We start from the raw sequence: 57,671 nt of genomic DNA on the forward strand, positions 1-57,671 counted from the left end.
GCGATTGATACGGCACGCGACATCGTGTTCGACAAGACACGGCCGAGCTGCTTCGCGGGCACGCGGCTCGCCGAGTGGTTGCGTGCGGCCGGTATCGGCGAGATCGTGATTGCGGGGATGAAGACGCAATACTGCGTCGATACGACGTGCCGTGCGGCCGGCGATCTCGGCTTTCGCGCGGTACTCGTTGCCGATGCGCATACCTGCATGGATACGCTCGCGCTGCCGGCCGAGCGGATCGTCGCGCATCATAATGCGACGCTTGGCGGGCCGTTTGCGGTGCTGACGACGACCGAGGCGTGCGTGTTCTGACGCACGGCGCGCCGATCGGACTGCGGTGTGCGAGTGCGCGCGTTGCAGTAGTGTCAGCAGAGGCCGGCCACGCGCATTGCTTCGATTCACGACGACGTGTCGCGGATCGAAACGACCTTCGTCACAAGCATCACTTCCGCCGACAGAAAATCGCTGAACTTGTCGAAGCGAAATGAAACCTTGATCAAGTCGGCGGTGTTCCGGAAGGTCTCGGCAGCTTGCCCCTCACTGTCGACCAAATGAAGCGCTTGATCAGGCTATCGGCTCAATCACGCATCCGAATGCTCGCGCATGAAGTGTTTCAGCACGGGCAAGAAGAAATCGTGCCCGCCGATCAGTGCGAATTCCGTTCCAAAAAGAGGAAACCACTGGAAGCTGAATTCAATGCGCTCGCCACCGGAATCTGGATCGCTCTCGAAATGCGTCCAATGCGCCTTCATTGCAATGGCGTCGCTCACCATGACGTGCACGACATGCCGGTGCTGAATCTCGCTTCTTCCGAATTTCTGCATCGAATAGAAGTAGTCGCCGAGAACGCGCATGACTTGAGCGTCGCCGATACCACTTTCCTCGCGAAGCTCGCGTAGCGCGGCGGCTATTGGCACTTCCCCGTGGTTCATCGTGCCGGCAACCACCTGCCTCCCGGCTTCCGGGAATTTCGGTTGCGTGAAAGTGAGCAATCGGTCTCGCCATGTAACATAGACCAATACCTTGTTCTTGATTTGCACGATAGTGTTTTCACCCAAAACCGCTTCAATCCTCTGGGACAGCGATGCCGTCGCAGAATTTTCAACTCGTAAACGTCAAAAAATGTGAATCCATCCAGCGCACGTTATCGGTAGCACGATGCATAACGCCAGCTATAAGACTCGCGACGAAAAGATGAACGAGCGATGCGCGGCAGCCATATAACGGCCTGCGGCTGGCCCGGCGCACCTCGATCTGCGCGCCAACGCTGATGTATGCACGTCACAATGATCCGGCAAAGCCGTAAACGCAACAACGCACGGGCCACCCTCACCCCACACCGACATCAACCCGCGGATCCTGTCCCGCGTCGGCGGCTGCCGTCCCGACTTTATCTCGACGCGCCGCCCCTCGAAGTTCACATTGCGAAACATATTCACGCCGAGATTGAAGAAACCACGGCTGATGCAAAAATTCATCAATATGGGTTACTGAATATCAATCGCTTATGGATAGCCGAGACCAGCAACACTTGGGGACGTTTTTTTAGCCTGCGCCCGACTTCCCGGCTCTACTCCGATCGACAGGCCCAGACGCGAGCGCTGACAGCCTTGCCAGCCGGCACGGCAATGGAGTCGGGTCGCTTCGTTCGTTGTCCCGCGGGGAGCCATCGTATGCGAACGCAAGCGGCCTTTCCTGCCGTCGTGCAGTTGCCGTAATTCCATCAGACTCATATTTTGGCATCGGACCATCGAGCTGCGGGAGCTCGAAGGACGGAGATTCGGCTACGATGACCGCTGGATAATACGACGCACGTCGTGAACTGCAGAGGCCTTACGACGGTGGATATGCACGACAAGCTGCGCGGCTACTATGAACAGGAACTGGCGAAGCTGGAAGATCAGTTCGCCACCTTCTCCAACGAGTATCCACGAATTGCCGCCCGCCTGAGCTTTACAGGCGGACAGACGGACGACCCACACGTCCAGCGGATGATGCAGGCGTTCGCGTTGATTGCAGCCGAAATCCGGGCCAACCTGGACGACGGCGCACCGAAATTCACCGAAGCGTTGCTTCATGTCTTGCACCCGCACTATCTGCGGCCGTTCCCTGCATGTTCGATCGCTCGCTTCGATCCGATCAAGGAATTACCGGACAAGCCGACCGTCTTGCCGCGTGGCATGGAACTCACGTCGCGCGGCGGAGAAGTTCGCTTTCGAACCGCTTATGACGTAACGCTTGCGCCGATCCACATCGCAAACGCTCGATTCTCGCGCAGCACCGTCGCACCGGCACAAGTCGCACTGCCGCCGAACACAACCAGCTTCATTTCCATCACGATCGAATCGACGGGCGCCACCGCGCCGCTCAGAGCGGTTTCGCCCGACGCGCTGCGCGTCCACTTCGCCGGAGAACGCCAGACAGTCGTCGCGCTGCTGGATACGGTCCTGCTACGAGTCCGGGCCGCATATGTCGAAGCGGACGACAGCGGACGGTGGATGCAAATTGCGGGGATACCGGTCACACCGGTCGGGTTCGGCCCAGACGATATGCTGCTGCCACCGTCGCAAAATTCGCCGCTGGTTCAACCGCTACTGGAATACGTCGGATTTCCGGACAAGTTCGACTTCGTCGACATTCAATTACGCCGATGTCTTGAACCCGTCCAAATGAATCGCGCGCGTCGCGTAACACTACATCTGGCGATTGGAGGCGTGCACGCCGATTCGCGCATCGCGCAAGCGCTCACCCTACTCTCGGCGAACAACATCGGACTGTCCTGTACGCCAATCGTGAACCTGTTCAAGCATATCGGCGTCAAGTCGTTACGTGGCGAAATTGTCGCGGATTATCCCGTCGTGCCGAAGCCGAGCCGACCAGACATAAGCGGCATCTATTCGGTTGATGCGGTTCGCGATCCGTCAGACGGGAGCGCTATTCCGCCGCTGAATGCGTGGGGAGTCGGGGCCGGCGAACGGTTCTGGATCACGCGTCACGATCCTTACGCGGCAATTCATCATCCCGGACGTGAAACGTCGCTCGTACTGCTACGCGCGGACGGGACAGCGGTGGCGAAAACGCCGCTGCAATTGAGTGCCGACCTCACCTGCACGAATCGCGACTGGCCTTCGCGGATGCGGATCGGCTCCCTCAAGGGCGATCTGAAAAACGAAAACGGTCGGGTTCCTTGCAGGATTACTTTGCTGAAACAGCCGACGCCGACCTATAGAGCGTCCCGTGAGTCGGAAGCGCAGTGGCGCGTGCTCGCGCTGACGACAGCCAATCTGATGCAGTTGACACGCGAGGGGTGGCCGGACTTCGTTAAATTTATGCGCCAACTTGCACCGAACGATCGACGCGCCGAACACGTCGGGGCGATTTCGTTCGTCAAGAGAAACGTCGTCGAGCGACTACTGGCGGTCAAGCCACATTCGGCCCTTGTGAGAGGCTTCGAAATTGTGATGGCGGCAGATGAGAGCGCGTTTATTGAAAACAGCATGGGCGCGTTGATCCTTCAGCTCGACCTATACCTGTCGAGGTATGCTCCCGCCAACAGCTTTACGCAGCTCGTCGTGCTGTCGAAGAACGACGGCTCCGTGATCGTTCGCTGCCCGATGCGGCCAGGCCTCGCGTCGCTGTTGTAGCGTTACACAAGACTCGAAATCAGGTGACAACCGCATGTAGCGCGATGGCCGTGTCGCGCTAGCGGAATGCCGTCGTCCTTCATCGATTCGTCGCCTTCCTCGATGATGTTCGGCGACACGTCGGGATGCTGTGGACACGACACCCGGTCGCCTTTGCGCGCGACGTAGCGGCCATCGAATTTCATGGTCGATGAGCCCGTTTCGACTTTGCCGCCGTGGTCCGTAGAATCACCGACTCGAACGAAATTAATGGACATATCTCACCTTACCCCGGACACCCGAGTTCGCAGCAACAGAAATTCCAACCAATTTTCATCATTTCACACATCTACCTAACGTTATTCGATCTCAACACCTTCCTAATTGACGCAGCATCTTTGAATGGATACGTAACCCTTGATCCATTCCTATCATAACCGTCCCACCCCGATGGAAAAAAACTCTCGATCGCACTATCCCTGACGATGGCCGCCCGCCCACTCAGTTGGTGACGTTCGTAAGAAAAAACCTCATAGAAATCACCAACGTGATCTGACGCACTCGAATTTGCCGTCCATTTCACAAGAACAATAATATACCGCCCACACCAAAATAATACAGTCACCACGCCCGGACTACTTCCATTGATCGTATATTTGTCAAAATCACTAACCTCCCCATCTCGACAAATCCACTTTACCGAGATATCAAACGGCGGCGCACTTAGCGGATCATTTGACAGAGGATGCGACTCTTTAGAAAAAATGACATTGCATCCATTTCGAATCTAGTCGGCAGGAATATCATCGTGCGAGCCTCCGGTTTCTGCAGCCAGGGTTGGCAAGCAAATCAGAAAAATTACAACTGTCGCCACACCAAGCATTTTTCCCACCATTCGCGCGCCCCTCAGTTAGCGAAGAATCCCATTCACGTCTGCACGGCTACCTTCCTGGATTAAGTTGTTCAAACGCTCGCTTAACAAGCGCCCTTCTCCGCTCCAATCAGATTAATCACTCACACCCTCTTTTATCACCATCTACATCACTCCATCCATTTGAGATTCCTGACCTACTTGCATACAGCCAAGTCTTCGCACTTGATCCATTTGAGGATAGCACCATGCCGCTTCGTAAAATATTTGACAAGATACCAAAGGCCGTTTTCACTATTAAAATCCGCCAGCTGAACCTTATCGCCTTTCAGCAAATACATTTTTGTCGAAAAAGAATCTGAATGATCATCATATAATCTTGCCTTATCCGCAACAACCATCGTAGTTACCGGCATGCGCTTTGCATAGTCCCGCTGATTGGTAACGATTATTTTTTCAGAAATTCTCCCATCTGCGTACATCGAACGGGAAACTTCATCGCATCCGACACACGCATCAGTTATTGCGATTTGATACCTTCCCTTTTTAAGCTTATAGATATCCTCATATTGCTTCGCGTCAAGCCGATACGAACTAATCAAGCTATCTCCCTCGATTCTAAAATTACATATATCTCGATCCGAAAATCTCAAAGCGAAAAATCTGTGTGAGGCACGGTCATATGAGAAAAATTTCGAACAACCACCGCTCCCACCACTCGTGGCAGCAATCTCCTGATTTCCATCCTTATAAATATCAACAACAGCTAAATTCTCGTAACCGTCATCAATAGCCTTTTTTAGATCGCCAGTCGGCTCAATGCTTTTGCACGTTGACAAACCACTACAATCACGAATTTCCCCCGTTTTATTTATTGAGAGTCCATTAGCAGTCTCAGCAGAAGCAGCTGATAATGCGATTGTTGCAATCGTAGAAATCAAGCCAAATTTGAGCAACACATCTCTTTTCAAAATTATCAAGTCAACCCCCACTCTTTCTTGATTCGATCAAAAAGCTCCTGCCGTTCAGGCAACCCATTATGCCCACCATTGACGGCCAGCGTAATCAATCTAACATTATTTTTCTCATGATCTACGATAATATTTATATCACCCTTGGCGTCATATTTTTCCGAAAGTGTTCCTTTGTGCCGCCAATACCAGCAAGATGCATCGATGGCGTTTTCCATATCGGTAGCAATAAGCTCAGGATTGGTTACAAAATCGACCCCTCTGTGAGCGGAGTATGCCGCATAGTTATTTTTCCACGTCAGCTGAATTATTCCCTTTCCCTTGTATTTCGGTCCATCTCCGAGAGCAGTATTCCCATTCTTAATAGCATCCGGATGCACCCCAGGATTATATCCCTCGCCGGAGGCGAACTCTATTGTTGTCTCGAATCTAGCCGATTCATGGAAGCATTGTGCGAGAAAGTGGGCTTTATGATAACACCCGACAATGCCATATTCCTTCAATTTAGCATTGAGCAGCGAGACGAATTTATATTTGTCGTATTTATATATATTCGGGTATTTTTCCGGAAACTCCTGCACAAAGGTCCTTGGTCCGCCTTTCCCCGTAAACCAGTCTCCCGATTTTTCATAAACCTTTTCCAATAGCTCGACCGTAATTGCGCAGCAGTCTGTGTCCGCAAAATTCCCGATCAACCCAATCGGATGGAGGTGCCAAGGCGAAAGGTCCGTGGGGAAGCCATCGACACCCTTGATTTGCTCCCACCATTGAAGCTTCGCGAGCCGGTCAAGTTCCGTCTTCCACATCTCGGTCTGCTTCTGCATAAGCGGGTTGAGCTCTTCCCACTTGCCCAGACCGCCGCCCCATTCGGTTTCATTGCGCACCACAAGATGCGAAACCGCTTCGGCCATCCAACGCGTTTCCAGTGCGTGCTTCAGTTCTTGCGCCGTTACCTTCCCGTCTTGGTTCGTGTCGATCGCCTTTTCAAGTTTCATGATGAGTTCACCAGCGTTGACCTTCGCTGCCGTCCCCATAAACTCGGTACCTTCCTCGTCCGCAAGATATTGTTCGGTCGTATGGATATGGCGTTTGAACATGTCGGCAGGGCTCACGCTGCCATTGTCTACCAATTCGAAACCCGGCCATTCCCAAGGGCTACGAAACTGCACGCCGTGGTGGCCGGTGTCGCACACCCATCCCTGTCGCGCCGAACCATCCTTCGAACCAATCGTAATGTTCCACCAATGATGCCCCTTGTCGTCGATCGCGACATTGTCCGCACCAAGTTTGTCGAGCTGCATACGGAGAAGCACGTCCCGGAAGTCCGCTCCTGGCCCGCTCGCCTTGGAAACGTCCAGCGGAAAGTTCTGCCATCCCGCAACATTCGCCGTGCTGATCGTGTTCGCAAGACTGCTTTCAACCCACATCGGTTTCCCAACGTCTGCGAAGTTTTGCTTGGCCTTCTGCTTGCCTTTCGCGGGCACGGTCGTCACGCTCTTCGGCTGTACCTTAATCCAGCGCGAACCCTTTGCATCGCCTATCGGCACGAGCTTCAACCCGGATTGGGTCAGCTTCTGATCCGGCGCGGGCACTTCGCTGACCAGCTTGGCCCCCGGCTCGATTTCCAGAAGCGGTTTGTTTTTATCGTTCAGTTCTTTCGCACGCGCACGGCTTTGATCGATGAAGTCCTTCAGGTCCGGCCCCGCGAACACTTCGAGATGCAACATCGGGTAGTTCGGCTTCGGCGGTATCGGGCTCGCCTTCCTGGGCCATTGATACTGGCCGACATGCGCGACGACTTCGCCCGCCTTGACGCGCTGCGGTTCCTTCAGAATCACGACCGTATCAAGCGGCTTCGGATCGACAACGGCGTCCAGTTCCCCTTTGAACACGTAGCTCCACTGTGCTTGGGGAGACACCGGCTTACCAACTTCGGCAGACAAAACCGTGCCCGATTTAATGGACTTGATCTTGATCCAGTCCGGGTGTGCAGGGTCACCTTCGCCCGCAATGATTTCGGTTCCTGTCGGCAACACGCCAATAATCTTGCTCTTTCCGTTCGGCAACTCTCGAATGTGCAAGCCTGTCTCCGGCGCCGGAGGAGTGGCATCTTGACCGCTATCTGCGGGCGGCGGTTCGTTCTGGTTCGTGTTGTTGATAGGCAGATTGTCGGCCCCATCGTTCCGTGTCGTGGGCGGCTGCGCAGGCGCTTTCGGCTTCGGAACGGCTTGCTTGTCCTTCGCCTGGTCGCCCACCCGATAGTACCGGTCGCCTTCCCAATATGACATTGGTGACGGAAGTGGCTGATCCGGATGCCGGTCCGTTTTCGCTTGCCCCATCCCCTTTTGATAGGTTTCCCAATCCATCGTGTGCATGTACAGACTGAAGAACACGAGGGATTTGTCTTTGCTGTTGGACGACGGATTGTCGGCTGGTGCAGGCGTCGGGGGCGCGGTGTTAGTCGATGCAGGCGCGGGAGCCGATGCGGGGGCCGATGCCGGAGCCGGTTTCGCGGGTTCTTTCGGGGCCGGTTTCGGCGGTAATTTCAGTTCATGGCGGACCAGTACAAAGCCGGTCGAGTAGTGCGCCAGACCAACGTTGTTCGGGTACGTCGTCTCCTCATATTTCGTGTTCAGCCGGTACGCCACGATTTTGCCGTCCGCAATCGCGCGCACGCCGCTGTCCTGCTTCAGCATTTCCGCGCTGCCGTCGGCGAAATGCACGCCACCGTGCCACATGCCGCTGACACCGAGTGGATAAAAGCCGTTTTCGCACTTGGCCAGCGCCGTGAAATAGGTCATCGGGTCGGCCGCGTCGTCCTTGCCTACCGGCGTGAAGGGGTAGGCCCAGTTCAGTGGTGTATCCGCCGGTTCGGCAGGTTTGGGGGCCGATTTTGGAGCGGCCGGCGGATGGTGCTTCTTTTTAGGCGTTGTCTTGCTCATGATTCCCGACTCGGATTCGGTTTCAGGATTTTTTTGTATTGGAACTATCCCGCCGCGCGGTTTAACCGGAGAACACTGTGAAACGACCGCCGTCGGCCGATACCGGCGACGAATGCAGCGGGTTTTTCAGCGTGCCGCTTGCCGCTCCCGCTTTCTCCCAATTCGCGCACTTTTCTACAATCTGCCCCGACGTCGCGTTCTCGATCATGTTCGCCGTCAGCTTGATATACGAGCCGTTCGCGCCGATCCAGATTTCATCGGCCGACAGATACATCTTCTTGCCCGCCGTAATCTTCACATCTTGCGAAGCGGCCAAACTCATCGAATCATTCTGCGCCTGAAGGTCTATCGGGCCGCTCGCCGCGTAGATCTTGACGCCTAGTTTTTCCGCAAACAGGCTGATTTGCTCCAACACACTGGCGAGCAACGCCCGACCGGCTGCGAGGTTGATGTCTTCCCCTGCAACCACGTTGGTTTGCTTGTTTGCCGCGATATGCGCCGACCCTTGCGTCGATGCAGCAATGCCTTCCGGACTCGACAGCAGCATGATCGGCTTCCCGAAGCCGTTCGCGTTGCCCGTGCCGCCGCCTGCCGTGCGGCCGCCTTTGGTCGTGCCAGCCACCGGGTGCTGCGTTGCGTCCGTGAAAGTTTTCAGTGCATCGTGGCCGTCTTGCTGACTCTGCGCCCGATTCGTCTGGCTCGCCTTCGACGTCGTCGCCAGCATTGCTTCGGCGCGGGTAAGCTGTTCGGACGCCGCCGTCACACTCAGCGGTTGGGTCGCGGCGGGTTGCGTCGAAACGTAGAGCCCTTGTTCGGCCCGCAACGCACCGTAGCCCAATGACTTGAGGTCGAAGCCTTGCCCGATGAACGCACCTCGCGTGTTGCCCGAATGCTGGATCAGGTAGCCCAGGTGCAAATGCGAGCTATAACTCGTCGAGTACAAGTGCACGCGGTTCTGCCCGCTGGCGTCGTCCATCATCAGTTGGTTGTAACCTTCGCCGCCGTATTCGCGCGACAGCAAACCCGAGGTCAGCCCGTGCGTGTGCCATTCGGGCATGCTTTCGCCGCCATGCATTCTCGACAGAATCACGGGGCGATCGCAATCACCGTTAATGAAGCCGATCAAGACTTCGTCGTTCTTGCGCAGCGGAAACATGCCGCCGCGCTTGTGGCCCGCATCGGGCATCGCCGCGCGTATCCACGCCGATACGTCCTGATCGCCGTCATTGAGTCGATCGGATGTCAGCCGAACCTTCGCCCGCAGCATCGCATCCGTATAGATTTCTTCGTTCTCCGGCCCGCCGACGATGCCGGTCTGAAGCTGCATGACGGGTTTCTTGTGTTCGAACGGACTGCGAAATGCGACCCGACGCCGTTGCGCTTCGATTTCGACGTGGAAAAATCCGACACCGCCGTCGTCGTGGCGCACGGACGAACCTGCACCGGTCGCACGCGCTTGCTCGACCTCTGTGCGCACGCTCTTGCGAAAACGCATCAGGTTTTCGAGACCCGGCACGTTATTCTGGATGAGCCAGTTCACGGAAAGAATCGCCATCTCGCGATCCTGTTCCGACTGCCCATCGTGCACGGGGTGCCCGGTCAGCACGCCATAACGACCAGGCCATGCGCAACGCAGTGCCCCCACCCCGTAGAAGCGCTGCGCGCGCGAGCGCCACTCTTCAGCAATAAAGTTCGCTTGAGTCTCGCCCATGTCGCGATCCGACCACGTATGCGACCCCGTGTATTCGTACTGCTCGCCCAAGCCCGGAACATCGTCAAGATCGAATGCGGGCATCGTGACGTGCTTGGAAAGGTCTGGACGTTTGTAGTCGAACGTGCCCGTGTCGAGTTCGGCGGACTGGATTTCCTGCGAATCGATCCATTCGCTCAGGCCGTCGAATTCCTCGTCCTGTACCGAGCGGCTAAACGAAATGGTCTTGTGCTTCAATTCGGGAACCGAGAAAAGATCGTCCATGATGACGACCTTGTGAGACTTGCCGTCCTGCGCAATATCGAAACGCGGAAAAAGACCGAGTTCTTCGAATGTCCGGTGCACGTAGTTCCAGTCAGATTCCCATTGCATCCGCTGAGAATACGAGCGCAACGATTGACGCAGTTGCCAAGTAAAGTTACCGGCCGCCTGCGGATACTTTCCCAGCACATCGGATATGGTTTGTTGCGCGGGCGTCTCGATCCAGTCGCGCCGGTCACTGCCGAGGCGCAGCAGCGCGAGGAATGAATTGAAGCGGAGCTGGTAGTAGGTGTTGGCTCCGTCCCCGCCCAAGCGACTGAACGCAGTCACATAGCCGTGAATCGGCATTTCACTACCGTCCGTTTGCCGAATCCACAGCGTCACGGATTGCCGGATCAGCGCCTTGGCCTGAATCGTTTCGAGTCGCGCTGACGTTGCGTCGATCGTGAATTCGAAGTCTCGCCCAAGGCATGCACGCCCCCGGACATAAAGCGGGACCAACCAGTCTTCGCCAAGCGGCGTATCGAGGCGGACAATGCGTCCGTGTTGCACGTATTGCGTGCGCAGTACCTTGTTCAGGAGATCGGAAACCATCAGGCTACCCCGTACCGTGTAGTAACAAAAACGGCCGCCGGGCAGCGCCGGGCGGCCGATTGGTATCTCATTGAAATAGGAAAAGGCCCGGAATTCCGACCGCTGCAGGGAGCCTTCGGACGCCGGCGCGTTCAAACCGCTGAATCGCGCCGAGCCGGAATTCATCATGTCAAATCGTGATGCATCCCGTCATACGCTGATGATGTTTCACATTCAGTATCGCGGCGCGCCGAACGACTCCCCCGCAGCTTACATCATGCTTTCGATCAACGATGTCGCGGGAAGCACGGGTTCGCGGCCCGTCGAATGGCTGCATTCGACAGCGCCAGCAAATCGTGATCGCCAGGATGAAGACGCGGCACTCCATCGTCACGGCGTGCCGCACGAGCGTCGGCTTCAGTTTTCGTGCGGTACTGGCCGCCGATGCGCAATCTGCATGGACACCCCATGCTGTCGGCCGAACGGATCGAATCGCAGCTCACATCAGTCAGAGCGCGACAAATCGCATAACCGTTGTTCGCCTCAAATTTCCAGCCCATAAACGTCAGAGAGTGTGAACACATCGAGCGCGTGCTACCGGCAACGCAATGCTCATGCAAGTCATGCGCCCCCCAGGCGAACCGATGGCCGAGCGACCTGCGGCCGCTATATAAAAACCGCCGCGTCTGGCGCGAGGCATTCGAATCCGCCCGCCGACACCAATATGCTCGCCGCGATGATCCTCGCCATCGCCGTAAACGCAAAAAGGCACGGACCCTCACCGCCCGTGCCTTTTTCACCTACACAAACCGCCTCACTCAGAACGTATGCATCATCCCCACATACGCACCTGTCTGCGACTCGCCCGTTATCGGACTCGTCCCCGACGTCGCATCCCGCGGCGTCGCAAGCAGCGAGAAGTTCGAATTCCCGCCGTTACGTACATACGCAACCGTCCCATACAGGAACGTGCGCTTCGACAGGTTGTACGTAGTGCCGAGCACGTACATCATCGCGTGCCCAGACGGATCGTGCGACGCATCGCCGCCACCATCACCCACCTTCACGTAATACCCGCCACCCGTCACGGCCCACTGCGGCGTCGCCGAGTAGGTCGCACCAAGCCAGTAATGATCCGCACGATCGGCAACACCAGCCGGACTATCCGGCGCCTGATAGTGCGTATACGCGCCCTGGATCTTGAACTTCGACACCTTCACGTTCGCGCCGACGAAATACTCGCGCGACGCGGTGAAGATATTGCTGAACTTGCCGTTGTTGTCGCGCAGCTCGTCATAGATGCCGCGCACGTCGAGCACCGGCGAGTGGTACGAGATCATGATCCCGTCCGAGCGGCCGAAATCGTCGGCCGCGCCGTAGTTGAAGCCGCGCGACTGGTTGCCGAACGCGTATTGCGCCTGCACGTCGAAGCCGCCGATCACCGGGCTGTGATATTCGATGTTGTTGCTGCTCTGCTGCCAGTTGCGGCCACGCACGAGCGACGCCGACGAAAACGCCTGCTGGACGAACGGATCGAATTCCCACACGCCGTCGCTGTCGATGAACAGGTTGCGGCCGGCCTGCAACTGGCCCCACGTGTTGCTCTTCAACCCGACGTACGCGCGCCGTGACCACATGCGCCCGCCGCCCGTCTGGCCGTTCATCACCTGGAACGCGGTTTCCAGGTTGAACACCGTCGACATCCCGCCGCCGAGATCCTCGACGCCCTTCAGCCCGAACATGCTGGTGCCCCAGTCGCCGCTTTCCGCGCTCCAGCGCGTCCCGCTGCCACCGTTCGGCTTCGCGATGTGGTTCAGGTATTCGATGCCGCCGTCGATCCGGCCGTACAGCGTGACGCTCGTCTGTGCAAACGCGGCCGCCGGCGTGGCGGCCGCAATCAGCCATGCGAAGTATTTGAGTCGCAAAATGATGCCCCCTCGAAGTCTCGACCGTCCGACGCGCGCCCCATGCACGCGCCTCGGGTCTGCTTATCCGCGATCGATCGAAAAACGTCCGGGGCCGGCCGCGCAGAGCGCAAGCAAGCCGCCCGAGATCGCGATGTTCTTGTAGAAATGAATCATGTTGTTGATCTGCTCGCCGCCCGTCATCGTCCAGTAGTGGTGGCCGATGATGCCGGTGCCGATCGTATACAGCGCAAGCAACAGCGCGAGCGGCCGCGTCTGGAAACCGACGAGGATCGCAATCCCGACGAACAGCTCCATCACGACGGAGATCGCCGCGGACACGATCGGCGCAGGCGCGCCTTCCGAACCCATGAACGCGATCGTACCGGAGAAGTCGACAATCTTCTTCCAGCCGAACATCACGAACAGGATTACAAGCAGGATTCGGGCAAGCAGCAGCAGCACATCGCGCTGGGACGCGAGAAACGGTTGATTCGGTGTCATGGTGTGATCAACGAAAACGATGCGCGCAACCGCACGCACCGGATTGCCTGTGAACCGGGGCGGACGGCCATTCGCGCCGCCCGCCCCGCTCTGCAACAACCGGCATCGGGGCCCGCCCGATGTGCTGTGCTCCTCCTCTTTTACGTTGTCGCCCTGCTTCGTCGCGTGCCGCGTCAGCGCAGCTTCGCGACGTCCTGCTCGGTCACCTTCGCGGCCGGATTGCCGAACTGCCCGGTCAGGTAGTTCGTCAGCGCGGCGATCTGCGCATCCGACAGCTCGTGACGGAACGCCGGCATCCCGACGTCCTCGCTGCCGGCCTTGCGCTGCACGCCGTTCAGGATCACCTGCACGAGGTTGGTCGGATTCGGTGCGCCGACCGTCGAGTTGTGGAACAGCGGCGGGTAGTAACCGTCCGGCGTGCCCTTGCCTTGCATCTGGTGGCAGGTCGCGCAGTTGCCGAGATACAGCCGTGCCGGATCGATGCCCGACGACGCGAGCGCGACGCCGCGCAGCTTCTGGCCATCCTCGGCCGGCTTGCCCCACGACGAGCGTGACTGCTTCGCGTCGCCATTGGCCACGGCCGGCACCGTACGGATGTACGTCGAGATCGCGCCGATGTCGGCTTCGGTCATCTTCGAGAAGCTGTGCTCGATCGCCTCGGCCATCGGGCCGGCCGCCTGCGCGAGGCCCGGCACGCTGCCGGTGCGCAGGTACTGGACGAGCTGCTGCTGCGTCCAGCCGCCGATCCCCGCGTTCGGGTCGGACGTGATGTTGTAGCCGTCCCAGCCCGCGAGCACCGAGCCCGACAGGAAGCTGCCGCCCGTTTCGTCGAGCGACTTCTCCTGCATCGCGATGCCGCGCGGCGTGTGGCAGGTGCTGCAGTGCGCGAGGCCCTGCACGAGATACGCGCCGCGGTTCCACTCGGCGCTCTGCGCCGGCTTCGGCTGGTATACGCCGTCCTTCAGGAACAGCCAGTTCCAGATCTTCAGCGGCCAGCGCATGCTCAGCAGCGCGGGGATCTCGTTCTTCGGCGGCGCCTGCTTGACCGGTTCGACGCCGTGCATGAAGTATGCGTACAGCGCCTGCACGTCGTCGTCGTTGATCTTCGCGTACGACACGTACGGCATCGCCGGGTACAGGTTGTCGCCATTCTTCGACACGCCGTGACGCACCGCCCGCTCGAAGTCGTCGAACGTCCAGTTGCCGATGCCCGTATCGGGATCGGGCGTGATGTTGCTCGTATAGATCTTGCCGAGCATCGGCACCGGCATGCCGAGGCCGCCCGCGAATGGCTTGCCGCCCTTCGCGGTGTGGCACGCCATGCAGTCGCCCGCGACCGCGAGGTATTCGCCGCGCTTGACCTGCGCCGGATCGGCCGAATCGGCCGCGCGTGCGAGGCCGGGCAGCGCGAGGCAGCCGGCGAGGAGGAAGGTGAGAGTAGATTTCCGCACGGTCAGACTTCCTTCTTCAGCGTGTCCGACATCCGCAGCGCGAGCGCCGCGATCGTCAGCGTCACGTTCACCGTACCGACGGTCGGCATCGTCGAGCTGCTCGAGATGAACAGGTTCGGATGGTCGAACGTGCGGCAGTCCTTGTCGACGACCGAGTCGCGCGCATCCGCGCCCATGATCGTCGCGCCCGTGATGTGGTTGTTCGGCGCGAACTCGTCGTTGAAGACGACGTCGGTGCCGCCGAGCACCTTCGCGGCCGTCGCGTAGACCTCGCGCGTGTGCACGGCGCCGCGCTTCACGTAATCGTCGATCGCATACGTGATCTCGGGGCGCGGGATGCCGATCGCGTCGGTGGCCGTCTTGCTCGGCACGATGCGGTTCCCGGGTTGCGGCAGGATTTCGTGGAAGCAGTCGAACTGCACGAAGCGCGCGGAACGGTCGCGGATCTGCGCGTCGAGCTCCTCGTGCTTCATCAGCTTGCCGGCCTTGAAGATCTTCTGCGTCTCCTGGTTGACGCGCGACATGTTCGACAGGTGGATCTTCTTCGCGGCTTCGGTCGCGCGGAACGGGCCGTCGCGGAAACCGATCAGCGACGTCATCTCCTGCGGACCGCGGCCCGGCCACAGCTTCTCGTTCGCGTAGAACGACACGCCGGTGCCCGGGTGGTCCATCAGGTTGCGGCCGACCATGTCGGAGCTGTTCGCGACACCGTTCGGGAAATCGCGGTTCGCGGACATCAGCAGGATCTTCGGCGTCTCGATGCCGTTCGCGGCGATCACGAAGTACTTGCCCTCGACGCGATGGTCGGCGCCCGTCTTGTCCTTGTAGATCGCGGCGACGATGCGCTTGTCCGGCCCGGTCTCGAGCTTGTAGACGACCGCGCTGTCGATCAGCTTCGCGCCGGCCTGCTCGGCCTTCTCGACGTGGACGATGCCGTTGTACATCGCACCGATCGGGCAGATCGGCATGCAATTGTTGTTGCCGCAACAGGTCGGCCGACCATCGTACGGGCGGCTGTTGCGCGCGACGGGCTCGGTCACCACGTGGAACTTCGGGTCATAGCCGTTGAGCGCGCTCTTGATGGTCTGCTCGTTGAACGACAACGGCAGCGGCGGCATCGGGTACGCCTGCTTGCGCGGCGAGTACAGGTCTTCCTCGGGGCCCGGGCCCCACACGCCGAGCTCTTCCTCGGCACGCTGATAGTAATGCTCGAGGTCGTCGTACTGGATCGGCCAGTCGCGGCCGACGCCGTACACGGTCTTCATCTTGAAGTCGTTCGGGATGAAGCGCCACGCCGACGCGGCCCAGTGCCACGTCGTGCCGCCCACCGCACGGATGTACTGCGAGTTGAACTTGTGCTCGCCCTTCAGGACCAGGTAGTCGTTCGGCGGGCCGTATTCCGGATGCGGGGCCCACGGGCTCGACGGGTACGGCGCCATGAAATCGGTCTTGTCGGCCTGGTTGCGAAAGCGCTCGACGATTTCCCAGCGCGGCATGCGCGGGCCGGCTTCCAGCAGGATCACGGACTTGCCCGCCATCGCGAGCTGGTGTGCAACGATCGCGCCGGCGACACCCGATCCGACGACGACGATGTCGGCTTTTTGCGTATCGGTATCGGCCATCAGGCTTGCCTCTCGGTCGGTTTTTCGGCCCAGAAGCCGGGTTTGTTGGGGCAATACGAAGGGATCACGAGCGTATCGGACACCACGCTGAACATTAATGCTTCTTCGTAGGTAATCACGACGTTGTCGACGATGCCGAGATACCACGCGCCGAGAATCGTCAGTGCGAGCGATTCCTGGTCGGGATTCAGCGAGCCGGATGCGAGCGCACCGGCGAGTTGCGGCAGGCTGTCGGCCGTCTTGAACGAGCCCTTCTGCAATGCCTGCAGATAGCGCTGGCCGGTAATGCGGCTCAGCCCTTTCTTGCCGGTCAATGCTTCGGAAAGCGTCATGAACGTATCGAGCGGCGCGGTGCCGGGATCGTCGGCCAGGGCCCGCAACGCCAGCGAGCCGGTGAGGCCCGCTACCGTCAGCGCCAGTGCGCCCTGCAGCCATTGACGCCGCGTGATGCCGGTTACGGCTGCGTCGTTGTCACGACGCGAGTGGGGGGTGTTGTCGTTATGCATGTTTCCTTCTCTCGAACACCGGATTCGGGAAAACCACGCTTGATATTTCTCAAACATTGGCGCGGACCTGCAATGTACGCGCACAAGCCGGATCAAACAATCTTTTTATAGTCCATTTAATGTTCCGCAATCCGTGACAATCGACATTTCGCTGCATTTTTGTGTCGTCGACGCGACAAATCTGCCGCACGCACCCCCGTGTCGCGTGCCGACCACACACTGCACCTGCACACCGTGCTGCGCGCGCACGACGGTCGGTTAGAATCCCGTGCAATCAAACAGAAAGCTTCCCTCCGAGGGCAATCGAGCGATGAAGCAGCGCGACAAGCACAACAAAGAAACGCATCAAACCAACCACACCACCCGGCTGCTCTGGCGCATCGGCGCCGTCGCGGCGCTCGGCGCCGCCGCGGCCCTGTCGCTGCATGCGGGCGCGGCGCGCACGGTGAGCGTGTCGCCGCAAGGCACCGTCACCGAAGTCCGGCAGAGCGTCGTCAAGTTCGACGAACCGATGGTCGCCTTCGGCTCGGCCTCCGCGCCGAATCCGGCGCGCGTGACCTGCAACGATTCGGCGGCCGCCCGCGGCCAGGGTCACTGGCTCGACGACAAGACCTGGGTTTACGATTTCGAAAGCGACCTGCCGCCCGGCGTCCGCTGCTCGGTCGCGCTCAACGACACGCTGCGTTCGGTCGCCGGCAATGCGGCCAGCGGCCCGCGTCGCTTCACGTTCCAGACGGGCGGCCCGTTCCCGGTGTCGGTGCGCCCCGGCTCCCGCGAGATCGAGGAGCGGCAGGTCTTCGTGATGAAGCTGAATGGTCCGGCCGAGCCGCGCTCGGCGCTCGCGAACATCTGGTGCGAAGCGGCCGGCATCGGCAACCGCATTCCCGTCACGGCGGCCGACGACGATACGCGCACTGCCCTGCTCGATCATTTCGGGTTGAAGAAAGAGGCGGCGCGCGTGCTGACGCTGTCGTGCTCGCAGGCGCTGCCGGCGAGCGCGAAGATGCAGCTCGTGTACGGCAAGGGCGTCGCGAGCCCGAGCGGCATCGCGAACGAAACCGAACGGCGCTTCGATTTCACCGTGCGCGCACCGTTCGCCGCGAGCTTCTCGTGCGAACGCGAGAATGCGAAGGCGCCCTGCACGCCGCTGCGCCCGCTCACGCTGTCGTTCAACGCACCGATCTCGCGCAAGCAGGCCGACGCGATCAAGCTGCGCGGCCCCGACGGTTCGCTGTCGCCCACCTTCGCCGCCGACGATCACAGCGAGGAAGTGACGACCGTCACGTTCAACCCGCCGCTGCCGGCGCAGGCCGGCCTGACCGTCGAGCTACCGTCGGGCCTGCACGACGTGACCGACCGGCCGCTGTCCAACGCCGACCTGTTCCCGCTCGCGACGCGCACCGCGCCGATGCCGCCGCTCGCGAAATTCTCGTCGGGCACCTTCGGGATCGTCGAGCGCTTCGCCGAACCCGGTACGCCCGCGCTGGTGCCCGTCACGCTGCGCAACGTCGAGGCCGACCTGCATATCGCCGGCCTCAATGCGGGCGGCGCGCAATTCGCGAACCTGAAGGTCGAGAACGACACTGCGATCCGCCAGTGGATGCGCACCGTCGATCGCTTCGACAACTGGTCGATGACGGCCGGCTCGATCGACAACCAGATCCCCGGCCTGCTGGAACGCAAGGGCCAACACCCCGTCTACGTGCCGCTCGAGGCCGGCGAAAAGCAGCCCGCGCCGAAGAACCGCCGCATCGACGTGCGCTCGCTGTCGCTGCTGACGGGCGAGCCCGGCGCGCAGGTGCTGACGCTGCCGAAGGCCGACCCGAAGACGCTGCGCCCGTTCGAAGTGGTCGGCGTGCCGATCGACAAGCCCGGCTTCTATGTGCTCGAACTCGCGTCGCCCGCGCTCGGCCGCTCGCTGCTCGCGAAGCCGTCGAGCATGTACGTGCGCACCACCGTGCTGGTCACGAACCTCGGCGTGCACCTGAAACAGGGCCGCGAGAACAACCTCGTGTGGGTCACGACGCTCGACAAGGGCAAGCCGGTGCCGAACGCGCAGATCCGCGTGTCGGACTGCAACGGCGACGAAATCGCGTCCGGCAAGACTGACGCGCAGGGCCTGCTGAAAATCGACGGGCCGTTCGAGCCGAAGCGCGCATGCAGCTCGTCGGAACAGCGCTTTAGCGACTACTTCGTGTCGGCCCGCGTCGACGATCCGAAGACGGGCCCCGACATGGCGTTCGTCAGCTCGGGCTGGAACCGCGGGATCGAATCGTGGCGCTTCAACGTGCCGACCGACACCGGCAGCGCGCCGACCGTGCGCGCGCATACGGTATTCGACCGCACGCTGCTGCGCGCCGGCGAAACCGTGTCGATGAAGCATTTCATCCGCACCGAGACGCTGCAGAGCCTCGCGTTCCCGTCGCAATACCCGACGCGCGTGACGATCCGCCATCTCGGCACGGGCCAGACCTACAAGCTGCCGCTCACGTGGGCGGCCGACCACAGCGCAGACTCGCAGTTCACGCTGCCGGCCGCGGCGAAGCTCGGCGAGTACAGCGTCGAGCTCGAAGGCGGCCCGGACGATGCGCCGACTGCTACTTACTATAGCGGCAGCTTCCGCGTCGAGGCGTTCCGCCTGCCGGTGCTGAAAGGCTCGATCGGCGCACGCGACGCGCAGAAGAGCCCGCTCGTCGCCGTGAAGGAAGCGCCGCTCGCGGTGCAGATCGACTACGTGTCGGGCGGCGGCGCATCGAACCTGCCCGTGCAGGTGTCGGCGCTGATGAAGTGGGCATCGCCGCCGTTCGCGGATCGTTTCGAGGATTTCAGCTTCACACCGTATCGTCCCGACACGAGCGACGGCAACGCCGACGACGATTCGCAGGACGGCGACAACGCGTCGTCGTCGGCATCGAGCAACGATCCCGACGCGACGAAGCTGATCGCCGACAAGCTGCCGCTGACGCTCGACCGCAACGGCGCGGGCTCGGTCACGCTCAAGGGCCTGCCGGACGTCGACGCACCGAAGCGCATCGCGCTGGAGGCGACGTTCGCGGACCCGAACGGCGAAGTGCAGACGATCCGCGGCGACACGATCCTGTGGCCGGCCGCGGTGGTGGCCGGCATCAAGGCCGGCCGCTGGGTGTCGGTCGGCCAGCGCGTGCCGGTGCAGGCGCTCGCGGTCGACCTGCAGGGCAAGCCGCGCGCGTCGGTGCCGATCGAGATCAAGGGCGTCGCGCGCATCACGACGTCGTCGCGCAAGCGGATGGTCGGCGGCTTCTATGCGTACGACAACAAGAGCGACACGCGCGACCTCGGCGTGCTGTGCTCGGGCAAGACCGACGACAAGGGCCGCATGGCCTGCGACGCGACGCTCGAGCAGGCCGGCAACGTGCAGCTGATCGCGGTCGCGAAGGACGGCGACGGCCGTACGTCGAATGCGTCGACGTCGGTATGGGTCACGCGCGAGGACGAACTCTGGTTCGGCGGCGACAACACCGACCGGATCGACGTGATCCCCGAGAAAACGTCGTACGAACCGGGCGAAACGGCCCGCTTCCAGGTGCGCATGCCGTTCCGCTACGCGACCGCGCTCGTCGCGGTCGAGCGCGGCGGCGTGATGGAAACGCATATCGTCGAGCTGAACGGCAAGAACCCGACCGTCGACCTGAAGGTCGGCGAATCGTGGGGGCCGAACGTCTACGTATCGGTGCTCGCACTGCGCGGCCGGATTCGCGAAGTGCCGTGGTACTCGTTCTTCACGTGGGGCTGGAAGGCGCCGGTCGAATGGGCGCGCGCGTTCTGGCGCGAAGGCCGCCACTATGAGGCGCCGACCGCGTTCGTCGATCTGTCGAAGCCCGCGTTCCGCTATGGCCTCGGCGAGATCAAGGTCGGCACGGGCGTGCATCGTCTCGGCGTGACCGTGACGACCGACGCGACCCGCTACACGGTACGCAGCAAGGCGCAGGCGCACGTGAAGGTCACGCTGCCGAACGGCCAGCCGGCACCGGCCGGCACGCAGATTGCGCTCGCGGCCGTCGACGAAGCGCTGCTCGAACTGATGCCGAACAACAGCTGGGACCTGCTCGACGCGATGCTGCGCCGCCGCGCGTACGGCGTCGAGACGGCCACCGCGCAGATGGAAATCATCGGCCGCCGCCACTTCGGCCGCAAGGCCGTGCCGGCCGGCGGCGGCGGCGGCAGCGCGCCGACCCGCGAGCTGTTCGACACCCTGCTGCTGTGGAACCCGCGCGTGACGCTCGACGCGAACGGCAGCGCAACCGTCGAGGTGCCGCTGAACGACGCGCTCACGCGCTTCCGGATCGTCGCGATCGCGGCGGTCGGCCCCGACCGTTTCGGCACGGGCAGCACGTCGATCCGCAGCACGCAGGATCTGCAACTGATCTCCGGCCTGCCGCCGCTCGTGCGCGAAGGCGACGCGTTCCGCGCGCAGGTCACGCTGCGCAACACGACCGACCGCGCGATGCAGGTCGTCGTGACGCCGCGCGTGACGGGCCTCGACGTCGCGCCGCAAACCGTGTCGCTGGCGGCGAATGCGGCGACCGAGGTCGCGTGGACGATCACCGTGCCCGAGCAGGCGCTCGATGCGGCCGGTGCGCTGAACTGGCGCATCGAGGCGGCCGAGCAAGGCGGCAAGCGCGCGTCCGACGCGCTGGCGGTCGCGCAGAAGGTCGTGCCCGCATTGCCGGTAACGGTGCAGCAGGCGACGCTCGCGCAGGTCGACGGCACGCTGACGGTGCCCGTGTCGGCCCCGGCCGGCGCGGCGAGCAACGCACAGGGCGCACCGCGCGGCGGCATCGCCGTGTCGCTGCAGTCGAAGCTCGCCGACGGCCTGCCCGGCGTGCGGCGCTGGTTCGAGCGCTATCCGTATCGCTGCCTCGAACAGCAGACCTCGCGTGCGATCGGGCTGCGCGACCCCGCGCAATGGCAGGCGCTGGTTGCGCGCATGCCCGTCTATCTCGACAGCGACGGCCTGGCGAGCTACTTCCCGCCGTCGTCCGACGATTCGCATCACGGCAGCCCGACGCTGTCGTCGTACCTGCTCGTGGTGTCCGACGAAGCCAGCCGACTCGACCCGCGCTTCGCGCTGCCGGAAGACCTGCGCACGCAGCTCGAAGCCGGGCTCGCGCGCTTCGTCGACGGCCGCCTCGAGCGCAACGCATGGGCGCCGCGCCAGGATCGCGATCTGCGCAAGCTCGCCGCGATCGAGGCGCTGTCGCGCTACGGCGCCGCGCAGGGCCGCATGCTCGGTTCGATCGAGATCGCGCCGAACCAGTGGCCGACGTCGGCGGTGATCGACTATCACGCGATCCTGACGCGCGTGAAGGACATCCCGCAACGCGACGAGAAACGCGCGCAGGTCGACCAGATCCTGCGGGCGCGCCTGACGTACCAGGGCACGCAGCTCGTGTTCTCGACCGCGCGCGACGACGACCTGTGGTGGCTGATGACCAGCAACGAGACCAACGCCGCGCGTCTCGCGCTGGAGTTCGCGGGCGACCCGGCGTGGAAGGACGAGATGCCGCGCGTGACGGCCGGCCTGCTCGCGCTGCAACGCCTGGGCGCATGGCAGACGACGACGTCGAACGCGCTCGGCCTGCTCGCGGTCGAGCGCTTCTCGCGAACCTACGAGAGCACGCCGGTCGCCGGCGCGACGAAGGTTGCGCTGGGCGGCGACGAGCGCTCGATCTCGTGGTCGCTGGCGGCGTCGGCCGCGCCTGCCGATACGCCTGCGTCGGCCACGCCCGCGACCCGCGCGGCCGCCGCGCGCAGCGTGCTGATGCCGTGGCCGCGTGCGTCGCAGGGGCCGGCCACGCTGTCGGTCACGCAGGACGGCACCGGCCGCCCGTGGGCGACGGTCGAGAGCCTCGCGGCCGTGCCGCTGCGCGCGCCGTTCGCGGCCGGCTACCGGATCACGAAGACCGTCACGCCCGTGTCGCCGGCCGTCAAGGGCGTGCTGACGCGCGGCGACGTCGTGCGCGTGCATCTCGACATCGATGCGCAGAGCGACATGACGTGGGTCGCCGTCAACGATCCGATTCCGTCCGGTGCGACGATCCTCGGGTCGGGCCTCGGCCGCGACTCCGAAGCCGCGACGCAGGGCGAGAAAACGCCGGACGGCGCGTGGCCGACGTTCATCGAGCGCGACTTCGACGGCTATCGTGCGTACTACGACTATTTGCCGAAGGGCAAATTCTCGGTCGAGTACACGGTGCGGCTGAACAACGTCGGCACGTTCGGACTGCCGCCGACGCGCGTCGAGGCACTGTATGCACCGTCCGTGTACGGCCTGTGGCCGAACCCGCCGATGACCGTGAAGCCGGCCGACGCGGGCAAGTGACGAGACCGAGATGATCGATCTGGCATTGCCGCGGCCGGCGCGTTTCGCCGGCCGCGTATTCGTCGCGGTCGTGCTGGCCGCACCGCTCGTCGCGCATGCGCTGCCCGGCTACGACGAGGTGCGCCGCAACTGGCGCAGTTCCGACTGGGTGCTGCTCGCGCGCGACGGCACGCCGCTGCAGCGCACCCGCATCGACCTCACCGAACGGCGCGGCGACTGGGTGTCGCTCGCCGACGTATCGCCCGCGTTCCGCGAGGCGATCGTCGTGTCCGAGGACAAGCGCTTCTACGAACACAGCGGCGTCGACTGGCGCGGCATCGCCGGCGCCGCGTGGGGCAACCTGTGGAACGAGCGCACGCGCGGCGCGTCGACCGTCACGATGCAGCTCGCGGGCTTGCTCAGCGACTCGCCGCGCCGCTCGGGCCAGCGCTCGCTGCCGCAGAAGGCCACGCAGGCCGTGAATGCGCTGTGGCTCGAACGCAGCTGGCGCAAGGACCGGATCCTCGAGGCCTACCTGAACCTGGTGCCGTTCCGCGGCGAGACGATCGGGCTCGGCGCGCTGTCGCAGGTGCTGTTCGGCAAGGCGCCGTCGGGCCTCGACGCGCGCGAGGCCGCGATCGCGGCCGCACTCGTGCGTGCGCCCAACGCGGCGCCGGCGAAGATCGCCGAGCGCGCGTGCCGGATCCTGCGCGACATGCAGGCCGGGCAGGCGTGCGCGTCGCTCGACGGCTACGTGCAGCTCGTCACAGCGCGCCCGGCCAGCGCCGTGCGTAACGACGTCACGGCGGACGGCGCCGCCCTCGCCCCGCACTTCGCGCGGCGCATCGCGACCGAGGTCAAGCCGGCGGCCGGCGCGCAGGTCCGCACGACGCTCGATGCGCCGCTGCAGCGCTTCGCGCGCGACACGCTGATGCGCGCGCTGACCGAACTCAATGCGCCCGCGCACCGGCGCAACGTGCAGGACGGCGCGGTGGTCGTGATCGACAACGCGACCGGCGAGATCCGCGCGTGGGTCGGCTCGTCCGGGGCGCTGTCGAGCGCGCGCGACGTCGACGCCGTGCTCGCGCCGCGCCAGGCCGGCTCGACGCTCAAGCCGTTCCTCTATGCGCAGGCGCTCGACGAAAAGCGGCTGACGGCCGCGTCGCTGCTCGACGACGCGCCGATCAACCTCGCCGCCGGCGGCGGCCTGTACATTCCGCAGAACTACGACAAGGATTTCAAGGGCTGGGTGAGCGTGCGCAGCGCGCTCGGCGGCTCGCTGAACGTGCCGGCCGTGCGTACGCTCGTGCTCGTCACGCCACACCGCTTCGCGCGCACGCTGACCGCACTCGGCCTGCCGCTCGCGCAGGAAGGCGATTACTACGGCTTCAGCCTCGCGCTCGGCAGTGCGGACGTCACGCTGCTGTCGCTGACCAACGCATATCGCGCGCTCGCGAACGGCGGCGTCGTGCGCACGGTCGTCGACCTGCCGGCCACGGCACCGACGCCGGCCTCCGGTGCATCGGCGCCCGCGCGGGCAGACGCCGGCACGCGCGTGTTCAGCGAGGCAGCCAGCTTCGTCGTGACCGACATCCTGTCCGACAACAACGCGCGTGTGCGCACGTTCGGCTTCGACAACCCGCTCGCGACGCGCTTCTTTTCGGCAGTCAAGACCGGCACGAGCAAGGACATGCGCGACAACTGGACCATCGGTTTCACGTCGCGCTATACGGTCGGGGTGTGGGTCGGCAATGCGGACGGCTCGCCGATGTGGGACGTGTCGGGCGTGACGGGCGCGTCGCCCGTGTGGTCGGCCGTCGTCGGCTACCTGCACCGCGACCTGCCGAGCCGCGCGCCGCGTGCGCCGGCCGGCGTCGAGACGCGCCGCATCGCGTTCGAGCGCGACATCGAGCCGGCCCGCAGCGAGTGGTTCATCGCGGGCACGGCGGTCGACACGATCCGGCTCGCGGCGCCCGTCACGCCGGGCAAGGACGGCGCGCGTGCGCCGCTGACGATCGGCGCGCCGACCGACGGCACGATCTTCGCGATCGACCCGGACATTCCGCCGAAGAACCAGCGGATCTGGTTCGAGCGCTCGGCCGGGCGCGCGGCGAAATTCGCGTGGCGGCTCGACGACAAGGTGATCGGGCATGCCGACCGCGTCGCGTGGTTGCCGTGGCCGGGCCGGCATCGGCTCGAGCTCGTCGACGCGCGCGGCAACGTCGCGGATGCGATTGGCTTCGAGGTGCGCGGCGCGTTCGCGAAGCCGGCCGCGCGCAAGCCCTGAGCCGGTGGGCCGGCCTTACTGGCCGGCCGTATTCGCTTTCACCCGGTTCGGGACATAGAATGACAGCAGCGCCGCATTCCCGACGCGCACCGGTTGCCTCATTCTCTCGATTGCCCGCGACCATGAACATTCGCCATGAACGCTTCACCCGCCCCGCGCTAGGCGCGTTGTGCGTTGCAACGCTCGCCGCCCTCCAGGCCTGCAACGGCGATGCCTGTTTCGGCGTCGACGTGTGCTTCAACGACAACACGCAGACCGTCGCGCTGTCGGGCACGGCCGCGACGGGCGACGCGCTCGCAAGCGCCCAGGTCACGGTCAATTGCGCGGCGGGCTCGGCGACGACGCTGACGGACGGCGGCGGCAACTACCGTATGACGCTCAACGCCGCGCTGCCATGCGTCATCACCGTAGCGTCGGGCGGCGCGAGCCTGCATTCGCTCGCCTACGCGGGCGGCACCTTCAATACGACGCCCGAGACCGAGCTGATGCTGGTCTATCTCGCGGCGCAACTCGGGACGAACACGGCCGGGCTGATCGGCAATTTCCAGAATAGCCTGCGCTACCAGCGGGCAATGAACAGCCCGGACACCGTGCAGGCCGCACAATCGGCCGTGGTCACGAACCTGCAGCAGCGTTATGCGGTCACGCTCGCCGCGCCGGCGTTCCTGACCACCTCGTTCGTGGTCGGGCAACCGGGCATCGACGGCGATCTCGTTGCACTGGCCAAGGCTGGGGCAATCGATCCGAACGGACTGCCGGACCCGGCTGCCGTGTCGCTGCTGCAGCAGGCCGGGGCCGCGCATCCGCTATAAGCGACGCGAGACGGAGCAGGAATCGACCGTCAGGCGCCGGCTTCGTGCGCGTCGTCGGCCAGCAGCGCCCAGCGCTCGTGGTCGCGCCATTCGCCGCCGATGCGCAGATAGCGCGGCGAAAAACCCTCTTGCCTGAACCCGAGCCGTCGAACCAGCGCGATCGACGCATGGTTGCCGGGCTGGATGTTCGCTTCGAGCCGGTGCAGCCCGAGTTCGCCGAACGCGACGTCGATCGCCGCGCGCAGCGCCTCCGTCATCAGCCCCTTGCGGCTGACATCGGCCATCCCGTAGTACGCAAGATAGGCGCTCTGAAACACCCCGCCGACGATCTCGTTGAAGTTCACCACGCCGACCACCGCGCCTGACGCCCGCTCCCGCGCGACGAGTCCGACGTTCGGCCCCGTCAGGCAGCGGGCGAACCATTGATCGAACCCGGTCTGGTCGATGAACGAATCGACCCACGGCAGATGATGGCTCCGGCTCGCGCGGTTGCCGGCGATCAGGTCGGCGGCGTCGGACCGGGCGACGCGATTCAGCAGGATTCGGTTCATGAGTCGATCACCATCCGGGCTCACGCCGCCTCCCCGCGCCCGCACACCACCGGCGCCGCCTGCTGCTGCGACAGATACCGCAGCAGCTTCGTCACCATCCACACGACGATGAACGACAACGCGACGAAGAACACCGCCAGCGGCGTCAGCACCTGAATCGACACGAAACCGGCCAGGCCCATCATCGCGGACGACACGAGCAGCAGCGCACAGCCGAGAATCGCGCTCGTCAGGCCGGCGATATGCGGAAACAGCGAATTGCCCTTGGCCATCAGCGTCGGATACATCGCGCCCGCGCAGAAGCCCATCACGAGCACCGGCGTCGCGAGCGTCCACACGCGCAGGCCGACGGTCAGCGCCAGCACCAGCATCGCGACCGACGCGCCCGCCATCACGCGCGCGCCGATACGCAGCCGTTGCTCGGCACTCGGCAGCCCGCGCCCGTGAATCCGGTTCGACAGGCCGCCGAGGAAATACATGAGGCCGATGCCGAGCGCGAGATAACCGAAAAAGGTCGGCGGCTTGTGCAGCGTGGTCTGCACCATGAACGGCCCGACGATGTTGAACACCAGCAGGATGCTGTAGCACAGCCCCTGTGCGAGGAAGCAGCTCTGGAACACCGGGCTCGCCAGCACCTTGCCCGTGTTCGCCATCAGCGTGCGCGGCTCGAGATGCACCGGCTTCGGCAAGGTTTCGCGGTAATGCCACAGCAGCGCCCACATCGCCAGCGAGTAGACCAGCAGGAACACGAGGCACGCGCGCCAGCCGAACCATTCCTGCAGGTGCGCGCCGATCACCGGCGCGATGATCGGGGCGAGCCCCCACGCGATCGACATGTACGTGAACGCGTGCATCAATGCCTGGCCGGAGAACGAATCGGTGATGATCGCCTTCGCCAGCAGGTTGGTGGTCGCGATCCCGAAGCCCTGCAGGCAGCGCGCCAGCACGAACGTCTCGAGATTCGGTGCGCCGAGCGACAGCAGGCAGCCGATCGTGTAGATCACGAGCCCGAACGCGAGCACGCGCTTGCGTCCGTAGGCGTCGGCGATCGGCCCGAAGATCAATTGGCCGAGCGCATAGGCCGCCATGTAGCCGGACACGCTCGACTGGATCGCCTGCGGCGTGGTCGCGAACGAACGGGCCATGTCGGGCAGCGCGGGCACGTAGATGTCGATCGCGAGCTGGCCGGCGGATGCGAACAGGCAGATCAGGAACAGCAGGAAGCGCGGCGAATTCGACTCGCGCGCGGGAGTGAGCGTGGCGTTCATGACGACTGGGAAGGAGATCGGGCAGCAGTGCCGCACCGTCAATGTTCGAATGCCGAACATGCGTGCGGTCGTGGCGAATTCCGTATTGTGCCCGTTGTTGCACCGCGCGACAGGATTCCCCTGGCGTGGGCGAGGTTGAATACCGGTTGCGGCACGTCCTGAAATGCGCTGATCGGGCCGGCCGGCGACGGTTTTAATGTTGATTTAAGCCGACGGCCGCACTGTCTCGGGTGGCTCACTCCGTGAGCCGCACGTCATTGTTGATTCGATCAAGTCTCGTTTAATGGAGATACGAAGATGCGATTCCGTTCGTATATGGCGGCGGGCGCGCTGGCGCTGGTGCCCGTGTTCGCCCTGGCCGGGCAGGCCGGCGCGGCAGCCGCCGCCCAACCGATGTTCGTCAATGTCGACGGGCAGGCCGTGCCCGTGAAAGCCGAAACGCGCGTCGTCCAGACGGCGGTCGGCCCGATGAAGGTCAGCACGTGGAGCTGGCACAGCCCGCAAGGCGGCGCGAGCTTCGAGATGCAGACGTCGTCGTCGGGCGGCATGCCGCCCGCGGCGGCATTGCGGCAAATACAGGCCGCGCAGTATCGGATGCAGGTGGCGCAGGCACAAATGGTCGCGATGCAGCAGCAGATGATGGCGCTGCAGCACATCGCGCTCGCCAACGCGTTCGCGATGCCGATGCCGCAGCCGGTCGGGTTCGCGATGGCGCCGTGGGCGATGCCGGAACCGGTCGTCGTGATCGTGCCGGCGCAACCTTCGACGCGTTCGACGGCGCCTGCCCCGGCGGCGCCGGCACGGCCGGCCGCGCGCGGGCCTGAAATCAAGGTCTGACGTGCGCTTCCGGCGCACGAGCGACCGGGCTCCAAAGTGAGACCGCCGGCATATGCCGGCGGTTTTTTATTTGCGGCGCCGGGCGTTTCGCCGAACGCGACGCGTGCGCCGCCTCACCGCTCCCCCTCCGTACTTTCCTCCGATTGACACACCTCCCCGCCTTCCCCCTATACTCCCCGGAGCGCCAATTTATTGTTGAACAATCCAGCATGTGAATTGACGCCTGACCGGCCGCCACAAAGGGTTTCAGCCGGATCGCCGCATCTGCCAACCTTTGCCGAGAGTACCGCGTCATGTCGAACTATCCCGCCGCCTACCAGGTCACCAAGGGTTCCGTCCTGAACGTCGACAAGGCCTTTTATTCCGCGATCGCGCAGCGCCAGGACGCGCGCGAACGCATCGCGTCGCACGTCGTGCCGATCCGCAGCGGCTTCGCGTGGACGGTGCCGGCCGGCCACGTGTTCCGGATCGTCACGCTCGAAGGCCCGCAGGTCGCCGACTTCAACATGTGGAACCTGCACAATCCGCGCGAACGCATGTGGGCGTCGCGCACGCGCCAGTTGCAAGCCGCGCACGTGACGACGTTCGACCGGCTGTGGTCGACGCTGCCGTACCTGCGCCCGATGGTCACGATCACCGACGACACGCTGGCCGACTATGGCGTCGACGGCGACGGCGGCCGCGTGCACGACCTGCTCGGCACGCGCTGCGACCCGTACGTGAACAAGCTGCTGACCGGCGAGGACTTCCATTTCCACTGCCACTCGAATCTCGTGCGCGCGGTCGCGCCGTACGGGCTGACCGAATTCGACGTGCACGACGTGCTCAACGTGTTCCAGTGCACCGGCCTGAACGACGACGACAAGTACTTCATGAAGGCGTGCCCCGCGAAGCCGGGCGACTACCTCGAATTCTTCGCCGAAATCGACGTGCTGTGCGCGATGTCCACGTGCCCGGGCGGCGATCTGTCGGTGCCGATGTGGGGACCCGGCGCACGCGATCCGATCGACGTGTGCCGGCCGCTCGGCGTCGAGGTGTACCGGCTCGACCCGAGTTTGCTCGAAGGCTGGTCGTCGCCGTCCGTCGCGCCGTACCGCGGCCAGCACGGGGTGCAGCCGCCGCAGGCCGACTGGCAGACCGGTAAAACGGCGTAACCTGGGCCGCAGCCCGTAGAATGGCGAAACGCCGCCGGCCGGCCACGCCGGCGGCGCACGATCAGGAGAGGAGCGAACGAACGGAATGGCAAGCGAAAAAGCGAGAGGACAGTCGGTCGCCGACCGGATCAGCCATCAACTGCGCGAACACATCATCAGCGGCAAGCTGCCGCCCGGCACCGCGCTGATCGAGATGGACCTCGCCGCCGAATACGATACGTCGCGCAACTCGCTCCGCGAAGTCCTGCACCAGCTTGGCCGTGAAGGGCTCGTCACGTTCGTGCGGCACAAGGGCGTCGTCGTGCGCACGCTGAATCGCCAGGACGTGCGCGATCTCTACGTCGCGCGCCGCACGCTCGAACTGCATGCGCTGAACACGGCCGAACTCGCGCAGCCGGCGCTGCTCGAGAAAATGCAGGCCGCCATTCGTGCGGCCGAACGCGAACTCGACAAGGAAAACTGGCAGGCGGTCGGCACGCACAGCCTACGGTTTCACCAGCACATCGTCGCGCTGCAGAAATCGGCGCTGCTCGACGAGTTCTTCCGAACCATCTCGGCGCAACTGCGCCTCGTCTTTGCCGCCGATCCCGACGAGAAGCGCATACAGACGCCCGACTGGATCCAACGCGAATACCGGATCTACGACCTGCTCACGCAGAACCGCCGCAGCGAGGCCGTCACCACGCTCACGCGCTATCTCGACGATTCCGAGCGGATGCTGATCGAAGCGATCAAGCGCAGCCATCGCGAGGCCGCCTGAACCGAATGCCGCCGCTGCGTGCCGCGCGATGCGGCCCGCAGCGGATACGCATCACGCGCGCTCAGGCTTGCGCTTCCGTCGGCAGCGCGTAACTGCCGTCTTCCCGGTGCGTTTCGAGCCCCGTCAGCGGCGGATTGAACACGCACACGAGGTGCAGGTCGCCGCGCGTCGCACGCAGGATATGCGGATCGTTCAGGTTCAGTGCATAGATCGTTCCGGGCGTGATCCGGTGCACGTGGCCGGTCGCCGTATCGACGACTTCCCCTTCTCCCGCCACGCAATAGTTGGTTTCGAAGTGGTTCTTGTAGTGCAGATGCAACTCCGCGCCTTCATGCACGCGTGTCTCGTGGACGGAATAACCGACGCCGTCCTGCTTGACGATCATGCGTTTGCTGTCCCAGCCCGGACCGCTGGCGTGGCGCTCGGTATTCGCAATGTCTGCCGATCTCACGATTATCATAAGTACCTCTGAATAGTGGTGATGAAAGATGGCAAGGCGATCCTTGCCGCAGGGAAACGCGTCATGCGAATCCGGTCAGCGTACGTTCGACCGCGGCCGCAGCATCGAAGAGCCGTGCGTCTTCGCCGCGGCGTCCGGTGATCAGCAGGCCGACGGGCTGCCTGCTCTGCAGGTCGCCCGGCACACTGATGCTCGGCAGATCGAGCCGGTTCGCGAATTCGGTCAGCCTGAACGCCCGCGCGTTCTGCGCGAGATAGACGGCTTCGTCGGCCAGATCGGCCACGCGCGGAGGCAGCATCGGCACCGTCGGCGTCAGCACCGCATCCGCGTCGCCGAGATCGGCGTGATACGTGTCGGCAAGCGCGGCGAGACGCAGCAATGCGGCCGCATAGTCGTGCGCGCGAACGTGCTCGCCTGCGGCGATGCGCGGGCCAACCAACGGATCGTAGCGATCCGCGGCCGTTGCGAGACGCGCGCGATGCAGCATGAACGCCTCCGCCGCGATGATGCCGCCCGCGCGTGCGACGGCACCGGCCTCGGCCACGCAATCGAGCCGCTTGCGCCGGATGCGCGCGCCGTGCGCGGAAAGACGCGACAACCACGCATCGAATGTGTGCCCGACGACAGGGTCGAGGTCGTCGGTGGCGAACGGCTCGGGCACGATGAAATGCAGATCGCGGATGCTTGCCGGTTGTCCTTGCCGGCGGGATGCGTCTGCGCCATGCAACGCCGCGTCCGCTTGCCGGCACAGGCCGACCGTCGCGGCCAGCAAGCCCGGTACGTCGAAGCTGGTCGACAGAAACTGCATGCCGTCGGTCGCATAGCGTCCGCGCGAAGGCTTGAATCCGGTCACCCCGCAGAATGCCGCCGGAATGCGCGCGGAACCGCTCGTATCGGAACCCAGCGACAGGTCGGCCGCGCCGAGCGCCACCGACACCGCCGCACCCGAACTCGATCCGCCGGCCACCCGCTCGCGCCGCGCATCGAGCGGCGTCGTCGGCGTTCCATATGCGCGGTTCACCCCGAGCGCGCCGTACGCGAACTCGGTCATCGCCGTCTGTGCGACCAGGACCGCGCCGGCGCGACGCAGCGCCGACACCAGCGCGGCGTCGCTGCGCGCCGGCGGCTCGTCGGCCAGCACCCGGGAACCGGCATGCGTGACCCAGCCTTCGCAATCGAAACACGCCTTCACCGTCAGCACGGTGCCGGCCAGCGGCACGCCAGCCTCACCTTCGCGCCGCGCTGTATCGCGCGCACGCGCTTCGCCTGCCGCCGCTTGGTCGCGACGTGCGAGCCATGCGGTTCCGATGTCGCCGGGATGCGCATCCGCACGCTCGAGACACCCGCGCAGGCGGTCGGCACACGCCTGTTCGTTCATGTCGTCCTGCCGACGATCCGTGCCGTGCATGCCTGCTCCCGTCCGGTCATTCGTCATGCGAAGTGAACATGCTTGAGAAAGTCCTTCACGCGCGTATCCGCGCTGCCGCGAATCCGCTCCGGCGGCACGTCGTACAGGATCCGGCCGTTCTCCATGAACACGATCCGGTCGGACACCGTGAACGCGAAGTTCATTTCGTGGGTCACGATGATCATCGTCATCCCCTCCTTCGCGAGCGTTTCGACCACTTTCAGCACTTCGCCGACGAGTTCCGGATCGAGCGCCGAGGTCGGCTCGTCGAACAGCATGATCGACGGCCGCGTCGCGAGTGCGCGCGCAATCGCGACGCGCTGCTGCTGGCCGCCCGACAACTGATGCGGATACTTGTTCGCATGCTCGAGCATCCCGACCTTCGACAGCAGCGACAACGCCTGCAGCCGGATCGCGGCCGCATCGGCCTGGCGGTGATAGCACGGCGCCATCATTACGTTCTGCAGCGCGGTGCGATGCGGGAACAGGTTGAAGCTCTGGAACACCATGCCGATATCGAGGATCCGCTCGCTCGACACGCGCGGCGGATGCGAGCCCGACGCGCGAATGAACGGCTGGCCGTACAGGTCGATCTCGCCCGCGTTCACCGGCGCGAGACCGTTGATGGTGCGAATCAGCGATGTCTTGCCGGAACCGGACGGACCGATGATCGACACGACCTGCCCGGGCACGACGTCAAGATGAATGTCCTTCAGCACCTCGTGACGGCCGTAGCGCTGCTGCACGCCTTTCACGCGCAGCGCGAATTCGGCGCTCGCGCGCGGCCGCGGCGCGACGGCAGGCGCCGACAGCGGCAATTCGAGCGTCGCCGGGCCGGCCGGCGCGGACGTGCGGCGGCTCACGTCGAGGTGCCGCTCCAGATAACCGAGCAGCCGGCTGAACACGGTGACGATCAGCACGTAATAGAACGCGACGGCCAGCATCGTTTCGAATACGAGGAAATTCTGCGTGTACAGCCGCTGCCCGACGAGCAGGATCTCGGCCAGCGAAATCACCGACACCAGCGACGTCAGCTTCACGATCGTGATGAACTCGTTCGCGAGCGCCGGCAATGCGATGCGGATCGCCTGCGGCATCACGATCATCCGCTGGATGCCGGTGAAGCGGATGCCGAGCGCACGGCCGGCCTCGATCTGCCCGCGCGGCACCGACAGGATTCCGCCGCGATGAATCTCCGCAAAATACGCGGTCTCGCTCAGCACCATCGCGATCAGGCCGGCCGTGAACGGATCGGACAGCACCGCGCTGGTTGCGGGAAAGACCTGCGGCAGGTTGTAGATGAAGACCAGCAGCACGAGCAGCGGCAGGCTGCGGAAGAACCAGATGTAGACGGCCGCCGCGCGCTTCAGCAGCGGCTGGTGCGACTGCCGCGCGAGCGCCACCGGAAACCCGAGCAACACGCCGAGTACCCACGCGGCGACGCTGAGCTCGACGACCACGACGCACGCGCGCCAGAAATCCCTGTCCCACAAGAGCTGAAACGCATAGTGCCAATCGAACTGCATCGAAGACTCCTCAATCCGGGAGGGTGATGCGGCCGCCCGACGCGCCGCGCGCGGCAGGCGGATCGCGCGTACGTCGCGCTTACCGCTCGCCTATTGCACGCTTACTTCGCAGTACCAAGCGCGGCGGCGACGTCGGCGGGCGTCGGTTCCTGCAGCCCGTATTTCTTCACGAGACTGTCGTATTCGCCGCTGCGCTTCGCCTCCTTCAGCGCGCCTTCGAGCGTGCCCAGCAGGCTGCCGTCGCCCTTCGTCACGCCCAGGCCGATCACGATCGGATACAGCAACGTCGTCGAACTGATTTCGACGCGTCTGTTCGTCTGCTTCGGAATCCCCTGCGCGACGGCCGCGTCCTCGATCTGGACGTCGACCGCTCTCGACATCAGCGCGGACGTCGCTTCCGGCGACGTCGGAAACTCGCGGATCGCGATCTCGTCGCGCCCAGCCACCTTGCATGCGTCCTGCGACACCGCGCGCAGCTTGGGCGTCCACGACGCACCCTTGATCGAGCCGACCCGCTTGCCGCACAGGTCCTGCGGCGTCTTCGGCAGAAACGCGCTGCCCTTCGCCACCAGCAGCGACGCACCCGTCTTCAGGTACGGCACGAAATCGACCTGCTTCACGCGATCGGGCGTCACGTAGAGCGCGGACGCGACGACGTCGAAGCGGCGCGCCTTCATCCCGAGGATCAGATCCGGAAAACGCGTGTCGAGAAACACCGGCTCCAGTTTCAGGTGACGCGCGAGCATCCGCGAGAACTCCGCGTCGAAACCGGCGGGTTTGCCGGCGTCCAGATACGCGTAAGGCGGATACGTGAGGTCCGAGCCCACCAGCAGCGTGCCGGGCCGCACCGTCTGCAGCGGAGCCGCCGCCGCGAACGAGCACGCGAAGGCCAGCGGCACGAGCGCGCCGCGGAGGAAACGACGAAGCGGAAAACGAGCTGACATCGCGAAGCTCCAGGGTTATTCGGCTCTCGCGCTGAAACACCGCAACGCCTCCCGTGCGCCACCGTACGTGGCTTTCCGGGATTTTCCGCCGAAAATTGTTGAACAATTTCGGCAGATTCTGACCAGTTCAAATTGAAATCTGAATCCGGGTTTACGCGACAGGCGGCGTGGCTGGATGCAAATCGCACGCGCATGCGCCGGCCGCCGTTCGGCGCCCGGCGCGGGATTCAGGCAAAAGGGAAAGAGTCGGAAAGGAGGGGCCGGACGGATGCCCGGCGAGGAATCAGGGAAACGGCTTCGTCATGCGACTCAGGTGGTACGGCGACCGCTCACGGCAGCCGCACGGCCATCGCATCGCCGCGAAAGAAACAGCGGAACGCGATCGCGCAGGCCGACACCGGACGTATCGACCTGCCCACGCTCACGTCGACGCGATCAGTACTGCGCCTGGTCCGTCGGATTCCTGAACAGCTGCTTCATCTCCGCCGACAGCGGATAGTTGAGGCTCACGCCCTTCGGCGGAATCGGTTGCGTGAACCACTGGTCGTACAGCTTCTCGGCCGCGCCGGAGGTCTGCATCTTCGCGATCACGCCGTCGACGACGCGCTTGAACGCCGGATCGTCCCTGCGCATCATGCACGCGTAGTTTTCGTGAACGAGCGGCGTGCCGGCGACCGTGTACGCCCCCGGGTTGCGGTCCTTCGCGATCTCGCCGTACAGCAGCGGCTCGTCCATCACGAACGCCACCGCGCGCCCGGTCGTGACGTTCATGAACGCTTCGGCGTGATCCTTCGCGCTGATGATCGTCATGTTCATCGCCTTCTCTTCGTTGAGCTTGCGCAACAGGCGCTCGTCCGACGTGCCGGCCGTCGTCGCGACCGTCTTGCCGGCCAGGTCCGCGAAGTCCTTCATGCCCGAATCCTTGCGCGTGCTGAAACGGATGCCGTACAGAAAGATGCTGTTCGAGAACGCGGCCTGCTTTTGCCGTTCGAGCGTGTTCGTCGTCGAGCCGCATTCGAAGTCGATCGTCCCGTTCTGCAGCAGCGGAATGCGGTTCTGCGACGTGATCGGGATTTCCTTCACCGCGAGGTTCGGCAGGTTCAGGTCCGTCTTCACCTGATCGATGATGCGCGAGGCGATATCGCGCGAGTAGCCGATGTTCTTCTGCTGGTTGTCCGAATACGAAAACGGCACCGACGACTCGCGAATGCCCAGCGACACGACGCCCGTGTCCTTGATCTTCTTCAGCGTACCGGTAAGGGCCTGCGCGTGCGCGGTGCCGGCCAGCGCACAGGCCAGCGCGACGGCGAACCAACGGAAACGGCGATCCATGCGTGTCTCCTGACGAAACGTTGATCGAATCGCGATCCTACGCCCGACAAAATTCGCACCGCATCGGGGAAAGCGTCAAGCGCTTTCCGTCGCGGGCCTCACCGAGCGTAATCGTTTCCGCGGCGCGCAAAAGCGCCTGCGCCGCACGTTTCGCTGGGTCGACCGCCTGCAATCTTGCACCCCATGAACAGATCACCCGTTCCAAACGCGTGTTCATGCTGCAAAGCAGCATCGCAATCGTTTGCGTCTCGCGCCTTTTTCACACAAAACATATTCAAGAAGCCGCCTCATCAGCCGTTACCCAATGCATGGCGCGTCGCAGCAGCCTTGCGTGCGCCCGACAAAAACAAGGTCCGGTTTACGCCGGACCAGGCACCACCGCCGGCACGACGGTTATCTACGAGGATCGACTTTCAACATGAAAGCCAAACGCTTCAATTTCGCGCTGGCGCGCCCCGCACATGCGCGCATGCTCGCCGGCATGCTGTCCGCCGCCGCCCTGCTACCCCTCGCCGGTTGCGGCGGAGGCGGCGGCGACGGCAGCAACCCGTCTTCGTCCAACGCGGCACCCGCACCGGCTCCCGCACCGACGCCAACGCCCACTCCCGCACCCGCACCCGCGCCGACCACCCCACCCGTGTCGTCCGGCACCAACGCGTGCACGTCGCAGCAGGCCGCCGTGCAGATGGCCGCGCAGACCGCACCGGTCGAGCCGCCGGTCGATCACCTGATCGTCAAGCTGAAAACGCTGACGGCCACGCGCGCGATGGCGGCCATCGACAACGGCTCGCGACTCGACGCGGTGATCCAGCGCGCGATGACGCGCTGGACGGCGCCCGTGGCCGGCAGCGCACGCGCGTACGCGAGCACGGTCCCGCAAACGCCGGTGAACGTGCAGGTCGAGCGAACGATCTCGAACGGCGCGGCCGTGCTGTCGCTCGGCCAGCGCATGGCCGCCACCGATGCCGCCGCGCTCGCGCAAGCATTCGCGGCCGACAGCGATGTCGACTACGCGGAACCGGATCACCCGATGCAGATCCGCGACACGCCGAGCGACCCGCTCTACAACCAGCAGTGGTACCTGTCCGACGCGACCGCCGGCATCGACCTGCCGCCCGCGTGGAACGTGACCAAGGGTTCGCCGACCGTCGTCACGGCCGTGCTCGATACCGGCTACCGGCCGCACGGCGACCTCACCGGCAATCTGATACAGCAAGGCTACAGCTTCATCAGCAACGTCAACACCAGCAACAACGGCTTGACGCGCAGCTCGGACGCAACCGATCCGGGCGACTGGGTCACGCAGCAGGAACTCGACAACGCCAGCGGCCCCTTCTATCACTGCGCAAGCCAGCCGAGCAACAGCAGCTGGCACGGCACTCGCGTGATGGGCGTGATCGGCGCGACCGCCAACAACGGCGCCGGCGTCGCCGGCGTATCGTGGCTCAGCAAGATCCTGCCGGTGCGCGTGCTCGGCAAGTGCGGCGGCGTGACGAGCGACATCGCCGACGGCATGCGCTGGGCAGCCGGCATTCCCGTCAACGGCGTGCCGAACAATCCGAATCCCGCGAAGATCATCAACCTGAGCCTCGGCGGGGTCGGCGCGTGCAGCACGACGTTCCAGCAGGCGATCGACGACGTGACCGCGAAAGGCGTGACCGTGGTCGTCGCGGCCGGCAACGACGGCCTGTCGACCGGGCTCGACCAGCCCGCGAACTGCCGCGGCGTGATCACCGTCGGCGCGACCGACGCGACGGGCCGCCGCGCATCGTTCAGCAACTTCGGCACCGATGTCTCGCTGAGCGCACCGGGCGTCAACATCCTGTCGACGTCGAACACCGGCACGACGACGCCGGGCTCGGACACCTATGGCCTCGCGAACGGCACCAGCCTCGCGGCGCCGCAGGTAACGGGGGTCGCCGCGCTGATGCTGTCGGTGAACGGCAACCTCACGCCCGCGCAGATCCTGCAGAAGCTGCAAGGCGGCACGCGCGCGGCGAAGCTGGCGGCCGGCACGTCGTGCACGGCGCTGCCGGCAGGCTCGGGCATCCTCGATGCAGGGGCCGCCGTCGCGACCGCGAACCAGTAACGGACACGCCGTTCGACGCAGCCGCGCGCATGCCGACATGGCACGCGCGCGGCTGTTTCGTGACGGGCTGTCGCACGCGCCCGCGAACGCGCACCGGCGCGATCAAGTATCTCGAAATAACGCCTGACAAAAGGGTTGACGCTTCGCACAGCGAGCCATTACCATCGCCCCCGTCTAGTTACATGGAGTGTTCTGTGAACACCGATGCGAGTTGTAGTTGGTGTCCGACCAACTTGACTGCTGCCTGAGGAAAACGCGCAGAGCCTCGTCTTCTGCCGCATCCCGGGAAGCAGGATGCGGCGCCCTTCCGGCCTGATTACCGGCCAGATCCCCCGCCGAATTTTCGATGTTGTCGAATGCACGCGACGCGCCGTCGCGCGTGTGCGTTCGTGTTGCGCGCGGCGTCAGCCGCGTGCGCTCTCCATTCGCGTGCCGTCCGGCCGCGCGCCTCGTTGCGCGCGCCGCTGCCGATCGCCCGTGCCGACTATCCGCAACCGACAGGAGTGCAGATGAACTCAGACGACAGTAGTCGATTACCGCTCGCCGGTGCGACGCTGCGCATCGACATGCCGACCGCATCGCGCGCGCCGGCGAGCGTTCCCGCCTTTACCGACCCACATCCGATCGCGCCTGACGCGACGCGGCGGGGAGCGCTCGTGCGTCGATAACGTCACGGCCGCTCCCCGCCCGCCGCCTCGTGCGCAAGGAGCGATTCATGACGACACGACACAACACCTCGCACAAGAAACAGCGCGGCTTCATCAAGGCCGGCGCCGGCCAGCAGAACGACCCGCGCACCATGCGCGCCGCACAGGAAGCAGCCCGCCCGCTCGAAGACACGCTGAAGTCGCTGCACACCAGCACGCGCGGCCTCACCTACGACCAGGCCGCCGACCGCCTGCAGCATGACGGCCCGAACGAAATCGCGCACGACAAGCCGCCGCACTGGACCCGCCAGCTGCTGCTCTCGTTCCACAACCCATTCGTCTACGTGCTGCTGGTGCTGGCCGCCATCAGCTTCTGCACCGACGTCTATTTCGCGGCGCCCGACGATCGCGATTACGTCGGCATGACGATCCTGCTGACGATGGTCACGATCAGCGCGCTGCTGCGCTTCGTGCAGGAATTCCGTTCGCTGCGCGCGGCCGAGAAGCTCAAGGCGATGGTCCGCACGACGGCGACCGTGCAGCGCGCCATGACCGACACGTCGGAGCCGACGCGCCGCGAGGTGCCGATGCGCGAAGTCGTGACCGGCGACATCGTGCATCTTTCCGCCGGCGACATGATCCCCGCCGACGTGCGGCTGCTCGCGTCGCGCGACCTGTTCATCAGCCAGGCCGTGCTGACCGGCGAGGCGCTGCCCGTCGAGAAGTACGACACGCTCGGCGCGGTGGCCGGCAAATCCGCGAGCACGCATGCGGCCGGCGCGGCCAACGACGCACCGGCGTCGCTGCTCGATCTCGAGAACGTCTGCTTCATGGGCACCAACGTGGTCAGCGGTACGGCAACGGCGGTGGTCGTCGCGACCGGCGAAGACACGTACTTCGGCTCGCTCGCGCGCAACGTCGTGAGCCACAAGCGCATCGAGACGAGCTTCGACCGCGGTGTCGCGAGCGTCAGCTGGCTGCTGATCAAGTTCATGTTCGTGATGGTGCCGATCGTGTTCATGATCAACGGCCTGACCAAGGGCGACTGGCTGAGCGCACTCACGTTCGCACTCGCGGTGGCCGTCGGCCTGACGCCCGAGATGCTGCCGATGATCGTCAGCGCGAACCTCGCGCGCGGCGCGGTCGCGATGGCGCGCCGCAAGGTCGTCGTCAAGCGGCTGAATTCGGTGCAGAACTTCGGCGCGATGGACGTGCTGTGCACCGACAAGACCGGCACGCTCACGCAGGACAAGATCATCCTCGAACACCATCTCGACCTGTCCGGCCACAAGAACGAGGACATCCTGCGGCTCGGCTGGCTGAACAGCTTCCACCAGAGCGGCCAGAAGAACCTGATCGACATCGCGGTCGTCGCGCGCGCCGACGAGATCGGCGAACGCGTGAAGCCGCAGGGCTACAAGAAGATCGACGAACTGCCGTTCGACTTCGTGCGGCGCCGCCTGTCGGTCGTCGTCGAGGATACGCACGGCACGCACCTGCTGATCTGCAAGGGCGCGGTCGAGGAAATGCTGGCGGTTTCCACGCACGTGCAGGATGAAGACGGCGTGCGCCCGCTCGACTTCGTGGCCCGCAAGCGGCTGCTCGAACAGGCCACCGCGTACAACGAGGACGGTTTCCGCGTGCTCGTACTCGCCACGCGCATGATCCCGCGCGGCGACGAACGCGCGCAATACCGCACCGCCGACGAACACGATCTCGTCGTGCGCGGCTTCCTGACCTTCCTCGATCCGCCGAAGGAATCGGCCGCGCCGGCGCTCGCCGCGCTGCGCGGAAACGGCGTCGCGGTGAAGGTGCTGACGGGCGACAATCCGACCGTCACGATGAAGGTGTGCCGCCAGGTCGGCCTCGAACCCGGCAAGCCGATGCTCGGCACGGAAATCGAAGCGCTCGACGATGCAACGCTCGCGCAGGTGGTCGAACGCACGACCGTGTTCGCGAAGCTCACGCCGCTGCAGAAGGCGCGCATCGTCAAGGCGCTGCAGGCGAACGGCCACACGGTCGGCTTCCTCGGCGACGGCATCAACGACGCGCCCGCGCTGCGCGACGCGGACGTCGGCATCTCGGTCGACAGCGGCGCCGACATCGCGAAGGAAACCGCCGACATCATCCTGCTCGAAAAGAGCCTGGTGGTGCTGGAGGAAGGCGTGATCAAGGGTCGCGAGACGTTCGGCAACATCCTGAAGTACCTGAACATGACCGCCAGCTCGAACTTCGGCAACGTGTTCTCGGTGCTCGTCGCCAGTGCGTTCCTGCCGTGGGAGCCGATGCTCGCGACGCAGCTGCTCGTGCTGAACCTGATCTACGACACGTCGCAGATGCTGCTGCCGTGGGACAAGATGGACCCCGAGTTCCTGAAGAAGCCGCGCAAGTGGGAAGCCGGCAATATCAGCCGCTTCATGCTGTGGGTCGGGCCCACGTCGTCGGTATTCGACATCACGACGTACATCCTGATGTGGACCGTGTTCGGCGCGGGCGCGCTGTATCACCTGAACGGCGGCGCGAGCGGCCAGATCGTGATGAATTCGGGCTGGTTCATCGAGAGCCTCGTGTCGCAGACGCTCGTCGTGCACCTGCTGCGCACGCAGAAGATCCCGTTCCTGCAGAGCACGGCCGCGCTGCCGGTGCTGCTGTCGACCTTCACCGCGATCGCGATCGGCTGCTGGCTACCGTTCTCGCCGTTCGCGGATTCGCTCGGCTTCATGCACCTGCCGAACACCTACTGGCTGTGGCTCGCCGCGACGATGGTCGGCTACATCGTGCTCGCGCAGATCGTCAAGACGATCTACGTGCGCCGCTACAAGCAGTGGTTCTGATGTCGCGTCGATGACGACGTGCCGGCCCGTGCTCGCGAGCGACGAACGGGCCGGCGCGACGTCCGCGTCAAGCCACCCGTATGCAACGGGCCGCATCCGCGGCCTTTTTTTTTCATCAGAATTTGCTCCGAGAAACCCCGCCATTGATGGCGGGAAGGAAAGGCGTGCTGTTGACAGGCAGCTTCTTCCACGGGTTAGGATCACCGGCATGATCCTTGTCTATCGCTACCGGGTGAAATCGCTCAACGGACTGCTCAACAAGCAGAGCCGTGTGGTGAACTACGTCTGGAACTTCTGCAATGACACGCAGAAGCATGCGCTCAAGTGGAACAAGAAGTGGCCGACCGGTTTCGACTTGAATGTGCTCACGACCGGCAGCAGCAAGGAACTCGGTATTCACTCCGGCACGGTCAACGCGACGTGCGAGCAATACGCGAAGTCGCGCAGTCAGCACCGTCGCCCGTACCTGCGCTATCGCGGCAGGAAATCGCTCGGCTGGGTGCCGCTGAAGGGGCGTGACCTGAAGCGCGAGGGTGACGCGTTCCGTTTCGCCGGCAACACGTTTCGCGTGTTCAACAGCCGACCGCTTCCCGAAGGCAAGATCAAGGACGGAACCAACTTTGCGCAGGATGCGCGTGGCAACTGATTTCTTAACATTGCGATTGAGATGCCCGATGTTCAGGCCCGCCCGATCCGTTCCGGTGTGGGCATCGATCTCGGCCTGAAAGACTTCGCCACACTTTCGACCGGCGAGAAGCTGCCCAATGACCGGTTCGGTCAACGAGCGGCGGAAAAGCTCGCGAAAGCGCAACGGGCGCGAAAGCACAAGCGGCATATCGCGAAGCTGCACGCCAAGGTCGCGAATGCGCGTGCCGATTTCCAGCACAAGCTCGCGCTCGATCTGGTGCGGCGCTTCGATTACATCGCGGTCGGCAACGTGTCGGCTGTCAACCTCGCCAGAACCAGGATGGCGAAGAGCGTCTACGACGCGTCCTGGTCGTCCTTCCGAAACAAGCTCCGCTACAAAGCGATCGCGCACGGGGCCACGTTCGAGGAAGTCGACGAAAGCGGTTCTACCCAGTTCTGCTCGGCGTGCGGGTCGAAAGACAGCACGACGCGGCCGAAAGGTATCGCGGGACTGCGAGTAAGAGAGTGGACCTGCAGTGACTGTGGTGTCGAGCATGATCGAGATACCAACGCTGCGCTGAACATTCTCCGATGCGGACGTGCATCGCCAGGTGTGGGAATCCTCCGCCTTTAGGCGCGGAGGAGGACGTCAATCATTGGGTGTCGTTCGCGCCGAACAGCTGCGCGCACACCGTGCGCCCTTCGTCGGTCAGCGCGGCGCTGCCGGTACCGTCCTCGTTCAGCGTCGTCGCGCTCAAGCCGGCGGCGTCGAGCTGCGTCAGCACACGGCGCAGCGTGCTCATCGGCAGTTGCGTGCGCTTCGCGATCTTCGGCAGCGACCACGTCTTGCCGGCCGGATCGCTCGCGGCTTCGTTCAGCGTCGCGAGCGTGGCGACGAGTGCGGGATCGAGCGGGGATTCGTCGGTGTCTGAAGTCATCGGTTCGGGTTCGTCGGCCGGCGTCGCACCGGCATGCATGGAGAAAACGATCGCGGACACTATACGCCGCGTTACGCGCCCTTGAGGGCGGCGCGCATGAACGACACGAAACGCGTGGTGACGGGATCGTCGCGATCGGCCCGCCACGCGAGCCCGACGCGCCACTTCGCGTCCCGGCCCTCGAGCGGCAGCACCGTCGCGTCGCGCAGCAGGTACCGCGCGCTCGACGGAATGAACGCGACGCCGACGCCGGCCGCGACCGACGTCAGCACCGACTGCACGTCCTCCGCCTGCTGCATCACGTGCGGCACGAAGCGGCGCTCGACGCACCACCGGTCGATCTGTGCGGCCAGCCCCGGCCCGCGCGCACGCTGCAGCGCGATGAAGCCGATCTCGTTGAGCACGTCGAGGTTGACCGGCACGCGCTTGAAGCCGAGATGCGGCGGCACCGCGAGCGCGAGCGCTTCGTCGATCACCTTGAGCGACGACAAGCCTTCGTCGGCAGGCAAACGCAGGAAACCCGCGTCGAGCTTGCCGGCGCGCAGCCGGCGTGTCTGTTCGGACGACGACAGGTCGCTCAGCGTCACCGCGATACCCGGATTGCAACGACGGAATTCGGCGATCAGCTTCGGCACGAGCGTCAGCACGGACAGGCAGATGCCGAGCCGCAAATGCCCGCGCTGCCCGCTGGTCGCTTCCCGCGCACGTGCCAGGATTTCGTCGGCATCGCGCACGAGCGCCTGTGCGTCGGGCAGGAAGCGTTCGCCGAACGGCGTCAGTTCCGCACCATGCCGGCCGCGCTCGAACAGCTTGCCGCCGAGGCTCGCCTCGAGCGCGCCGATCTGCTTGCTGAGCGCAGGCTGGCTCATGTGCAACGCATCGGCCGCACGGCTGAAATGGCACAGCTCGGTGACCGTCAGGAACGTGCGCAGTAATTTCAGTTCCATTCTTTAACGGAATCGTAACGATCAAAACATTCATTTTACCGATCGAATGCAATGGCGTTCAATACGGACATGCCCTTCCCGGAATTCACATTCATGTCTCTCGATCCAGCGTCCGACTGCGTAGTCGAGCCCTCATCCGATGTCGCGGACGCAAACGCATGCGCGGTTGCCGCCGATACCCGCGCACCGAAGCGTCGTGCCGAACGCACGGACGGGCGCAGCCGCCGCTTTCGCTTCGGCGATGTGCTGGAAGACGCGCCGCCACGCGCGGTGACGGGTTCGATCGCGATCAGTTTCGCGGTCGTGTCGCGGCGGAACTGGCCGCGCTGAACCGCGCACCTGCCCGCCTTTCACTCCACGCCCACCGCTGCCCGGCAGCGCGAAAACGACCGGAATCCTCCTGTATCACGCGTCATTGCGCGTCATCCAATCGTCATCGCCCCGCGATCGACCGTATAATTTCCCGCACCCGCTGACCGCCCATGCATTCCGCGCAGCCGCATCGCGCGTGAAAAGGAGACTTTCGCTTGACCGGCCTCATCGCGCGCCTGCCTCGCGCCCGGACCACCCTGATCCTCGCCCTTTCGTTCCTGCTGCTCGCCTTCGCCACGAACGCGTCCGCGCAACGCGTGCAGCCGCATCGCACCGCCCATGCGCAGCCGCATGCCCCCACGAAGGCCGTCAAGAAGAAACCCCATCGCAAGAAAAAGGCCGTCAAGCATCGCCGCTCGCGCGTGACGCATCAAGCGGTCAAACGCCACGCGGCACCCGCGCCGCAGCAGCGGCGCGCGAAACGCACGACGGCCGTGCGGCCGCGCCCGCCCGCGAAGCCAAAGCTGCTCGCCAGTTGCGGCTACACCCCGCGCGCCGTCGGTTCGCTGCATTCACGCGCGGCCTACGTGCTCGACGTCGATTCCGGCACCCCGCTGCTGGCGCGCAACGCACGCACCGTACGGCCGATCGCATCGATCTCGAAACTGATGACGGCCGTCGTCGCGCGCGACGCCGATCGTCCGCTGAACGGCGTGCTGCGCGTGACCGCGCGCGATCGCGACACGATCAAGTTCACCGGTTCGCGCCTGCAGGTCGGCTCGGAACTGTCGCGCCGCGACATGTTCCATATCGCGCTGATGTCGTCGGAGAATCGCGCGGCCGCCGCGCTGAGCCGCGACTATCCGGGCGGGCGCGCCGCGTTCGTCAAGGCGATGAACCGCGAAGCGCGCCGGCTCGGCATGCGGCATACGCACTTCCGCGAGCCCACCGGCCTGTCGCCGCACAACGTGTCGACGGCGGAAGATCTCGCGCGGCTCGTCGGCGCGGCGGCGCAGGATCCGCTGATCCGCTATTTCTCGACCGATCTGTCGACTACCGTGCGCCCCGGCGACGGCGAACTCGTGTACGTGAATTCCGACCCGCTCGTGCGCTACCGCCGCCTGCCGATCCGGCTGCAGAAAACCGGCTTCATCAACGAATCGGGGCACGGCGTCGTGATGCGCATGCGCGTGAAAGGCCGCCGCGAAACGGTCGTGCTGCTCGGCGCGCCGACGCGTGCCGGCGTATCGAGCGACGCGATCAAAATCCATCGCTGGCTGTCCTGTTCGATCCAGTAAACGCACACGGGCAGCCGGCGCGTTCATGCGACGGAGCAACGCGATGCAGGACGAATACCGCTTCAACGCCTTCGGCCGGCTGCTCGCCGTGGTGCGCACGGACGGCCGCTGGGCCGTGTTCGATCTCGGCGCCGAAGGCAAGCGGCGCCCGGCCAATCTGCAGATTCCGTCCACACTCACCGCGGACGAACTCGGCCAGTACCTCGGCGATCTGCTGCACGAAAGCGCGACCCCGCGATACAGCGAAGTCGTACCGGTCGCGCATCGACGCGTGTAGTCGCACCGGAAAGCGCCGGGTAGCGCCGCCAGCCGGCAATCAATTCGACAGTTAAACTTGCAAGTTTAACTGTCGTGTTCTATGATTCGCCGTATGAACCCGCCACGCAAACCCAGCGTTTCCGCCGAAGCCGTTGCCGCCGACCTGACCCTCGCGGTCGGCCAGCTCATCCGCCGGCTGCGCTCCGAGGTCGATTCCGAAGGGCTCGGCATGTCCCAGACGAGCGCGCTCGCGCGGCTCGATCGGCACGGGCCGATGACGACCGCCGATCTCGCGCGCGCCGAAGCAATGAAGCCGCAGTCGATGAAGGCGATCCTCGCGAGCCTCGAGGAAGACGCGCTCGTCGAGCGCGAACCGCATCCGACCGACGGCCGCCAGATCCTGTTCAAACTCACCGCCGCCGGCCTCGACGCACGACGCAAGCGCAGCGCCGCGAAACACAAGTGGCTCGGCGCCGCGATCGAGCAGCTCGATCCGCACGACATCGACACGCTTGTCGCAGCCATCCCGCTGATCCGCCGCATCGGCGAGCAGTGAACCCGGCCCGTGCGCCACGCAGCATGCGCGCGCACGGCTTTCCTCGCCCTCTCCCCCGGAGTCCCATCATGAGCGCAACCCGTCTCGACACGAACACGGCGCTGGTCGTCATCGACCTGCAGAAAGGCATCGTCGCCCTCCCCACCGCGCACCCGGTCGCACCGGTGATCGCCCGCGCCCGCGAACTGCTCGACGCATTCCGCAGCCGCGGCCTGCCGGTCGTGCTGGTCAACGTCGCGGGCGGCGCACCGGGCCGCACCGAGCAAGCGCCGCGCACGGCGCAGCTTCCCGCCGACTGGATCGAACTCGTGCCCGAACTGAACCGCCAGCCGAACGACCACGTCGTGACGAAGCAGACCTGGGGCGCCTTCACCGGCACCGGTCTCGACGCGCACCTGAAGGCAGCCGGCGTCACGCAGATCGTGCTGACCGGCGTCGCGACGAGCATCGGCGTCGAATCGACCGCGCGGCAGGCGCACGAACTCGGCTACCACGTGACGCTCGCCGTCGACGCGATGACCGACCTCAACGCGGACGCGCACGTCAACAGCATCGAGCGGCTGTTCCCGCGCCTCGGCGAAACGGGCACGACGCAGGACATCGTCGCGCTGCTCGACCGGCGCGGCGCGTGAGCGACGAACGCATCCAGCCGGCGCCGGGCCACGCGGCCGGCCGGCTCGATCCGTCGATCTGGAAAGTCAGCGCGGTCGCGACGCTCGGTTCGCTGCTGTCGCAGCTCGATGCGACGATCGTCAACGTATCGCTGTCGAGCCTCGCGACCGACCTGCATGCCAGCCTGTCGACGATCCAGTGGGTGACGAGCGGCTATCTGCTCGCGCTGACGCTGGTGCTGCCGCTGAACGGCTGGCTCGTCGACCGCATCGGCGCGAAGGCGCTGTACCTGTGGTGCTTCTCGGCGTTCACGTTGACGTCGGCGCTGTGCGGGCTCGCGTGGTCCGCGCCGTCGCTGATCGCGTTCCGCGTATTGCAAGGCGTCAGCGGCGGCTTGCTCGCGCCAATGGCGCAGATGATGATCGCGCGCGTCGCCGGCCAGCAGATGGCGCGCGTGATCGGTTACGCGGCGGTACCGGTGCTGCTCGCGCCGATCCTCGGCCCGGTCGTGGCCGGCGCGATCCTGCAGCACACGTCGTGGCGCTGGCTGTTTCTGGTGAACCTGCCCGTCGGCGCGCTCGCGCTCGCACTGGCCGCACGATTCCTGCCGGGCGACCGGGACGAGGCGCCGCGGCGCGAACTCGACTGGATCGGCCTCGCGTTGCTGTCGCCGGGCCTCGTGCTGTTCCTGTACGGCGTCGAGCGGATCGGCTCGGCGCTCGGCATCGCGGCGGTCGCAGGCTCGGCGCTGTTGCTCGTCGCGTTCCTGCGCTTCGAGCGCCGCCAGGGCGAGCGTGCGCTGATCGATCTCGCACTGTTTCGCTCGCGCGTGTTCGGCGCGGCAGCCGGCACGCAGTTCCTGTCGAACGGCGCGCTGTATGCGGGCCAGATGCTGATTCCCGTGTTCCTGATCCAGGCATGCGAACGTACCCCGGGCGAAATGGGCTGGCTGCTCGCGCCGCTCGGGCTCGGCATGCTCGTCACCTATCCGTCGATGGGCGCGCTGACGAGCCGGTTCGGCGTACGCCGGCTGGCCGCCGCCGGCGCCTTGCTCGCACTCGTCGCCACGCTGCCGTTCGTGTTCCTCGCGCTGACCGGCTACGATCCGCTCGTGCTCGTACCGGCGCTGTTTCTGCGCGGCATGGGCCAGAGTGCGATCGGTGCGCCGTCGATCGCCGCCGCGTATGCAGCGGTCGAGCGCCGCAACCTGCCGATGGCGACCACGTCGCTCAATATCGTGCAACGGCTCGGCGGCCCGACGTTCACGACGATCTGCACGCTGTTTCTCGCGTGGCGACTGCAGGCCGAATCGACGTCGGCCGGCGGCACGCAGGCCGTCGCGTATGCGTGGGCGTTCGGCCTGCTGTGCGCGCTGCATGCGGCGAGCTTCGTGACGACGCTGCGGCTGCCGTTGCGATCGGCCGGTGCAAGCGGCGGCGACCGACGGGCACGCAACGCACCGGCCGGTTCGCGCTGAAGACGGGCCGCGCCGCGTGCGCGGCCTCCCGCTACGGTAGCCACATCGGCACGATCGACGCCACGAGCAACAAGCCGAGCCCCGCATTCAGGCAACGCCACTGCCGCTCCGTGCGCAACACGCGTGCGAACAGCAGCCCGGCGAAACACCACAGCGACAGCGACGCCATCGCGGCCACGCCGAATGCAAAGCCGAGCAGCACGCCGAGCCGCGCCGGCCCCGACGCGAGCGCCGCGAACGACGCGGCCGCGCCGAGCGTCATCGCCCAGCCTTTCGGGTTGTGCCACAGCATCCACACGCCGCTGACGAACCCTTGCGGCCGGTGCACGTCGACATCGAGCCGCGGCTTGCCGCCACGTCCGATGCGCACGGCGAGCCACATCAGGTACGCCGAGCCGACCGCCTTCATCGCGAGCTGCAACACAGGCAGCGCGAGCAGCACACCGCCGAGCCCGGCGGCGGCCGCCGCCGCCATCGACGCGAGGCCAGCCGCGATGCCCGCCATCAGCGGCAGCGAACGCCGATAGCCGAAATGAGCGCCCGATGCGGTCGCGAGCGTCGTCGCGCCACCCGGCGTCACGGTGGACACGATCACGAACAGCACCAGCGGCAAATAGTCGTGAAGCGGCACGAAGGCTCCCGGTTGTCGTCACTGAAGCCCTGTTTTTACCTGCGATTCCGTCATTACGACAGCGAAAGCTTTTTATGCCTGTCATTAGCGTTCATAATGCGACGCATGGCACGCAATCTCGACCTCGCGCTGCTGCGCGCATTCGTCTCGGTCGCCGATCATCGCAGCATGACGGCGGCCGGCCACGCGCTGCACCTGACGCAAGGCGCGATCAGCCAGCAGGTCGCGCGGCTCGAAATGCTGTCCGGCCCGCTGTTCGTCCGCGAGCATCGCAACCTGCTGCTGACGGCGGCCGGCGAGCGGCTGCTCGAACAGGCGCGCCGGCTGCTCGCCGTCCACGATGCGCTGCTCGCCGACCTGAGCGCCGGCGCGGTGGAAGGCGCGGTGCGTCTCGGTGCGCCGCAGGACCTCGTCGGCACCTGTCTCGCGCCGATCCTGAAAAGCTATGCGCACGCGCATCCGCAGGTCTCGCTCACGCTGGTGTGCGCGGCGTCGCCGGAGTTGCGGCGCGGGCTCACGCGCGGCGACCTCGATGTCGCGCTGATCGAGGCACCGGTCGGATCGGCGCGCGGCGAGTGCATCGCCGTCGACCGGCTGGTGTGGGTCGGTGCGAAAGGCGGCGCCGCGCACCGGCGCTCGCCGCTGCCGGTATCGATGGTCGCGCAGACCTGCGCATTCCGCCCGACGGTGCTCGACGCACTGCGCGGCTGCGATCGCCCGTGGCGCACCGTGTTCGAGAACGGCAGCTTCGATGCGACGGCCGCGACCGTGCGCGCCGATCTCGCCCTGACCGTCTGGCTCGCGTCCACCGTGCCGCCCGATCTCGACATCCTGCCGGCCGGCAGCGGCCTGCCCGCCCTGCCGAATTTCTCGATCAACCTGCATGTGCCGCGCGGCCAGTGCACGCCGGCTGCGACGGAACTGGCCCGCTACCTGCGCAACGGTTTCGCGCGGCTGCGCGCGGTCGCGTAGCGCCGCTGCGCCAGGGCCTGTTCACGCTAATAACGGGCTTGCGCTGGCCCCACGAATGCATTTTTCCAAACAGGGGAACGTGCGTTATCAACGTGAACAGGCCCTACACCGTGCCCGGCTCCTGCGGCGCGGGCGTCGTGCCTGCTGCCTCCAGCGCCTGATGCAGCGTGGCGAAGATGCACGACGCGCCGACCACCTCGGTGATCCCGTGACGATCCATGTCCGCGCGCAGATAGCGATTCACGCGCCCGAACAGCACGCCGATCCCGCGCGCATGCAGCGCCCTGACGAGATCGGCCAAGGTCCGCGCGGCCGAATAATCGACATCGGTGATCGCGCCCGCATCGACGACGAACCAGCGCGGCGGCACCGGCGCCGCGTCGACGAGCGCGGTCACTTCGGCAGCGAACAGGTGATCGTTCGCGAAGAACAGGTCGGAGCCGAACCGGTAGACGATCAACCCGGGCGCCGTCATCGCGCCGCGCCGCGTGGGCACCGGCTGCCACCGCCCGTTGCCGGCGACGGGTTCGAGCACCATCGTGTGCGGCTGGTAGCTGTGACGCACGTGCCGCATCAGCGACAGCGCGACGGCCAGCAGGATGCCCTGCTCGACGCCGATCGTCACGACCGCCGCAGCCGTGATCAGCGCGAGCGTGAATTCGCCGGGGCTTTCCCGGCGGATCGCCGCGAGGCTGCGCACGTTGATCAGCCCGAGCGCGATCGTGAACACGATGCCGGCCAGCACCGCATGCGGCAGATACTGCAGGGTCGGGCTGAAGAACAGCAGCACGACGGCGACGACGGCGGCGAACGCGAGATGCCCGATCTGGCTGCGGACGCCCGCGCCGTCGGCCATCGCCGTCTGCGTCGGGCTGCCGTTGACGACGAACGCCCCGCCGAGCGCCGCCGCCGCGTTCGCGGCCGCGAGGCCGAGGATGTCGGCATTGGTGTCGACGTCCTCGCCATACTGCTGCGCGAACACGCGCGCGGCGGCCGCGCTCTGCGCGATGATCATCACGAAGCACGAAGCGGCGACCGGCACGAGATCGAGGAACTGCTGCCACGTGACGGCGGGCCAGCGCAGCGGCGGCAGCCCGCCCGCCACGGGCCCGAGCACCGCGATGCCGTGCGCGGCGAAGCCGAACGCACCGCTCGCGGCGATGCTGCCCGCGACCGCGATCATCGGCATCGGCACGCGCGGCAGGAACCGCTTGCACGCGAGAATCGCGACGACGACGAGCGCCGCGAGCGCGAGCGTCGGCCGGTGCGCGTGAACCAGGTGCGTGACGACATAGTCGAGTTGCGCAAGGCTGCGCGACGCCGGGTACGGCACGGACAGGCCGAGCATGTCGCCGAGCATCGCGATCGACACCTGCACGCCGACGCCGGCGAGGAAGCCTACCAGCACCGTGCGCGACAGGAAATCGGCGAGAAAACCGAGCTTGAAGATCCGCGCGAGCAGCAGCATCGCGGCGGTCAGCAACGCGACCATGCCGGCCAGCGCCGCATAGTCGGCGCTGCCGGCCGGCGCCATCGACGACAGCCGGCTCGCGAAAATCGTCGCGGTCGCCGAATCGGCGGCGACCACGAGATGGCGCGACGCACCGAAGCATGCGAACGCAACGAGCGGCAGGAACACCGTGTAGAGCCCCGTGACGGCCGGCATGCCGGCGATGCGTGCGTAGCCGAGCACCTGCGGGATGTCCATCGACGCGAGCGAGATGCCCGCGAAGATGTCGCGGATGGCGCCCGCGCGACGGATCGGGAGGATGCCTTGCAGCAGCCGCACGCGTGACGGACGGCTTTCGTTGGAATCTTGCATGCGTGAAATGCGTGAGGTCGAAATGACGGGGCCACGAACGGGTGCGCGACGGTGTCGCGTGTCGCTCACCGTCGCCGGACGGGCCGCACGCCGACGCGAGCGGCACACCGACGACGCCTGCGACGTCCGCATGATTGCATGGATCGGCGATCGCGCGTATCGAAACGCGAAGGCCTGCCGTCATGGCTTCGGGTGCATCGCGTCCCGGTGTACGCCGCATCCGGCGACCGGCTCGCGCGCCGGCTTGCGGTGATGCGAATTCGTCGCTCCCCCTCACCTCGATGCAGAGGATACCTGCACAAAGGTGAGCCGATCCGGGAGCCGATCGACCCGCCTTCACGGCACGCCTCCGGAACCCGATGGCACAATCACGGTCCCTTTCATGTGCCCTTCACCGGGCGCGCGCCGCATCGCGGCGCCGATTCAACGCACGAGAAGGCCCTTGTCTGCCCCTATGACCCTGAACGAATCCTGGTTGACGCCGCTCGTCGGCATCCTCGTCCTGCTCGCCGCCGCCGGTGCGATCACCGCCGTCGTCCATTTCCTGCTGTTTCGCGTGGTCGCGCGTCTCGCGCGGCTGTCCGCCACGCGCGTCGACGACGCGCTGTTCGAATTCGGCGCGTTCAAATGGCTGAACCGCATCGTCCCGTTCGTCGTGATCAAGCTCGGGCTCGGCGCGGTGCCCGGCATCCCGACTGTGGCCGCGCAGGTCGTCGACAAGGTGCTGTTCGCGCTGATCGTGTTCCTCGTGACGATGACCATCAGCGCGACGCTATCCGCGCTCGAACACACGCACCGCACCACCCAGCGCGACCAGCCGCGCCTGTCGCTGAAAGGCGCGATGCAGCTCGTCAAGCTCGTGATGTTCATCACGGCCGCGCTCGTCGTGATCGGCGACGCGACCGGCAAGCAGATCGGCCTGCTGCTGTCCGGCATCGGTGCGATGTCGGCGGTACTGATGCTGATCTTCAAGGACACGCTGCTCGGCCTCGTCGCGGGCGTGCAGTTGTCGTCGAACGACATGCTGCGGATCGGCGACTGGATCACGATGCCGTCGGCCGGCGCGGACGGCACGGTCATTGACATCACGCTGAACACGGTCAAGGTCGCGAACTTCGATCACACGATCATCACGGTGCCGACGTGGAAGCTGATCACCGAGAGCTACCAGAACTGGCGCGGAATGACCGAAGCGGGCGGCCGCCGCATCAAGCGCGCGCTGTTCGTCGATGCGACGAGCGTGCGCTTTCTCACGAACGACGAGATCGAACGGCTCGAACGCCTGACGCTGCTGAAGGACTATCTCGAGGACAAGGTCGACGCGATCGAGCAATGGAACGGCACGCTCGGCGCGGCCGGCGACTGCCCGGCGAACCGCCGCCAGTTGACGAATCTCGGCACGTTCCGCGCGTACGTCGCGAACTACCTGAAGGGCCATCCGCGCATCCGCAGCGACATGACGAACATGGCGCGACAACTGCCGCTCACGGCCGAGGGCATTCCGCTTGAACTGTACTGCTTCACCGATACGACGACGTGGGTCGACTACGAGACCATCCAGGCCGACCTGTTCGACCACCTGATCGCGGTGCTGCCGGAGTTCGGGCTGCGCGTGTACCAGCATCCGTCTGGCTTCGACATGCGGCAGATGGTCGACGCCGCGCAAGCCGGGCTGCACGCGCCGCGCGCGGCTTGATACCAGCCACGGCGGCCGGTCGCCGCCTACTTTGCCGTCGGGCGGCCGCGCTCACCGCGCCGCGCACTCCGACGCGAGCCGCCCCAGCACCTTCAGCGCGTCCTCGATCTGCCGCGACCACGGGTAGCTGTAGTTGAGCCGGATGAAATGCCGGTAATCGGTGCCGGCCGAGAACATGTGCCCGGGCCCGACCGTGATCCGCTGCGCGAGCGCCAGCGTATACAGCTTCATCGCATCGACCCGCGGCGGCAGCTCGACCCACAGCACATACCCGCCCTGCGGCTGCGACAGCCGCGTGCCTTCCGGGAAGAAACGCCGCACCATCGCACTCATCAGGCTCGCCTGCTGCGCATACAGCTTGCGCATGCGCCGCAGGTGAAAATCGTAGCCGTCGTATTTCAGGTATTCGGCGATCGCGAGTTGCTCGATCGCGGGCGTCGCGAGCGTGTTCAGGAATTTCAGCTTCTCGACCTGGTCGCGGTAACGGCCCGGCATCGCCCAGCCGATCCGGTAGCGCGGCGACAGGCTCTTCGTGAACGACGCGCAATGCAGCACCAGCCCCTGGCGATCGAACGACTTCAGCGCGCTCGGCGCCGTGTCGCCGAAGTGCAGCTCGTGATAGACGTCGCTCTCGATCGCCGGCACACCGTGCTTCGCGAGCAGTTCGACCAGCGCGCGCTTGCGCGCATCGGGCATCTGGAAACCGAGCGGATTCTGGAAATTCGGCATCACCATGCATGCGGCGATGCGCTCGCGCGCGAGGATCCGCTCGAGCGCGTCGAGATCGATGCCGTCGCCCGGGTGCGTCGCGACTTCCAGCGCACGCATGCCCATCCGCTCGATCGCGTGGAGCATCGCGTAGAACGTCGGCGACTCCACCGCGATCGTGTCGCCCGGCTTCGCGACGGCCTGCAGGCACAGGTTGATCGCCTCGGTCGCGCCGATCGTCATCACGATCTCGCCCGGCTCGACCGCGACCCCGCGCTCCGCATAGCGCCGCGCGATCTGGCGAATCAGTTCCTGGTTGCCGGGCGGCAGGTCGTCGATCACGCCCCAGCGCGTGCGCCGCCGCCCGATCGTCTGTGCATAGCGCGCAAGCCGCTGCACCGGAAACTGCGACGCATCGGGATACGGCGAGCCGAGCGGCACCGCGTCGTCGCGCGCGATCGAGCGCAGCGTCGACAGCACGAGCCGGCTCACGTCCACCGCCGACGGCTCGGCAGCCGGCGCGGAAATATGCAGCTCGGCCTCGGCCGGCGCCGCCGCACGCGCCCGCACGAAGTAGCCCGACTGCGGCCGGCTTTCGATCAGGCCGCGGCTTTCCAGCACGAGATACGCGCGCAGCACGGTCGTGACGCTGAGCTGCTGTTGCCGGCTCGCCTGCCGCACCGACGGAATCCGCTCGCCGGGCCGGTACACGCCCCGCTCGATCTGCGCCTGGAGATCGTCGGCCAGTTGTTCGTAACGCTTCACGCGCCTCCCTTTCAACTTCCCTTCAGCAACACAGTTGCGATCCGCACGGTATGAATGGTCGAAACTGTACTCTTTTTTGAAGTGAACAGGTGTACACACAGCCCGATGGGCGCGCCGCGTACTCTGCACGCATCGACCCCGACACCCGCTGCATCATGAAAAAGAAATCCGCCACCGCGCGCATCGAACCGTATACCCACCCGGCCGCCGGCTGGGGCGCGCTGAAAGCCGTCACGATCAACCTGATCAAGGAAAAGGTCGCCGGCGGCAACTACCGTACGCTGCTGCGCCAGAACCAGCCGGACGGCTTCGACTGCCCGGGCTGCGCATGGCCCGACCGCCAGCACGCGTCGACGTTCGAATTCTGCGAGAACGGCGTGAAGGCCGTGGCCGCGGAAGCGACGAGCAAGCGCGTGACGCCCGAATTCTTCGCCGCGCACACGGTGACCGAACTGCTCGAACAGTCGGATTTCGAGCTCGAACAGCACGGCCGGCTCACCGACCCGATGGTGTACGACGCGCGGACCGACCGCTACGTGCCGATCGCGTGGGACGACGCGTTCGCGCTGATCGCGCGCCACCTGCGCGCGCTGCCCGACCCGAACCAGGCCGCGTTCTACACGTCCGGCCGCGCCAGCAACGAAGCGGCGTTCCTGTACCAGTTGCTGGTGCGCCTGTACGGCACCAACAACTTCCCCGACTGCTCGAACATGTGCCACGAGGCGACGAGCCGCGGGCTGCCGGCGTCGGTCGGCGTCGGCAAGGGCACCGTCACGCTCGACGATTTCGAGCATGCGGACACGCTGCTGATCTTCGGCCAGAACCCTGCGACCAACCACCCGCGGATGATGGGCGAGCTGCGCGAGTGCGCGAAGCGCGGCGCGACGATCGTGTCGATCAACCCGCTGAAGGAACGTGGGCTCGAGCGCTTCGCCGATCCGCAAAGCCCGCTCGAGATGCTGACGATGTCGGGCACGAAGATCGCATCGACGTTCATCCAGCCGACGATCGGCGGCGATTTCGCGCTGATCAAGGGGATGGCCAAGCGCGTGCTCGAACTCGACGACGCCGCGCGCGCCGCCGGTACGCCGCGCGTGCTCGACACCGCGTTCATCGGCGAGCACACGGCCGGTTTCGACGCGTTCGCCGACGATCTGCGCGCCGAAAGCTGGTCCGCGCTGACGGCCGAAAGCGGCGTGCCGTACGAGCAGATCGACGCGCTCGCGCAGCGCTATGCGCGCAGCGAACGCGTGATCGCGACGTGGGGCATGGGCATCACGCAGCACAAGCATTCGGTCGCAACGGTGCAGATGCTGACGAACCTGATGCTGATGCGCGGCAACATCGGCCGCCCCGGCGCCGGCCTGTGCCCGGTGCGCGGCCATTCGAACGTGCAGGGCAACCGCACGGTCGGCATCGAGGAAAAGCCGTCGCAGGCGTTCCTCGACCGGCTCGGCCACGTGTTCGATTTCGAACCGCCGCGCCATCACGGCTACGACGTCGTCGAGACGATCGAAGGAATGCTCGAAGGCCATGTGAAGGTGCTGATCGGCCTCGGCGGCAACTTCGCGATGGCGACGCCCGACACGCCGCGCACGTGGGAAGGCATGCGCCGCTGCGACCTCTCCGTGCACATCACGACGAAGCTGAACCGCAGCCACCTGATCCATGGCCGCGACGCGCTGATCCTGCCGACGCTCGGCCGCACCGAGATCGACCTGCAGGACAACGTCGCGCAAGGCGTGACGGTCGAGGATTCGATGAGCATGGTCCACGTGTCGTACGGGATGAACAAGCCGGCGTCGCCGAACCTGATGTCGGAGCCGGCGATCGTCGCGCACATGGCGCACGCGCTGTTCGGCAG

At 65.0% G+C, this 57,671-nt stretch carries 43 protein-coding genes and 1 pseudogene (2 of these 44 cut by a window edge); 22 read left to right on the plus strand and 22 right to left on the minus strand.

The window, feature by feature from the left end:
* Nucleotides 1-312, plus strand: partial view of a cysteine hydrolase family protein gene (locus tag HWW87_RS18550; protein WP_175821561.1) — the 3' portion only. Its footprint begins 231 nt before the window's first position; only the last 312 of its 543 coding nucleotides appear in the window; the start codon falls outside the window, past its left edge; it ends in the stop codon at nt 310-312.
* A 269-nt stretch (nt 313-581) separates the two neighbouring features.
* Here HWW87_RS18550 and HWW87_RS18555 read toward each other — a convergent pair whose 3' ends face one another.
* A complete protein-coding gene (locus tag HWW87_RS18555; protein ID WP_208449951.1) occupies nt 582-1,040 on the minus strand; it encodes an NUDIX domain-containing protein in 459 nt (152 codons plus the stop codon).
* An 807-nt stretch (nt 1,041-1,847) separates the two neighbouring features.
* Here HWW87_RS18555 and tssF point away from each other — a divergent pair.
* Nucleotides 1,848-3,644: a type VI secretion system baseplate subunit TssF gene (tssF, locus tag HWW87_RS18560; protein ID WP_175821562.1), complete on the plus strand. Its 1,797-nt coding sequence runs from the start codon at nt 1,848-1,850 to the stop codon at nt 3,642-3,644.
* A 2-nt stretch (nt 3,645-3,646) separates the two neighbouring features.
* On the opposite strand, the gene HWW87_RS18565 is transcribed toward tssF, so the two are convergent.
* From HWW87_RS18565 to HWW87_RS18605, 9 genes are all read right to left on the minus strand, one after another.
* Nucleotides 3,647-3,901 (minus strand): PAAR domain-containing protein, encoded by a 255-nt coding sequence (locus HWW87_RS18565; RefSeq protein ID WP_175821563.1) that lies wholly within the window; start codon nt 3,899-3,901, stop codon nt 3,647-3,649.
* A gap of 790 nt (nt 3,902-4,691) precedes the next feature.
* Nucleotides 4,692-5,453 carry a hypothetical protein gene (locus tag HWW87_RS18570; RefSeq protein ID WP_175821564.1) on the minus strand — a complete coding sequence of 254 codons (762 nt, stop codon included), beginning with the start codon at nt 5,451-5,453 and terminating at the stop codon, nt 4,692-4,694.
* 17 nt (nt 5,454-5,470) lie between these two features.
* Nucleotides 5,471-8,407 (minus strand): glycoside hydrolase family 19 protein, encoded by a 2,937-nt coding sequence (locus HWW87_RS18575; protein WP_244107303.1) that lies wholly within the window; start codon nt 8,405-8,407, stop codon nt 5,471-5,473.
* Nucleotides 8,408-8,468: 61 nt separating this feature from the next.
* Complete coding sequence (locus tag HWW87_RS18580; RefSeq protein WP_175822101.1) at nt 8,469-10,973, minus strand: type VI secretion system Vgr family protein; 2,505 nt, start codon at nt 10,971-10,973, stop codon at nt 8,469-8,471.
* 797 nt (nt 10,974-11,770) lie between these two features.
* Nucleotides 11,771-12,877 (minus strand): porin, encoded by a 1,107-nt coding sequence (locus tag HWW87_RS18585; protein ID WP_174387596.1) that lies wholly within the window; start codon nt 12,875-12,877, stop codon nt 11,771-11,773.
* A 63-nt stretch (nt 12,878-12,940) separates the two neighbouring features.
* On the minus strand, nt 12,941-13,360 hold the full coding sequence (locus HWW87_RS18590) for a DoxX family protein (RefSeq protein WP_175821565.1): 420 nt from the start codon (nt 13,358-13,360) through the stop codon (nt 12,941-12,943).
* Between the two features lie 173 nt (nt 13,361-13,533).
* Complete coding sequence (locus HWW87_RS18595; RefSeq protein WP_175821566.1) at nt 13,534-14,811, minus strand: cytochrome c; 1,278 nt, start codon at nt 14,809-14,811, stop codon at nt 13,534-13,536.
* Nucleotides 14,812-14,813: 2 nt separating this feature from the next.
* Nucleotides 14,814-16,433, minus strand: a complete 1,620-nt coding sequence (locus tag HWW87_RS18600) for a GMC family oxidoreductase (RefSeq protein WP_175821567.1) — start codon at nt 16,431-16,433, stop codon at nt 14,814-14,816.
* A complete protein-coding gene (locus HWW87_RS18605; RefSeq protein WP_175821568.1) occupies nt 16,433-16,939 on the minus strand; it encodes a sugar dehydrogenase complex small subunit in 507 nt (168 codons plus the stop codon). Before HWW87_RS18605 ends, HWW87_RS18600 begins: the two co-directional genes overlap by 1 nt.
* Nucleotides 16,940-17,249: 310 nt before the next feature.
* Here HWW87_RS18605 and HWW87_RS18610 point away from each other — a divergent pair, with 310 nt between their 5' ends.
* The 3 genes from HWW87_RS18610 to HWW87_RS18620 all read left to right on the plus strand — a co-directional run bounded on the left by HWW87_RS18610 (nt 17,250) and on the right by HWW87_RS18620 (nt 26,378).
* On the plus strand, nt 17,250-23,300 hold the full coding sequence (locus tag HWW87_RS18610; RefSeq protein WP_175821569.1) for an MG2 domain-containing protein: 6,051 nt from the start codon (nt 17,250-17,252) through the stop codon (nt 23,298-23,300).
* 10 nt (nt 23,301-23,310) lie between these two features.
* A complete protein-coding gene (pbpC, locus tag HWW87_RS18615; RefSeq protein ID WP_175821570.1) occupies nt 23,311-25,566 on the plus strand; it encodes a penicillin-binding protein 1C in 2,256 nt (751 codons plus the stop codon).
* 122 nt (nt 25,567-25,688) lie between these two features.
* The gene (locus HWW87_RS18620) at nt 25,689-26,378 is read left to right on the plus strand and encodes a hypothetical protein (protein WP_175821571.1); all 690 of its coding nucleotides are present in this window, start codon (nt 25,689-25,691) and stop codon (nt 26,376-26,378) included.
* A 29-nt stretch (nt 26,379-26,407) separates the two neighbouring features.
* On the opposite strand, the gene HWW87_RS18625 is transcribed toward HWW87_RS18620, so the two are convergent.
* Nucleotides 26,408-26,929, minus strand: a complete 522-nt coding sequence (locus tag HWW87_RS18625) for a GNAT family protein (protein WP_175821572.1) — start codon at nt 26,927-26,929, stop codon at nt 26,408-26,410.
* A gap of 20 nt (nt 26,930-26,949) precedes the next feature.
* On the minus strand, nt 26,950-28,197 hold the full coding sequence (locus tag HWW87_RS18630) for a multidrug effflux MFS transporter (protein WP_175821573.1): 1,248 nt from the start codon (nt 28,195-28,197) through the stop codon (nt 26,950-26,952).
* Between the two features lie 297 nt (nt 28,198-28,494).
* Here HWW87_RS18630 and HWW87_RS18635 point away from each other — a divergent pair, with 297 nt between their 5' ends.
* The 3 genes from HWW87_RS18635 (at nt 28,495) to HWW87_RS18645 (ending at nt 30,948) form a co-directional block, all read left to right on the plus strand.
* Nucleotides 28,495-29,034, plus strand: coding sequence for a hypothetical protein (locus tag HWW87_RS18635; RefSeq protein ID WP_175821574.1), 540 nt, complete (start codon nt 28,495-28,497; stop codon nt 29,032-29,034).
* A 293-nt stretch (nt 29,035-29,327) separates the two neighbouring features.
* Complete coding sequence (locus HWW87_RS18640; RefSeq protein WP_175821575.1) at nt 29,328-30,188, plus strand: DUF1989 domain-containing protein; 861 nt, start codon at nt 29,328-29,330, stop codon at nt 30,186-30,188.
* Nucleotides 30,189-30,273: 85 nt separating this feature from the next.
* Complete coding sequence (locus tag HWW87_RS18645) at nt 30,274-30,948, plus strand: GntR family transcriptional regulator (protein ID WP_174432817.1); 675 nt, start codon at nt 30,274-30,276, stop codon at nt 30,946-30,948.
* A gap of 61 nt (nt 30,949-31,009) precedes the next feature.
* Here HWW87_RS18645 and HWW87_RS18650 read toward each other — a convergent pair whose 3' ends face one another.
* From HWW87_RS18650 to HWW87_RS18670, 5 genes are all read right to left on the minus strand, one after another.
* A complete protein-coding gene (locus HWW87_RS18650; protein WP_175821576.1) occupies nt 31,010-31,408 on the minus strand; it encodes an ectoine synthase in 399 nt (132 codons plus the stop codon).
* A gap of 61 nt (nt 31,409-31,469) precedes the next feature.
* Nucleotides 31,470-32,816, minus strand: a complete 1,347-nt coding sequence (locus tag HWW87_RS18655; RefSeq protein WP_175821577.1) for an amidase family protein — start codon at nt 32,814-32,816, stop codon at nt 31,470-31,472.
* Between the two features lie 23 nt (nt 32,817-32,839).
* Nucleotides 32,840-34,342, minus strand: a complete 1,503-nt coding sequence (locus HWW87_RS18660) for an amino acid ABC transporter permease/ATP-binding protein (RefSeq protein ID WP_175821578.1) — start codon at nt 34,340-34,342, stop codon at nt 32,840-32,842.
* 101 nt (nt 34,343-34,443) lie between these two features.
* Nucleotides 34,444-35,286: an ABC transporter substrate-binding protein gene (locus tag HWW87_RS18665; protein ID WP_175821579.1), complete on the minus strand. Its 843-nt coding sequence runs from the start codon at nt 35,284-35,286 to the stop codon at nt 34,444-34,446.
* A gap of 435 nt (nt 35,287-35,721) precedes the next feature.
* On the minus strand, nt 35,722-36,618 hold the full coding sequence (locus HWW87_RS18670; protein WP_175821580.1) for a glutamate/aspartate ABC transporter substrate-binding protein: 897 nt from the start codon (nt 36,616-36,618) through the stop codon (nt 35,722-35,724).
* 2 nt (nt 36,619-36,620) lie between these two features.
* Between HWW87_RS18670 and HWW87_RS18675 the strand changes: the two genes are divergently transcribed.
* The 5 genes and pseudogenes from HWW87_RS18675 to HWW87_RS18695 all read left to right on the plus strand — a co-directional run bounded on the left by HWW87_RS18675 (nt 36,621) and on the right by HWW87_RS18695 (nt 43,449).
* Nucleotides 36,621-37,040 (plus strand): hypothetical protein, encoded by a 420-nt coding sequence (locus HWW87_RS18675; RefSeq protein WP_175821581.1) that lies wholly within the window; start codon nt 36,621-36,623, stop codon nt 37,038-37,040.
* Complete coding sequence (locus tag HWW87_RS18680) at nt 37,037-38,707, plus strand: S8 family peptidase (RefSeq protein ID WP_175821582.1); 1,671 nt, start codon at nt 37,037-37,039, stop codon at nt 38,705-38,707. Before HWW87_RS18675 ends, HWW87_RS18680 begins: the two co-directional genes overlap by 4 nt.
* A 509-nt stretch (nt 38,708-39,216) precedes the next feature.
* Complete coding sequence (locus tag HWW87_RS18685) at nt 39,217-39,375, plus strand: hypothetical protein (RefSeq protein WP_175821583.1); 159 nt, start codon at nt 39,217-39,219, stop codon at nt 39,373-39,375.
* Between the two features lie 47 nt (nt 39,376-39,422).
* Nucleotides 39,423-42,188 carry a magnesium-translocating P-type ATPase gene (mgtA, locus tag HWW87_RS18690; RefSeq protein WP_175821584.1) on the plus strand — a complete coding sequence of 922 codons (2,766 nt, stop codon included), beginning with the start codon at nt 39,423-39,425 and terminating at the stop codon, nt 42,186-42,188.
* 208 nt (nt 42,189-42,396) lie between these two features.
* A pseudogene (locus HWW87_RS18695) lies at nt 42,397-43,449 on the plus strand (RNA-guided endonuclease TnpB family protein).
* Nucleotides 43,450-43,468: 19 nt separating this feature from the next.
* Here the strand turns inward: HWW87_RS18695 and HWW87_RS18700 are convergent.
* On the minus strand, nt 43,469-43,753 hold the full coding sequence (locus HWW87_RS18700) for a transcriptional regulator (RefSeq protein ID WP_175821585.1): 285 nt from the start codon (nt 43,751-43,753) through the stop codon (nt 43,469-43,471).
* A gap of 71 nt (nt 43,754-43,824) precedes the next feature.
* Nucleotides 43,825-44,700: a LysR family transcriptional regulator gene (locus HWW87_RS18705; protein ID WP_175821586.1), complete on the minus strand. Its 876-nt coding sequence runs from the start codon at nt 44,698-44,700 to the stop codon at nt 43,825-43,827.
* 51 nt (nt 44,701-44,751) lie between these two features.
* Between HWW87_RS18705 and HWW87_RS18710 the strand changes: the two genes are divergently transcribed.
* The 6 genes from HWW87_RS18710 (at nt 44,752) to HWW87_RS18735 (ending at nt 49,213) form a co-directional block, all read left to right on the plus strand.
* Nucleotides 44,752-45,030 carry a hypothetical protein gene (locus tag HWW87_RS18710; RefSeq protein WP_175821587.1) on the plus strand — a complete coding sequence of 93 codons (279 nt, stop codon included), beginning with the start codon at nt 44,752-44,754 and terminating at the stop codon, nt 45,028-45,030.
* Nucleotides 45,031-45,227: 197 nt separating this feature from the next.
* A complete protein-coding gene (locus HWW87_RS18715) occupies nt 45,228-46,310 on the plus strand; it encodes a serine hydrolase (RefSeq protein WP_175821588.1) in 1,083 nt (360 codons plus the stop codon).
* A 43-nt stretch (nt 46,311-46,353) separates the two neighbouring features.
* Nucleotides 46,354-46,587, plus strand: coding sequence for a hypothetical protein (locus HWW87_RS18720; RefSeq protein ID WP_175822102.1), 234 nt, complete (start codon nt 46,354-46,356; stop codon nt 46,585-46,587).
* 81 nt (nt 46,588-46,668) lie between these two features.
* A complete protein-coding gene (locus tag HWW87_RS18725) occupies nt 46,669-47,124 on the plus strand; it encodes a MarR family transcriptional regulator (RefSeq protein WP_175821589.1) in 456 nt (151 codons plus the stop codon).
* 68 nt (nt 47,125-47,192) lie between these two features.
* Nucleotides 47,193-47,756 (plus strand): cysteine hydrolase, encoded by a 564-nt coding sequence (locus HWW87_RS18730; protein WP_175821590.1) that lies wholly within the window; start codon nt 47,193-47,195, stop codon nt 47,754-47,756.
* Entirely contained in the window at nt 47,753-49,213 is a 1,461-nt protein-coding gene (locus HWW87_RS18735; protein ID WP_175821591.1) for a DHA2 family efflux MFS transporter permease subunit, read from the plus strand. The genes HWW87_RS18730 and HWW87_RS18735 overlap by 4 nt, the downstream gene beginning before the upstream one ends.
* A 31-nt stretch (nt 49,214-49,244) precedes the next feature.
* Here HWW87_RS18735 and HWW87_RS18740 read toward each other — a convergent pair whose 3' ends face one another.
* Entirely contained in the window at nt 49,245-49,844 is a 600-nt protein-coding gene (locus tag HWW87_RS18740; protein WP_175821592.1) for a LysE family transporter, read from the minus strand.
* Between the two features lie 96 nt (nt 49,845-49,940).
* Here HWW87_RS18740 and HWW87_RS18745 point away from each other — a divergent pair, with 96 nt between their 5' ends.
* Entirely contained in the window at nt 49,941-50,816 is an 876-nt protein-coding gene (locus HWW87_RS18745; RefSeq protein WP_175821593.1) for a LysR substrate-binding domain-containing protein, read from the plus strand.
* A 103-nt stretch (nt 50,817-50,919) separates the two neighbouring features.
* Here the strand turns inward: HWW87_RS18745 and HWW87_RS18750 are convergent, their stop codons facing one another.
* The gene (locus HWW87_RS18750) at nt 50,920-52,638 is read right to left on the minus strand and encodes a SulP family inorganic anion transporter (protein WP_175821594.1); all 1,719 of its coding nucleotides are present in this window, start codon (nt 52,636-52,638) and stop codon (nt 50,920-50,922) included.
* Between the two features lie 454 nt (nt 52,639-53,092).
* Here HWW87_RS18750 and HWW87_RS18755 point away from each other — a divergent pair, with 454 nt between their 5' ends.
* Nucleotides 53,093-54,334, plus strand: coding sequence for a mechanosensitive ion channel family protein (locus HWW87_RS18755; protein ID WP_175822103.1), 1,242 nt, complete (start codon nt 53,093-53,095; stop codon nt 54,332-54,334).
* A gap of 51 nt (nt 54,335-54,385) precedes the next feature.
* Here the strand turns inward: HWW87_RS18755 and HWW87_RS18760 are convergent, their stop codons facing one another.
* Nucleotides 54,386-55,807 carry a PLP-dependent aminotransferase family protein gene (locus tag HWW87_RS18760; protein ID WP_175821595.1) on the minus strand — a complete coding sequence of 474 codons (1,422 nt, stop codon included), beginning with the start codon at nt 55,805-55,807 and terminating at the stop codon, nt 54,386-54,388.
* Between the two features lie 155 nt (nt 55,808-55,962).
* On the opposite strand from HWW87_RS18760, the gene HWW87_RS18765 reads away from it, so the two are divergent.
* On the plus strand, nt 55,963-57,671 hold the 5' portion of the coding sequence (locus HWW87_RS18765) for an FdhF/YdeP family oxidoreductase (protein ID WP_175821596.1). Its footprint extends 616 nt past the window's final position; only the first 1,709 of its 2,325 coding nucleotides appear in the window; the start codon lies at nt 55,963-55,965; the stop codon falls past the right edge of the window.

This window comes from Burkholderia sp. BCC0419, assembly GCF_902830285.1.
GTDB lineage: Bacteria > Pseudomonadota > Gammaproteobacteria > Burkholderiales > Burkholderiaceae > Burkholderia.

Excerpts from the sequence above, each read along its gene's own strand:
- tssF (WP_175821562.1), top strand. The coding sequence starts at position 1,848 with ATGCACGACAAGCTGCGCGGCTACTATGAACAGGAACTGGCGAAGCTG.
- HWW87_RS18565 (WP_175821563.1), bottom strand. The coding sequence starts at position 3,901 with ATGTCCATTAATTTCGTTCGAGTCGGTGATTCTACGGACCACGGCGGC.
- HWW87_RS18575 (WP_244107303.1), bottom strand. The coding sequence starts at position 8,407 with ATGAGCAAGACAACGCCTAAAAAGAAGCACCATCCGCCGGCCGCTCCA.
- HWW87_RS18580 (WP_175822101.1), bottom strand. The coding sequence starts at position 10,973 with ATGGTTTCCGATCTCCTGAACAAGGTACTGCGCACGCAATACGTGCAA.
- HWW87_RS18590 (WP_175821565.1), bottom strand. The coding sequence starts at position 13,360 with ATGACACCGAATCAACCGTTTCTCGCGTCCCAGCGCGATGTGCTGCTG.
- HWW87_RS18600 (WP_175821567.1), bottom strand. The coding sequence starts at position 16,433 with ATGGCCGATACCGATACGCAAAAAGCCGACATCGTCGTCGTCGGATCG.
- HWW87_RS18605 (WP_175821568.1), bottom strand. The coding sequence starts at position 16,939 with ATGCATAACGACAACACCCCCCACTCGCGTCGTGACAACGACGCAGCC.
- HWW87_RS18610 (WP_175821569.1), top strand. The coding sequence starts at position 17,250 with ATGAAGCAGCGCGACAAGCACAACAAAGAAACGCATCAAACCAACCAC.
- pbpC (WP_175821570.1), top strand. The coding sequence starts at position 23,311 with ATGATCGATCTGGCATTGCCGCGGCCGGCGCGTTTCGCCGGCCGCGTA.
- HWW87_RS18620 (WP_175821571.1), top strand. The coding sequence starts at position 25,689 with ATGAACATTCGCCATGAACGCTTCACCCGCCCCGCGCTAGGCGCGTTG.
- HWW87_RS18625 (WP_175821572.1), bottom strand. The coding sequence starts at position 26,929 with ATGAACCGAATCCTGCTGAATCGCGTCGCCCGGTCCGACGCCGCCGAC.
- HWW87_RS18630 (WP_175821573.1), bottom strand. The coding sequence starts at position 28,197 with ATGAACGCCACGCTCACTCCCGCGCGCGAGTCGAATTCGCCGCGCTTC.
- HWW87_RS18635 (WP_175821574.1), top strand. The coding sequence starts at position 28,495 with ATGCGATTCCGTTCGTATATGGCGGCGGGCGCGCTGGCGCTGGTGCCC.
- HWW87_RS18640 (WP_175821575.1), top strand. The coding sequence starts at position 29,328 with ATGTCGAACTATCCCGCCGCCTACCAGGTCACCAAGGGTTCCGTCCTG.
- HWW87_RS18645 (WP_174432817.1), top strand. The coding sequence starts at position 30,274 with ATGGCAAGCGAAAAAGCGAGAGGACAGTCGGTCGCCGACCGGATCAGC.
- HWW87_RS18650 (WP_175821576.1), bottom strand. The coding sequence starts at position 31,408 with ATGATAATCGTGAGATCGGCAGACATTGCGAATACCGAGCGCCACGCC.
- HWW87_RS18655 (WP_175821577.1), bottom strand. The coding sequence starts at position 32,816 with ATGCACGGCACGGATCGTCGGCAGGACGACATGAACGAACAGGCGTGT.
- HWW87_RS18660 (WP_175821578.1), bottom strand. The coding sequence starts at position 34,342 with ATGCAGTTCGATTGGCACTATGCGTTTCAGCTCTTGTGGGACAGGGAT.
- HWW87_RS18665 (WP_175821579.1), bottom strand. The coding sequence starts at position 35,286 with ATGTCAGCTCGTTTTCCGCTTCGTCGTTTCCTCCGCGGCGCGCTCGTG.
- HWW87_RS18670 (WP_175821580.1), bottom strand. The coding sequence starts at position 36,618 with ATGGATCGCCGTTTCCGTTGGTTCGCCGTCGCGCTGGCCTGTGCGCTG.
- HWW87_RS18680 (WP_175821582.1), top strand. The coding sequence starts at position 37,037 with ATGAAAGCCAAACGCTTCAATTTCGCGCTGGCGCGCCCCGCACATGCG.
- HWW87_RS18685 (WP_175821583.1), top strand. The coding sequence starts at position 39,217 with ATGAACTCAGACGACAGTAGTCGATTACCGCTCGCCGGTGCGACGCTG.
- mgtA (WP_175821584.1), top strand. The coding sequence starts at position 39,423 with ATGACGACACGACACAACACCTCGCACAAGAAACAGCGCGGCTTCATC.
- HWW87_RS18700 (WP_175821585.1), bottom strand. The coding sequence starts at position 43,753 with ATGACTTCAGACACCGACGAATCCCCGCTCGATCCCGCACTCGTCGCC.
- HWW87_RS18705 (WP_175821586.1), bottom strand. The coding sequence starts at position 44,700 with ATGGAACTGAAATTACTGCGCACGTTCCTGACGGTCACCGAGCTGTGC.
- HWW87_RS18710 (WP_175821587.1), top strand. The coding sequence starts at position 44,752 with ATGGCGTTCAATACGGACATGCCCTTCCCGGAATTCACATTCATGTCT.
- HWW87_RS18720 (WP_175822102.1), top strand. The coding sequence starts at position 46,354 with ATGCAGGACGAATACCGCTTCAACGCCTTCGGCCGGCTGCTCGCCGTG.
- HWW87_RS18725 (WP_175821589.1), top strand. The coding sequence starts at position 46,669 with ATGATTCGCCGTATGAACCCGCCACGCAAACCCAGCGTTTCCGCCGAA.
- HWW87_RS18730 (WP_175821590.1), top strand. The coding sequence starts at position 47,193 with ATGAGCGCAACCCGTCTCGACACGAACACGGCGCTGGTCGTCATCGAC.
- HWW87_RS18745 (WP_175821593.1), top strand. The coding sequence starts at position 49,941 with ATGCGACGCATGGCACGCAATCTCGACCTCGCGCTGCTGCGCGCATTC.
- HWW87_RS18750 (WP_175821594.1), bottom strand. The coding sequence starts at position 52,638 with ATGCAAGATTCCAACGAAAGCCGTCCGTCACGCGTGCGGCTGCTGCAA.
- HWW87_RS18755 (WP_175822103.1), top strand. The coding sequence starts at position 53,093 with ATGACCCTGAACGAATCCTGGTTGACGCCGCTCGTCGGCATCCTCGTC.